This is a genomic window from Candidatus Hinthialibacter antarcticus (assembly GCA_030765645.1).
Lineage (GTDB): Bacteria > Hinthialibacterota > Hinthialibacteria > Hinthialibacterales > Hinthialibacteraceae > Hinthialibacter > Hinthialibacter antarcticus.
On record JAVCCE010000060.1, the window covers coordinates 1 to 50,231 of the forward strand.

Here is a 50,231-nt window from a genome sequence, read left to right on the forward strand (position 1 = left end):
ACATCATTACAGCCCAACACATCCGGGCGGGCGGCGCCGTATGGGCCGACCCGGTCTTGGATGGATATTGGTTCTGGTATCCGCCGACAAACGCCATTCTCTTTTCGACGATTTCCTCACTTTTGCATATTGATTTATTCGCTCTGTATGCGCTCTCTCCATCATTGCTCAATTGGTTATTTGCCGCCGCGTTTTATTGTTTCGTCAAGCAACTATTCGACGGCGACCACGCCTTTGCTTTTTGGACGACGCTGGGGCTGGCTTCGCTGCCTTGGGTAGTAACTTACGTGATTGCGTTTCCAACGGTGATGGCCCACGCCGCCGGATTGGGGATGTTGGTTCTCTATTTGTATCAACGCTGGACGGATTGGCAGCCGTACGGGACTCTATTCGCTTCGGTGTTTGTTGGAATGATGGGCTTATACCACCCGCCGACCGCAATTATTTTGTTGCTTTGCCTGACGCTGCATCGTCTCTGGCAGCGTGACCTGCGCGGCGCGTTGTTTGTTGTCTGCATTGGCTTGTTTCTTTCATCGCCTTATTGGATCGTGCAGATTAGTTCTCCAGTGTTGAATCCCGACCCAATTCGATATATTTCTCCGGCTATGATGCAGAAATCAGTGGTGTTTCCTGGATTCAGTCCGCTGATGTCGTCGGTGTTTTTTCTGCTGGTCGGCGTCGGCGCCTTTGTGGTCAAACAGCGTTGGCGTAGTTTGCGTATGCGTTTGGTGATGGTGCTGTTGGGCGTTAGCCTGCTGGGCCAAGCGCCGGCGTATCTGTTGAAGATTTTAGAAATCTATGCTCCCGCACTCTATCAACAATATGGTCATGCCGTTCCGGTTGTGGTTCCGCATGAATTTCAACTCTATTCGCAAGTCGCGTTGCTTATGATCGCCGGGTTGGGACTCAAAGCGCTCTGGCAATCGTCTGCGTTGTTGAAACCGGTTGTTCGATACGCAGTGCTCCTTTGTCTTGTCGCATGGCTGGGCGCGATGATGGTCCCGCTGGCCAAGCGTTCGCAGGCGTTTTGCGAGCCGTATCGGATGAAAGGCGAGTGGGCGGCGCTGGTTGAATTTATTCAGAGCCATCCTGATGTTGTGAGTGGAGACGCTGTGATCTGTGCACCGGAAGACGAGGTCAGTTTTTTTGTGGTCGGCCTTCGCACGGGGCGAAAATCGCTAGCGACGTATGCGTCGCACATGAACCCGCGCGCTGATTATTTCGCCCGCGTCGTCGCGCGAAACATAATACTCAATACCGGCGTCATTGATGAAGTAAAACGAGAATGCCAAGAATACAACGTAAAATACATTCTCGCGTGGAGAAAAAAAACTTCACCGGAACGAATTGAATTATTTCAAAAATCGTTTGAAACCGTCTACAATGACGGAAATGTATATTTATTCCAAACAGCGCCTTGACGGTTGTGTTTGGGTTGAGGACAACCAATCATGCTGCGTATCATTTGCGCGTTCCTGCTGACGTTTGCTGCGCTCGCTCATTCCGCTGAATCTGACTACGACGGTTTCGGCGGTTGGACGCACCTCAAAGGCGAAGCGACCGGCTTCTTTCACGCGGAACAAATTGACGGCGTCTGGTGGATCATCGACCCCGTGGGTAATGTGTTTCTTTCCAAGGGCGTCAACCACATTGTGTACGGCGGCGACTATTCTCCGGTGACGAATACCTCGCTCTACAAAGAGGCTGTCAATGAACTGTATGAGTCGCCGACTGCTTGGTCAAAAGTGGTTGCCGAGCGGCTGAAAGCATGGGGCTTCAACACCATCGGCGCCTGGTCGGACCAACGCATGAATCATCGCCTCGTTCCCTATACAAAAATATTGGATATCGGCTCGAAGGCGGGCGGCAATTGGCAGCGCGGAATTTTTCCTGATGTGTTCTCTAAAAAGTTCGCCACTCAAGCGAACCATATCGCCGCGATGGAATGCAAAAAATTACGGGATGATATGTTTTTGTTGGGGTATTATCCTGACAACGAATTGCGTTGGGGTCCGGATTGGCGCAACAAAAATGCCTTGTTGATTGACTTTTTGGCGATGGAGCCCTCCCGCGACGGCGGCGAGCAAGCGCTGTTGTTCCTCAAAAAACGCTACCGGACAATTGAAGAACTAAACCAAGCCTGGAAGATTCAAGTAAAAACGTGGGACGAGATTTCCAAAGCCAAATTGCCGGAATCAGAAGCGCGTAAAAAAGACGAAGCCGAATTTTTACGTAAAGTAGCTGACCAATATTTTCGTGTTTGTTATGAAGCCGTCAAAAAAGCCGACCCCAACCACATGCTACTGGGCTGCCGTTTTGCGGGGTATGCGCCCGAACCCGTGCTGGCGGCGGCGGGGACCTACTCTGATGTTATCAGTTACAATTCGTATAATCGCTTGCCCCCCGTTGAAGCGCTCAACCGCGTACACGAAATCACCACAAAGCCGATCATGCTGACCGAGTTCTCGTTCAAAGCGATGGACTCCGGCTTGCCCAACACCAAAGGCGCAGGCAAACCCGTCGCGACCCAAAAAGACCGCGCGGCGTTGTTTACTCAATATGTGAATGCTTTGATGAAACTCCCGTACGCAGTGGGGTATCATTGGTTTAAATACGCCGATCAGCCGCCCGAAGGCCGCTTCGACGGCGAGAACAGCAACTACGGCCTGGTGTCGTTGAAAGACGCCCCCTGGGAAACCTTGGTCAATGAAATGACAAAAACCAACCGAAGCGTTGAGTTAGTCCATCAAAAACCGGAAGCCTCTTTATGAAACAATTGTTCTGTCTCTTTTTTGTTGGGTTGTGTCTTGCGGCGCTGCCCATTCATTCGCAACCAACCAGCCCGCAAACCGTAGGCGCAAGCCTCACCGTGGGCGCGACCGCATCGCAAACGATGTATGTGTTTGATTTGGAAGCGTATTTAAACACGCGCCCGGACGACAAAGTGTGGCAGTATGATGTGGTAAACCTCGTCACGGCGTTACAGGGATTAGTCAATCGTCAGCAACCCCAATTGTATATCCTCTTTGTGCGCGAACGCCTGTCTGCGCATCAACTCAACGTCGATCAATATTGGTTAGACAAAATCCATTCTCAAAACGGGCCGTTCGGGTCGTATGAGTTGGTTTCGATTGATCGCCTTGAAACATTGATCGAGATGTTTCGGCGATCATTCACGGGCGTTGTCTTGTGGGACCCTAAAGTCCCCGCGACGGTGAACATCGCGATGACGGTTGCGGGCGTCGACGGGTTGTTGCCTGTCCGCCATGATGAATCTCCCGGGTCATTGTTTAACCAACTGGTGATGGGTGGGCCGGAACTTCCGCCGATTGAGCGGTTGACCGATCTGTTTACGGGGGTCGGGTACGTTCCGTTGCCGCCGCCGTTTGATGACCGCAACATCAAAGCGCTGACTCCCAAAAACGATAGTTACGCCTGGGCGCGCGTTTTATATTTAGAAACCAAAAAGACGTCGCCGAAATATTTCGCGAATTTTATTGATGCTTACGATTGGGACATCCAAGCGCCGGGCGTTCAATACCCCGATTTATACAATTGCCAGATTGTCAATCGAGATTTTTACGTCGCCGAGGGCGCTTTTTTCTGCGACTTAGACCCGTGGTGGGATGAAATCGCGACAGACACCTATAACCCGTTGATAGAGAAGGGAAATACCTATCAATCGGGTTTTGACAACCATACGTTTCGAAACATTCTGAATTTTGCGTACGAAAACACATTAGGCGATGACCGCATTATGCGAGTCGGCGGCTTTGTCCCCTGGTGGAAAAAATACAGTTCGTATGAAAATGTCGGCGGCAAGTATTCGGAGGAAGAAACAGCGGAAGAGTTTGTTAGCATTATGTCGGCGTTTAATGGAATCGTTGATGCGGACAGTTATCCCTTCGGCGCATTGGCGAACGCCTCCGTCTATCGACATGTCAAACTGCCTGAGCGGTTTTTCCAAAACAAGACGCCGCAACCCAAGCCGTTGCAAAACAAAAATTACCTGCTGTTTGTTTTGGGCGATTTCCGGTCGTCTTCTTTGCTGTATCAAACCATTCCTTATTTGTGGGACGACCCCTATCGCGGCGTCTTACCTATCGCCTGGTCGGTTGCGCCGATGTTGTCTGAGCGGGTCCCGCACGTGTTCCAGTATATGTACGACACCCGCACGCCCAATGATTACTTTATCGGCGCCGGGGCCGCCGCCGGGCTGTGTTACCCCAACCGCTACATCCCGCCGCGCGAGCATTCAGACCTGGACGCAAATGGCATGTGGTTTTTAAGAAACTTCACAAAAGAGTTATACAAAAAATTTGACCTGCGCCAGACCGCCGCCGCTGACCTCGACCGTGATCGCGGCGTCAAGGAAATATTTTTCAACGAAAAAATGCAAACGTTCTTTCGCGAGTTCTCTCCGCATGGCGTGTTGACGTTGAAGCCGTACGAACGCCGCTTGGGGCAATTCATCGTGCCGTTTGATCTGGAGACGGCGAATGTACAAGAGCGTTTGCTTCCGCTTGATTCCGTTGTGGAGCGCATCGTGTCGTCCAGCCGTTCCGGTCAGCCGACGTTTCAAGCCTATCGGTTCAATTTGGCTTCGCCCACGTCTTTATATTATTTGTATCAGCAACTGATTACCAAACATCCCGATTTATCATTTGAAGTGTTAGACCCGATTTCATACTTTTATTTGTTACGCCAACATTACGCCGGCGGCGAACCGGAAATCAATTTTGCGATGCCGACGTTTATTGACGACACCATCCCCCGAACGCTCAGCCCTGGCGTTCCTGTCAAAGTTTCGTTCACGTTGCGCAATGACGGCTGGGACGTATGGGACCCCAAGCGGGTGCCGGAGAACCAGCGATACCGTATTACCTATCAATTTCAACAAGAAAACGGCGTCGTCGCTGAGCGTGGGCGCCAGGCGGCGTTTATCGACCATACCGTGCCCACTGGCGAGATGATTACCATTGACGGGTTGATTGAACCGCCGGAAGACGCCAGCGGCGTATATGATTTAATGTTGCGCTTTGAACAGGAAAACGTGCGTGTTTCGCCCATTTTTGAGCGTATTCGCGTGGTTGTGCAGTAATCGCCAAACCAGATTATGTTCGGCGTCTATTGAATTTAGCCCTCTCTCATGGAACAATACTACAACAGAGACGGAGTATGCCCGTCGAGACAGACACTTTTGTCATTATTTAGTAAATTACGAATGGAAAAAGCATCCATGGATTTTGACTTCATCGAACGGGTCGTTCAATTGGTGGAAGCGTCTGATATCGGCGAACTTGAGGTCGAGTCAGGCGAAGGGTTGCGCGTGGTGGTCAAAAAAACATCCAGCGCCGCGCCGCCGATGGTCGCTCCTCAATATTACGCCGCTGCTCCTGCGCAAGGGGCTGCAGCGCCAGCGCCGTCCGCCCCGGAAGATATCATTGACGACACCATTGAGATTATTAAAGCGCCGATGGTTGGCACATTTTATCGCTCTCCTGCTCCCGATGCCCCTCCCTTTCTCGAAGAAGGGAACGTGGTGCAAAAATCACACGTCGTTTGCATTTTAGAAGCGATGAAAGTGATGAACGAAATCAAGGCGGGCGTGGCAGGCACCGTCGTTTCAATTTTGGTTGAAAACGGTCAGCCGGTCGAATTTGGTCAGCCGCTGTTCAAGATCAAAAAATCTTGATGCGGTCAGCATCGGAACGAAGCCATCCACTATGTTTAAGAAAATACTAATAGCCAATCGCGGCGAAATTGCGTTGCGGATTATTCGGGCTTGCCAGGAACTCGGGGTCGCAACGGTCGCCGTCTTTTCCGAAGCGGACCGCGACTCGCTGCATGTTCGTTTTGCGGATGAAGAAGTCTGCATTGGTCCGCCCTCGCCAAATGAATCCTATTTGAACACGCCGCGCATTATCGCTGCGGCGGAAATCACCGGCGCCGATGCCATCCACCCTGGATACGGCTTTCTGGCGGAAAGCGCGGCCTTCGCGGAAGTCTGCGAAACCTGCAACATCACTTTCATCGGCCCCACTCATCATGCTATTTCTCTGATGGGCGACAAGGCCGTCGCGCGCGACACCATGATGCGCCACAACATCCCGACCATCCCCGGTTCTCCCGGTATCATTGAAAATACCGAAAAGGCCGTCGAGGTCGCCAACGAACTCGGCTACCCCGTCATGTTGAAAGCTGCGTCCGGCGGCGGTGGTCGTGGGATGCGCGTCGCCCGCGATGATGTGGGTTTAGTGCAAGCCTTTGTCACGGCGCAGGCCGAGTCGCAAACAGCCTTCAACGACTCGCGCATTTATGTCGAAAAGTTGATCGAAGAGCCGCGCCATATCGAAATTCAGGTGATGGCGGATAATTTTGGCAATATCGTTCACTTGGGCGAGCGCGACTGCTCGTTGCAGCGCCGCCATCAAAAAGTGCTGGAAGAATCTCCCTCGCCAGTGGTCGATGAAGAACTGCGGGCGCGTATGGGCGAGACCGGAATCAAGTGCGTCGAAGCCGTGAATTACACCAGCGTTGGGACGATTGAGTTTCTGCTTGATAAAGACCGCAATTTTTATTTCATGGAAATGAATACCCGCATCCAGGTCGAGCACTCGGTTACCGAGATGGTCTCTGGAGTGGATGTTGTTAAAGAACAAATCCGCATCGCCGCCGGCGAACCGCTATCGGTTAAGCAGGATGAAATCGTCTTCTCTGGTCACTGCATTGAATGCCGTATTAACGCCGAAGACCCGCGCAACCAGTTCCGCCCCTGTCCCGGAAAGATCACCGGGTTTCATTTGCCCGGCGGCCCTGGCATTCGCGTCGACTCTCATGCTTATGCCGAATACGTCGTCCCGCCGTATTATGATTCGCTGCTGGCGAAACTAATGGCGTATGGCAAAGACCGCACCGAAGCGGTGGCGAAGATGAAACGCGCGTTGTCGGAAATGGTAGTCGAGGGCATCCCAACGACCATTCCGCTGCATCAGCGCATCATGGACGACCCGCGTTTTCTCGCAGGCGACATTCACACGTCCTACTTGGATGAAATCACCAAACGGTTGTAACTTGCCCCAAAGCCCCCTTTTTTAAGGGGGGAAGCCGCTGAAAGCGCAGGGGGATTAAGCCTTCTCTTTTTATGGAAAATTTCAAATTGCTTTGCTGATCTTCTCGTAATAGTTATGAATCGTCTCGGCGCGTTGGGCGTAGGTGTGCTGGTGAATGACGCGCTCGCGGGCGCGTTCGACGCAGGCGAAGCGCTCATCCTGGTTCGCTAAAAAATACTCAACAATCTTCTGCATGTCGTTCGCGTTGTGATAAAAAAACACTTCCTGTTCTGCCTTGCCGTCTAGCGGCAAATCTTCAGCAAACCCCGGTTTAAAAACTTCATCTGCTTTAGGCAGCCAATCCGACAATAAAAATCCGCCCGCCGCCGGTACGTCAAAGTCGCGGACGTTCAAGCAGGTGTACGATTGCAGGCTATGAATGTTAAGCGTGATGCGGGCGTTGCGGTAAATTTCAAACAAGCGCTTAAACGGCGCGATGTCCTTAAAGCAGCGTTCGCTTATCTCCGGCGGCAATAATGCTTGCCAGGCGGTGTTGCCGTAAATGTGCAGGTCGTATTGCGCCAGCGATTTGATGATTTGCAGCCGGTAGCGGGTGTTAGCTTCCCACAATAAGTATTGCCTGAGTTCGTCCATGCGGTCGTGAGGCACTTCGCCTGGCATGGGGAATTGCTGCATGATTTCGAGGACGTCGCGTCGCGGGTTCGCCAGTTTTTCTGCAATGAATTGTTCGGCAAATTCACCCCAGGCGGGCGAGAGTTGTTCGATAAAATTGCGGTGGTCGCGTATTTGCCCAACGAAGACCACGTCGCATTTCCTTGCAGCGCGTTTGGGGCCGCGCTTGGTTTTTGTCACTGCGCCGGGCATAAATCCCACGTTCTGCGCACCGTGACGCCGCAGCGTTTCGCTCCAGCCTTCATCCGCGACCCAGAAATGTTCATCAGCCGAGATACCGTTTCGGTAGAAAAAATGCTCGGCGTAAAATGGATCGTCGGCATACCAAACCAATTTAGGAACCGGCAACGAGCGGCTGAATTCAGCCCCCAGGGCGACATCATACGAAGGCGACTGGTTGCATAAAAAAATCACGTCCGGTTCCGAATAGATCAAGTCTAATATGCGATAGTAGGGCGGGTAGTAGGCGTCGGGTTTCATCACCGTATAGCGCGTCTGCCAGCCCAGGCGACGCAAATAAAACAACAGCGTACGGATAAGGACATGCTGGATGGTTGAATATTTCGCCGCCGCGCGTAGGTCGCTGTAGGTCCAGAGCAAGGGCTGACTGCGTTTGCATTCTCGTAATCGCGCCGAGATGTTTTGGATCGCGGAGAGGTGCGCCTGTTTGTGTTTGGGGATTTCTTGCGATAAAAATGAATGGACGCTTTGCAGCGTTTGAAAACGCTCTTCGTCGCAGGATGGATCGCCGCTTTGCAAAAACGGTTTCGCCGCAGCGTCTGAATAGGTTTCACGCCAGAGCGCTTCAATCTGCCCGGCCAGATTTTCGCCGACCGCCCAGAATACGCGCCCTGAACGGAACAAGGCGCCCAAATCGCCAGCCATGAGCGCCGAAGCAAATGCCTTCCAGGAGGGTTCGATAATCAATACGCCGCGATTTTCCTGAATGATTGCCGGGGTGCACGACGCGGCGAATTCCGGGTTGAATCCAAAGAGGTATAGAAAGTCCATCCCGTTGGTTAATGCGGATTGGATCGAATTCAGGCCTTGTTGCGTTTGCGTTTTATTGAGCGAGGGCGGCGCTTCTATTGCGTTGGCGCGTTGCAAGTCCGACGGCATCTGTGCGAATAGCCCCGGATGTTGTTTACGAAATACGGATAGGTTTTTCTGAAACCGTTTGTTTTTGATCGGGTCCATTCGCCGCCGCTTTGGTTTGATTCATGCACAATCACGGCAGAGATTTGGTATTCAATCGCGCCGCTGCTACACTCGGATACGCTTATCGTTATTATCAGCGAAAAGTGATACATTCTAAAGTGTTTGCCAGAATTGCGGTCGGATTGAATTTCCGTTATCGGTATTGAGCGCAGAGCCCTTTGGGCGCGCTTAACGAACCTGATTTTGACAAATACTCTTTACAGCCAGAGGTGAATTTTGGACCGCTTGCAACAATTAGAAGAAATGCTGGCGCAAGAGCCGGACGATGCCTTCACGCGCTATGCGCTTGCGTTGGAACTAAAAAAACACGGACGCATCAATGATGCGCTCGACCAGTTTGAGCAGGTCATCGGGCGCCATGCCGACTATGTCCCCGCCTACTTTATGATCGGTCAATTGTTGGCGGAAGAAGGCCGCGCCGAAGACGCTAAACAGCGCCTGCGCGAAGGCGTTGCGATGGCGCAGCGCAGCGGTGATTCACACGCCCAAGGCGAAATGCAAGAATATTTAGATTCACTCGACTAAGTCGCAACGTGGAAGGCAACGATGTTTCGAATCATTTCAACAATCTGTTTTGCATTACTGATTGCGCAGGCCAATGCCGCGCCTACCATTCAATCATTCGACGGCGCGGCGGACGATGCGCCCTATACGGCCTCGAACTTTGGTCGCTCGCGTGATTTGGCGCCAGTCGACGGCGTTATGGTATTGGTGAAAGCCGCTGCGGAATCGAATGCTATCGCATTCGATCGCACGGCAGCCGGAACCTATAAACGCATCAGCGCACAATGGCGCTTTTCTATCACCAGCGGGCGTGAAGGCGCGGGTATTATGCTTTTGAATACAGCGCATTACGGCGAAACCGGCGATGCGCCGGATATCGGTTGGGAAGAGCCAAACCTCGACGGCTCGTTCGGATTGGGCATCGACATTGCGAACCCGGACGATTACACCAACCTCGACCGCGCCCACGAAATCTCGCTGCATTGGGACGGCGTTGAGCGCGCAAACAAACGTACGTCATTCGATTTCCGCGATGCAGGGTTCCTACAATTTCTACTCGATATTGAATTTTCGCTGGGCGGCGCATTTGTAAATCTGCGCATCGACGACGAAGTCGTATACGACAATTATTTTGTCGCAGGCATGGCGCCCTATGAATCACGCGCTGCATTCGGCGCCCGATCCACCACAACCTCTCGGCCCCAAATGCAACTGGATGATGTTTATGTTTCGTTTGAAGAACCCGCGCCGCAATTCGAGTCGCCGCTGGTCGCCGGAACCTTCAATCAAGAATACATCTATAGCAGTAACCGCCAGCCCAGCCGCAGTTTTGATTTGCCCGATGAGGGCCTCGTCTACGAGCGCGTTCTGTTGCGCATGACGCTTGAGGCGCCCGAAGGCGGCTACGATTTTTGGGACCGCATTATGAAGATAAGCGTTCGCAGTGATGTTAGAAAGACGGTCGAAATTGCCCGCTTTATGACGCCCTACAGAAAAGGCGGCGTCTGGTGGTGGGACGTGACCGACTACCAATCGATCTTGCGCGGCTCAACCCGGATGACGGCGTTTATTGACACCTGGGTCGGGCCGGGACACGCGCAAGGCGCCGGATGGTTGGTGACGCTGGATTTGTTTTACTACCAAGGCAACCCGAAGTGGGAGCCGTATTTTGTTGAAAATGTATGGAACGGCGAGCCGCGATATGGCGATCCCAATAATCCCATTTCGAAATTCTTCGCCGACAAAACGCTTGACGCTGACGCTGAGATGGAACGCGCCAAACTGCGCATCATCGTCACCGGACACGGCCAGTCGCCCAATACCAACAACGCGGCGGAATTTTTGGTCAGGGGCCGCACCGTGCGCGTCAATGGCGCTGAATACTACAACGAACTCTGGCGCGATGACTGTTACATGAGTCCCTGCCGCCCTCAATCCGGCACCTGGATTTACAGCCGCGCCGGATGGTGCCCTGGCGATGTGGTGGCCCCCTGGGACATTAATATCAGCGATGAGATTGAAGCGGGCGCATCTTATCAGTTAGAATATGAAGCCGATCCGTATACAAACAATAATATCGTTGATGGAAACCCCGCCCGGCATTTAACGGCGTCTCATGTAATCTATTACCGCCCCGCGCAGGACGCGTCTTTGCGCGATTGGATGATGTACGAACCGGGCAAGTAGCACGAACGGAAACGAATGGCGCTTCAATCAACGGCTCCGTATGATATGAATACGCCTCTTCGCGGTTGGACTACAATCGCGGGAGCGGTGATTTTGCTGCTCGCGGTTTTGAGCGTCACGTATCCGCCTTATTCTGCGATTGCAATCATCGCCGGGTCGGTGGGCGTGGTTTTGTTGCTCGCTCGGCCTGATATCGCGTTCGCGCTGTTTTTCGCCGCCGAGACGCTGATCTCCGAAGATGTGTTGCTCATCACCGAGCGTCTCAAGCCCACGCTCTATTACTACACGGTTCCCGGTCTTGGGCTGAACCCGTTTGAAATCGCATTGCTCGCGCTGGTGGCTGCGACGCTGTTACACCGCAAAGGGCGTTTGTATGGCACTCGCCTGGACGGCGTGATGATAGGGTTCGGCTTGGCGTGTTTACTCGGCTATATCACTTGTATCCGGCTCTATGGCGATCCGGGCCGATTATTTGAGCCTCGGCGCTTGTTGCATTTTTATCTGGCGTATTTTCTGACGGTGAACCTCATTCGCAGCAAGCAAGCCCTGAAAATGTTTCTGATGGTCTTTTTTGCGGCGGTCGCCCTGAAGGGGCTGCAGGGCGTATTTCTGTATACCTTGGGTGAAGGCTTGCAGATTAAATGGAAGATTCGCGCCATTTTTACCGGATGGGGCGACTCGCTCAATTTTGTGACCATGTTACTGATTTTGGCGGCGTTCGTTCTCGACCGGGCGCCGCTGCCCGCCAAGCGCTTGTGGTTAGTCGCGACGCCGATTGTGCTATTCAGTTTTTTATTTTCTTATAAGCGGGCGTATTATGTTGCGCTGGTGGTCGGCTTGTTGGTTCTATTTTTAATGCAGAAGGGCAGGGCGCGGGTTCGATTTATGACTTCAGCGTTTGTTGGCTTCCTGCTGTTGCTGATACTCATCACCGCCGCTGGACAATGGCGCCCGATTGGAATGCGTTTTGAGTCGATTTTAAACCCCACTAAAGAGAGCAGCGCCAATTATCGCTTGGTCGAGTGGCAAAACGCGCTCATCAGCATTCGTAAAAACCCCACAAGCGGCATCGGCTTGGGTGGAGTCATGCCGATGGAGATTTATCTCTCCCGCACCAATTTATTGGGCGTACATAATACCTATTTATGGGTAGCGGTTAAAATGGGCGCGGTGGGTTTGTTTGCTTACTTGTTATTACAACTAGCGTTTGTGAAGCGCCTGTTGCGTCAAAACCAGGCGCTGCATGACCCTTTCTTACGGACTCTATCGCGAGGGCTGACTTGCGTATTCGCTGCGTTTTGCGCGGCGCAGATGTTTGCGCCCATGTTTATTCAAATGAGAACCTCAACCTGGTTCGGCGTGATTTTGGGCATTGGTATGTTGCTTTCCACGCTTGACCAGCGCCATGCGCCAGAGCAGCCTGAAACCCTCAGCCAACCTTAGAGTTGTTCGCAGTCTCCTTCTACCAGCTGGCCGGCGTCCCAAACACAGATAAAGTTACGTTCTTGCAGCTCGTCCGGGTCTTCAGTAATCACGCCGGTGGGGGTCATGCCGTCTTTGCGGTTTTTAATGCGTGGCTCGTCTCCGGGCAAAATCTGTCGCCAGACTTCGTAGTCGCTATTATGTTTTGATACAGCAAAGGTCAAGCGTTGTTTGACAAAATCAGAGACAATGCTCTTTACGTCCTGCTTCGATAGGCGCTTGGTCACTTGCACACGAATATTACGAGTATAGTCATTGGTATTGTTCATAATTTTTATCCTTTCATCTCAAGACGATCACCGGGAAAGCCTTAAGTCCTCTACGTAAAATTTTATTGCCATAAGTTCAAAACGACAACAAAAAATCCTATAAAGAAGTAATAGAACGAGTAACACAAGGAAAAAATAACGTCTAATCTATTCGCGAGCGACTTGTTCAAGGACGTCTTTTGAGACGAAAATGGGCGCTTGGGTGCGTATGGCAAGGGCAATGGCGTCGCTGGGTCTTGAATCAACATCAACTTCGCCGTTAGAAGTCTCGAAATAAATACGGGCGTAAAAGGTGGAGTCGCGTAGGTCTGTAATATTGACCCGAATCATGGTTCCGCCCAGGGTAGAAATCAGATTGACTGCCAAATCGTGGGTCAGCGGGCGCTGAATGTGTATGTCATTTAAGGCCAAATGAATGGATTGGGCTTCGTAGTATCCGATGAGAATCGGCATCATCCGAGCGCCGTTTTTCTCTTTTAAAATGATGATTTGGTCAGCGCCGCTTTCATCCAACCGCAGTTCGTAGAAATCCATTTCAATCATGCTAAGTCTCTTTAAACCCCACCCAATTTTTTCATTATATGAATATTGTATCTATCTTCCTTAGAAACTCGCCCCCTAGACGATATTTTCATCAATTTTCAAATCAAATTGAACGCCGAGTTTGTCAAACATGCTTCCAAGGTCGGTGGTCGGTAAGCCGATTACATTGTGATAGGAGCCGTTTACTTCACAAACTAGATTGGCTCCAATCCCTTGGATTGCATAGGAGCCTGCTTTATCCATTGGCTCGCCAGTTTTTATGTAATTATCTATTTCATCTTGGCTTAAGTCTTTGAACCTAACATTGGATCGAATGGCTTTCACCATCTGGATTTCTTGCATCCGTTGAAAGAGGCAGACGCCCGTCCACACTTCATGCCATTGGCCTGATAGCGCTCCCAGCATTTCAGCCGATTCATTTTTGTCTTTGGGTTTTCCCATAATGCGGTCGCCTAAGGCAACCACCGTGTCAGCGCCAAGAACCAGATGTTCAGGGTTTTGCTGTCCAACCGCCGCTGCTTTTTGGACAGCTAAGCGAGCGCAATACGGCCCGGGCAATTCGTCCATTGGTTCCTCTTCGATGATTCCGCTTGGGAGGACGGTAAAATTGACGCCCATCTGACTGAGTAATGTTCGGCGCCGGGGCGATTCACTGGCGAGTATGATGCCTGCAAACACGATATATGAGGTCTCCGTTTTCTATAAAAAGAGCGTCCCGGTTGTTAAGGACGCTCTTGAGGTAATCTATTGTATCTTTATATTTATTATGCAGTTACATCAAGTGATTGTCCCGCTGCCAGGTCTTGGATCGGGCTTACTGGCGCCGCTTGAATAAAGGTCTGGTCTTCAGAAGGGATGAACCCTGTTTGACTTGCTTGGGCCGCTGAAGGAATGATGCCGGGGAACGGCGGCGTTCCTGGAGGGGGGCCTGGATTGAGCGTACTGACTTGGTCAGCACCCGCTGGCGGCGGAGGCGCTGTTTGCGCTTGAATTGCGTTCTCGCTAATCAGCACTGAATCGGTGCCATTGGTTTGGTTCAGACCGTCGGTTTGCCCGCTTTGAGGAAGCGGAGTAAATCCGGTTTGTACAGGCGCTATCGGCGCCGCAGGCGATGGTGGAGACGGCGCAACCGGCGGCGGCGCTGTCGGGTTTAAAGCCTGATTGATTTGTGGAATCGGTCCAGTAACCATAATAAATCCTCGCTGAGCCTAAAACTCTATATATCATTATACACAATTCAATTGTGGATGCAACAATCTGATTGTATTAGAGCGTTTGTCATAAATATGTGCGTAAAGCGCGCCCGCAGGGCTCAGCGATAGATACCGTTATGGAAACTCAATCCGCACAGTATTCTGGCAACCACTATAACAATTCATCGCTCAATTTTGTCCGCTCCATCGGATAATCTCGCCGGAACTACGCAGTCCATTGCTGGGGTCATAAACCTCCGCTACCAGCAGCACGGCTGGAGTCTTGATATTGCAAACAGCGCATAGTTCCGTACCCTCGGTTTCATCTTGGGGGAAGTAGGCGAAGTATTGCAACAAGCCGTCAGGGCCGCTGGATGACGCCATCCATTTATGAAAGCCATAGTCATACTGCCCGCCCGGGCCAGAGCGGTCAGCGCGAAAATACCCATACGCATACGCGCCGTTGACCACGTCTTTGAAATCAATCGACTGGTCGAGTTCGCGGGCGCTGTGGTGTGGGAACGGGTCGCGAGGGATGTTAGTTAAGTAGGCTAATGGCGTGGTCAGGGATTTGAACAGGGCTTCAAAGTTATAAATTTGCTCTCCGGCTTGAATGTGCGACGGAGGCGCGGTGTTGCAATCCAAGCGATACATTTCAATAGAAGTTGAGAGCGATTTGTGGTCAGCCTGGACGCGGGCGACGTTAGCGCGCACTTGCGCTTGCAGGAAATTGGGGACAGCGATTGCCGCGAGAATGCCAATGATGGCGACAACGATCAGCAATTCAATCAGTGTAAAGCCGTTTTGATTTATTCGTTTCATAATAGAACTCCGCCCCCTCTGCTCCGAAAAGCAGAGGGGAGTAGTATTGATTTAGTTAATACAAATACCATGACTTAACGACTGTTTGTTCACCTTCGCTTTGAATTACGGTGATGAACTGGTCGGCGTTCATTTCTCCAAACGACTCGCTCGATCCGTCAAGCCATGTTACTTGCACCTCAGCGCTTATTTCTGCGCCCAAGCCAAAATGAATCACGCTTGACGATTGCGATCCAAAACCTGTATCGCCAAACCCGCATTGGCGAATTTGGGTGACGCCGCCTACTGTCGCTTTGACGCGGGCGCCGAATGCGAAGCCGTTGGCGCCGTTGCCTTGCAGCTGAATATTCAGCCAGTGGTTGTCGCCGACTGCATTATTCTCATACAACAGAGTCGGGCCTTCGCCGTGATTCTCTGTGAAGAGAAATTCCAAGTCGCCGTCGTTATCGAGGTCGCCGCAGGACACGGCGATCAGGTGGTTGATGTCATCGACCCCGGTGTCGAGCAGCGCCTGATCGGCTGTTTCGTTGATGTTAGTAAACGTCCCGTCGCCGTTATTCATAAAAATTGGGTGCGGAAACGGATATAACTGGCCTGCGGGGTAGTCGTCATGGTCGGGGTGGTTGATCGCCAAAAGGTCGAGCCATCCATCATTGTTGAGGTCAACCCAGGAGGCGTTAAAGAGATAGAACTGCTCGGTCATGCCAGATTGAGGAAACACATCGGTGAAGGTTCCATCGCCGTTGTTTTGATACAGATGCTGGGGGATTGCGGTATCTTCATTGATGGAGCCGATATTGCAGACAAATAGGTCAACGTCGCCGTCGTTGTCATAGTCGCCCCAGACCGCCGAGTTGGAACTGGCCGCATTTGGAGCGCCCAAACCAACTTCGTCTGTCATTTCAGTGAACGTCCCGTCGCCGTTGTTGACGAAGAAGCGGTTCTCTGTTTGATCGCCTTCATGCTCATCTTGTTGAGGGAACGAGGCCGCTTCACTTTCATGGTCATGTGCGTGTGCGACGGCGATGCTGAAATAGACATCCAAGTCGCCGTCATTGTCATAGTCACCCCAGGCGGCGTGTTCGATGGAGTAATAATCATGGTCGTGTTCGTCTTCTTGGGCTGTATCTGTTTCAATTTCATGGTCGTGCTCGGCGAGCAGCCCGGCTTCTTCAGAGACGTATTCAAACGACCCATCGCCCAGATTTTTATACAAGACGGGGCCGTAGGTACGCGATGAAACCATGAGATCAAGCCAGCCGTCGAGGTCATAGTCGATCCATGATGCGCTGGTGAATGCGCCCTCTTCGTATTCTTCTTCCACTTGCGTGGGCAACGAAGCGGCTTCGTCCTCATGGTCGTGTTCTTCGGGATAGCCTTCGACGCCTGCTTCGTGGGCAACGTCGGTGAAGGTTCCGTCGCCGTTGTTTTTGTACAAACGGTTGATGGGCAGGTCGCCGGTGATCGGTTCGATGTTGCAGACGTATAGGTCTAGGTCGCCGTCGCCGTCATAGTCGCCCCAGGCGGCGCCGATGGCTTCCATGTCGCCGTCTTGAACCCCGGCGGATGCGGCGATGTTGGTGAACACCCCTCCGTCATTGCGATATAAGTCGTTATTGGGAACCGTCGCGACGAACAGGTCGGCGTCTCCATCGTTGTCGAAATCGCCCCAGGCGGCGCCGAAGTTGCGTCCATTCACGGCCTGTTGGATGCCCGCCGCGTTGGCGATATTTTCAAATAGCGCATCTTGCGCGAATACTTGCGCTTGTAGAAATAAAAGCAGACTGAAGGTATAGCAAAATATTTTCATGGTTTTCTCCACTTGGTTTCCTGAATGAATTGAATGATTGGATTCAACGCCTTCGCAACGCAACAACGGGTACAGGGCGACTGCTCCTGGACGCCGTTACGCAGGTTGAGTGTGAATACAATTCGGGCGCATTACTCGAATGCGCTTAAAACATTGTGATGAAAGGGAAAATCAGGAAACGGCGGGAGGAGCGCGTGGATTGCATAAATGAAGATGAGATTGATCGGGCAAACCGCCCGTTGACGGTAAGGTCGGCGCGTCGCTGTTTCCATCAACGATTGCGACGGGAGCGGCAAGGTCAAAGTGAAACGCCTGGGCGAGATTGCAAATCGAACAGGCGTGGTTTGTAACGTCAACCGCGCACGAACCGCACTCCGGCGCTTCAATCTCGATACCAGCGTGGGAGGGCTCAGCGTAGTGTTGGTGGGTGTGAACGGTTGTGACTGACAGTGCGCATAGATAGAGCGTCAGCAATGTCCACGACATTTTTTGTTTAATAAGAAAGAGTTTTGAATTGAATCGAAACATAAATCCCTGCGCGTCGATAGAATGTTTAGTATCCTAGTTCAGTTTTCGATTCTGTAAAGTGGGTTTTGAAAATCATTGAAGATTAGATTATAGTTGTAGAGAAACTGAACTCAAAAAATTTAGGTAGTCGACCAATGAATGCAACTGATGTTCAAATCAATGAAAACACGTTTACCGTCAAGTTAATCGACGGTCGAGAACTGGCTGTTCCGTTGGATTGGTTTCCGCGTCTTCAGCATGGTACGCCTGAAGAACGGAATCATTGGAACTTCCTAGCCAAAGGAGAAGGTATTCATTGGCCTGAATTGGATGAAGACATTAGCGTAGAAGATTTGGTTTTGGGGAAGCGTTCAATAGAAAGCCAGTCTTCAATTGGAAAATGGCTTACAAAACGAAATAAAAATGCAGTCTAATCACTTTTCTGACAACCTGAATTGATTGACATAGCGATGGGCGGCGCGGATTGGCTCCGGCTGGCGGAGCCCACGACACAGGGAAAGAATAATTTGTGTAGACATCTCAAAATCAATTTGATGTCCGGGGCTAATATATAGAGGCGATACGCCGCTTCTCGTTCTCACCACTTCACCCACTTTTTCATGATTGTGGATCAAATCGACCCAACTTCCTGCTTCTTCGGGCAAGGTTTCATGGGTTCCAATCAGAGGCGATTTTGCGCATCCAATTGATGGGATGCCCGTCTTTACGCCGACATGGCAGGCTAAACCGGCGCGGCGGGGATGCGCATAGCCCTGCCCGTCACAAATGAGCACATCGGGTTTCATTTTTAAACCTTCCAGGCAGGCTTCGATTAATGGCCCTTCGCGGAAAGACAAAAAGCCGGGGACATACGGCGCCTGCATCTCCATGGCAATGCCCGCCTGGTCTACTCGTTCAATCGCCGGATAGGTGAATAGCATGACCGCCGCGTATCCAATGTTGGAATCGCGGTTACATGAGATATCCGCCGCCGCAACGCTGGTGATGTCGCTTAACGATGCAAATACACAATCCAAACTCACACGTTTAGCGATGCGTTGCTGTTCTTGTTTCATGGTTTCGGCGTCGAAGGCCATAGGCTTCTTATCAATTGTCCGTTGTTGATTTTTAATTCTGCCACTACCCTATTATGCTGGATTCATTACGAACCCAAACCCCAATTTTTTGAATTGGGGTTTATTGCGTTTATTTGAAACAGGATAGTAATTCATAAATCTTATGATAAAGAAAAAGCCTCTCGCGTTAAAAACCATCGCTTCGGTCTGCGCTGAATCCGCCGCGACTGATGTATTTCAATCCTTACAACAACGCATAAAGGAGCGCGATGGTCTTACGATGTGCGGGCAGGCGGTGGGTTCCTCCCGCGCCATGCTGATCGCTGCATTGGCTAAAGCGCAGAAGAAGCCGGTTGTCGTTATCACCGCCGAACAAAGCCAGGCGTATATCCTGCTTGATGACGTCCAGTTTTTTCTGGGAGACGATGCGGACGATATCCCGGTTTACGTCTATCCCCATTTAGAAATCCTTCCGTATGAAGCGCAGGCGCCCGAATTGACCATCCGTATGGAGCGCTTGGGGCCGATTCAACATTTGATGGAAAACAAAAATGCGAAGGCGTCGCCGATGGTGGTGATTGCGCCCATCGCCGCCGCCATGAAGCTGGCGCCGCCGATGTCGGTGTATGAAGATCAACGCCTGTTATGTACCGTCGGGAGCGAACTGAATCGCGATGCGGTCGCCAAATGGCTGGTCGACCAAGGGTACGAATTTCGCGACCTGGTGGCGCAGCGCGGCGACTTTTCCATTCGCGGCGACATCATCGACATCTACTCGTTTTCATATCCCGAACCGGTGCGAATTGAATTGTGGGGCGATGAGGTCGATTCGATCCGCTTGTTCAACGTGTCCGATCAACGCTCTATGTCTAAATTAAAAGAGGCGGTGTTTTATCCCGGCGCTGAAGACCCGCTGATTCGCGCGGCGCTCAGCGGCGGCGTCATGTTAGAGCCGCTGCCTTCCTTGTTTGGCGATGACGCGCTGATGGTGTTGAGTGATCCCGAAGAAATTGAAAAAGAGGCCGAGAATTTTTTCGCGCTGGTCAACAAGCGTTATTCGGAAGAAACCGCAGGCGACCGCGAAGACCATGAATTGCATCTCAGCGAAGAAGATTTTCACAAGCATCAAGACGTTTTATTAGAACCCACCGAGACTCTCTATTGTCATTTTGGATTTCTCGAGCAAGAGGCGGAGGCGCGCGGCGGCGTCGGCCTGACGGAATTTACGCTCGAACCGGATGAGGGCCATCTCAACCTGGGCTTTGGTACGCCGGAAATTTATGGCGAAGAACGCAAAGAGCGCATCCAAAGCCTGATGAAAGTCTGTGAAGCGGGCGGGCGCGTCGCCATTGTTTGCGACAACGAAGGCCAACAACACCGCCTGGATGAAATTCTCGAAACCCATTTGAAAGACGCAAATCTTGAAGCGGGCGCTTCCGTCCCGACGACATGCGTAGGAACGATGCACCGGGGCTTCGTGCGTCATCTTACCCAAACGCTAGTCTGCACCGACCGCGAGATTTTCGGGCGCTACCGCCGTTTCCGAACGCCGATGCGCGAAGGCATCGCCTTGCCAGTGACGGAACTGATCGACCTCAAGCCCGGCGATTACGTCGTCCACATCGACCACGGCATCGGAAAGTTTGTGAAACTCTTGCGCATGGAACACGACGGACGCGAGGGCGAATATCTCGAACTTGAATACGCCGACGGCGGCAAGTTGTTTACGCCAATTGAACAGATAGACCGTGTAGGCCGTTACATCGGCGGCGAAAACGTGCAGCCCACCTTGGCGAAATTGGGAACCAAATCATGGGAGCGCACCAAGACGCGCGCCAAAGAAGCCATCGAAGACATGGCGGACGAACTGCTCGAACTTTACGCGGCGCGGCAGATTCATACCGGGCATTCATTCAACAAAGACACCACTTGGCAGCATGAGTTTGAGGCGTCGTTTTTATATGAAGAAACCCCCGACCAATGGCGCGCCATTGAAGAAGTCAAGCGCGATATGGAAGGCAGCGAGCCGATGGACCGGCTCATTTGCGGAGACGTGGGCTTCGGCAAAACCGAGGTCGCCATTCGCGCTGCGTTCAAGGCGCTAATGGACGGCAAGCAGGTTGCGGTGCTGGCGCCGACGACGATTCTTTGTCAGCAACATTATGAGAATTTCCAAGAACGCTATGCCGATTACCCCATCAAGGTCGAGTCGCTGTCCCGCTTCAATACAACGGGCGAACAGAAGCAAGTCGTCGAAGCGATGAAAGCAGGCGAGGTTGATCTAGTCGTCGGAACCCACCGCCTACTTTCAAAAGATGTGGCGTTTAAAGATTTGGGACTGGTGGTTGTTGACGAAGAACAGCGCTTCGGCGTGAAGCATAAAGAACGCCTGCGCCAGATTCGCAAACTGGTCGATACGCTGACGCTGACCGCGACGCCCATCCCGCGCACACTGTATATGTCGATGTCGGGCATCCGCAACATGAGCCTGATGAGTACGCCGCCCAAGAACCGCCTGCCCATCGAGACCTACGTCATGGAATGGTCGATGGATGTGGTTGAAAACGCGATCCTGCGCGAACTGTCGCGCGATGGTCAGGTGTATGTCGTCCACAACCGCATCGAGTCGATCTATCAGGTCGCCAATCGAATTCATGAGTTGGTTCCTGATGCGCGCATCTGCGTCGGACACGGTCAGATGGGTGAGCATGAACTCGAAGACGTCATGCACAAGTTCATTCATCAGGAATATGATATCCTGGTCGCGACCACCATCATCGAAAACGGGCTGGATATCCCCAACGTCAATACCATTATCATTAACGACGCCGACCACTTTGGCTTGTCGCAGCTGTACCAGTTGCGCGGGCGCGTCGGGCGCGACCGTCACCGCGCCTATTGTTACCTGCTGGTTCCCAGCAAGAAGGCGCTGTCGAGCATCTCGCGGCGCAGGCTGTTGGCGCTGCAAGAACACAACCAACTTGGCTCGGGCTTCCACCTCGCTATGCGCGACATGGAACTGCGCGGCATCGGAAATATCCTAGGCCGTCAGCAGCACGGGCATATCGCTGCAATTGGCTTCGATCTATACAGCAAATTATTGTCCGACACCGTCGCCATGATGCGCGGTAAGAAGGGCATGCAGTCCGAATGGGAAACCAGTCTGGAAATTTCGCCCAAGGGTTCGATCCCGCCCGGCTATGTCGAGAGCAGTAAGCAGCGCATGTCGCTTCACCAGCGCATCGCCAAAATCAAAAACCGCGAAGAAATCGAAACCTTGCGCGAGGAACTGACCGACATCTACGGCAAGCCGCCTGCTTCGGTCGAACGACTTTTCCAGAACCTGAGTTTGCGAGTGCGCGCGCAAGAAGCCGGTCTGGACGTGCTGCAAGTGTTTCGCAACCGCGCCTTTCTGCGTTATCACCAGTCGCAGGCGGAGCGCTTTGATCCATTGCGCGTCTTGCATCTCGATGGTTGGGAAGGTTGGAAACTCACCATCGAAACCAAGGACGAGAACGTCGGCATCAACATCGACGACGCCCACAAACGGGGTGCGCTGCCTGACAGGATCGAAGCCTTTTTGGATGCGCTCGACGCCAAAGAAGCGCCCCGGTTCACCAAGCCCGAACCGCCGCCCAACGCCAAACCAAAGACGCCGACCAAACCCAAACGCAAAAAAATTAAAATGAAACTACGGTTTTAATTAAAAGGATGATACGTTTTGACTTTTCATGCCGGGCGTGGTATTGAATTCAGCGATAATATTTTTACGTCTATTGAATTTCACCGTTGAAAGGAACTCTTATGCGCATCTTTGTGATTAGCATTGTGGTATTGTTTTCTTCGTTAACCTCTCTTTCCGAAGAACGCCCAATTATTCAAGCCAGCGATGTAGTCTTTATGTATTCCGCTCAGGACCCGGCGCAATATGACGCCTATCAGGGAACGGTCGTCGGCTGGGGCGGACTCACAAATTCGCGCGATGATGACAGCGTGAACCGATTTCAACAACGAGTGAATGAAACTACAAAGCGCGGGATGCGCTATTGCGGCAGCATTAATTTTCTGGTTGACTTCGCCGGTTATATCGACTTCGCGCCGGACAACTTTATAGAAGCCGTCTGCCGCGATCTAAATGGCGAGCCGCTGCGAGTGCCTTGGTTGTGGGACCACACGCACAAGGGGCATCCATCGTACTGGTTCTGTTTTAATCATCCCAACTTTCAAGCCTTTTTGCTCGATCAGACTGAACGCGCCTGCCTGGCGCCCATCGAAGGGTTGCACATCGACGACTACAGCGGCACCTCGCATTGTTCAGAATTTAATGGCGGCTGTTTTTGCACTTATTGCATGACCGGTTTCCGCGAGTATATGCGTGAGAAATTTACTGTGGATGAATTGAAGTCGATGGAAATTTTAACGATAGATGATTTTCATTATGGTGATTTTTTGGAATCGAAAGGAATTTCAGCGGACGATTTTAAGAACAAACATTGGCAATGTCCGTTGGTTCACGATTTCCAAGATTACCAAAACGAACAGATGAAAATTCGCATCGCGGCTGTGTATGAATACGCTGAAACACTGCGCGGCAAACCGCTAGTGAGAAGCATCAATTCCAGCGCCTCATCACCGCGAACCATTATTCCGCATGAGATCATTGACTATTTTTGCGGTGAAATTCATCAACATGCGAGTGAGCCTTCAATTAGCGTCGATCCTGTTTTTGTTTATCGCATGGTGGAGTCGCTGAAGAACCGGCAGACGGCGACCGCATCGGGACAGGATTGGGCGTGGATTAAAGCCAACGATAAACCCGGGAAAGTGAAAAACTGGATCGCCCAAACCTATGCGTTCGGCAGCGTGTTTATGGTTCCTCATCGGCAATGGTGCTACACGCAGGAATTGGGGACGCATTGGTGGAACGGCAAGCCGGAGGATTTCGCTTACCTGTACAGGTTCGTTCGTGAACACGCTGACTTGCTCGATGAGTATGTGTCATTGTCGAATACGTTATCGCTGATAACAGAGTCTGATTTTTATAGGATGAGGGGCGCCGTTGCCAAGATGACTGAGGCGAGCATACCGAATGATTTGATTTATCAATCAAACGCGGATAAAGGGCTGCTGAACGCTGAAGATATCGCTAATTATGATTATATCATTTTCGATAAATCCAGCCGGGCAAACGCCGTGGTTCCAGAAAACTCAATACTCGCTGCGGTTGAATGGAATGACATCGCGTCATTGCCAAACGAGATACGCAACGCGGTGCGGATTGAAGGCTCCGACAATACGCGAATCTCGTTGCGTTATAAACAGGGAGCGCCTGACGCGGCTGTTGCTTGTCATCTGTTGAACCAGGATTACCGTAGCGATGCTGACGCCAATCAATCCGCAACGGTCCAGGTGACGATTGATAAATCGCTTCTCAAAAAAGTGATCGGCAATTCACGCATAAACAAGGCAATCATTCATCAACCCAATCAAACGAGTAAAGAAGTGGATGTCCGACAGGTCGATGATGCGATTGTTTTTTCCGTTTCTGATGTTGACTTGTGGGCCGTTGTGGAGTTGAGGCCATAACCGAATTCTATGTACTTAATGGATATTATCGGGTGGGCTATTCTCCATGGAGAATTAGCCTACTCGATGCTGACTCTGTTTCATTCGTGCCAATGCGAGCAAAGTGAAGCAATCTCGCTCTCTGTTTTATGATACCAAGATTGCTGCGTCTTCTAAAATCTCACTTTCCCATTTCGGTTTTGATGTCATTCACGAGGTAGTCGATGTCTTCTTCGGTTGTGTCCCAGCTGCACATCAGGCGGCAGCCGCCCGTACCGATGAATGAATAGAAATGCCAGCCGTTTTCATGCAAGCGTTCGGCTACGCTTTCGGGCAAGCGAATGAAAACGGAATTGGACTGCACGGGATTCAACATTTCAATTCCTTCGATCTTTTCTAAGCAGCGGAATAAATATTGTGCGCGTTGGTTGGCCTTTTGCGCGTATTTCATAAAGGTCTTGTCTTTTAACATTCCTACCCAGGGCGCGGAAAGGTAGCGCATTTTTGACGCCAATTGTCCCGCCTGTTTGCATCGATAGTCAAACTCTTTCGCCAATTCCAAATTGAAAAAGACTACCGCTTCGCCCAACGCCATGCCGTTTTTGGTCCCGCCAAAACAGAGCACGTCGACGCCACGCTTCCAGGTGATCTCTTTGGGAGGAAGATTGAGAAACGCCAACGCATTGGCGAAGCGCGCACCGTCCATGTGGAGGGACAATTTATATCTCGCGGCGACCTCATGTATCGCGCTCAACTCATCCGGCGCATAAACCGTCCCCAGTTCCGTCGCTTGGGTTAGGCTAACCACTTTGGGTTTTGGAAAGTGGATGTCCTCGCGTCGGAGAATCATTTGTTCCAATTCTTGCGGAGAAATTTTCCCCTGATCGCCGCCGACCAATAGCACTTTGGTTCCGTTGGAGAAAAATTCCGGCGCCCCGCATTCGTCCGTTTCGACGTGCGCATAGCTGTGGCATAAGATGCTGTGATAGGATGAACACAGGGCCGATAAAGCCAACGAATTGGCTGCGGTTCCGTTAAACACGAAAAACACTTCGCAATCGCATTCAAACAAATCGCGCAGTCCATCAGACGCTTGACGCGTCCAGCGGTCTGTTCCATAGGATGGAACATGATCGTCATTTGCGGCGACTATCGCCTGCAATGCTTCCGGGCACATTCCTGAGTAGTTGTCGCTGGCAAACTGCCGCCGGTCAAATTCAATTGTGTCGTCGCGCATTGATTGTTCCCTCGATTGATTGCACAAATTGGTTCAATTTATCCTACAGGAAAAAACAATCAAATTCAGGTTCAGCCCCGTACGGTTTCATCATGTTTTAGTTGGTGGGTTTCATCAAGGCAGGATGGACTGGCGAACATCTCACCACATCAACAAGAGATATTAGTTCACTAACACGCCGTTGTTTGAGGTATAGATATCGCCGAGCGAGGTGAGTCCATTACTGGCTTTGTATAAGCGGGGGAAGACTTCGTTGTGCGGCTGCGACCAAGCGGCCTGGTCAACTAAATCCGGCCCGACGCTGGTCATGGTATATATGGTGTTGCTGGGTTTCCAGGCAGGACGGGGAATTAGTTCGCCGCCCAATGGCCCGGCGTATTGAAAGAGTGGATACGGCTTATTGGTCGCCTGTTGAAACTGGCTTTTGCCCTGCGGCCCCAAATAAAAGGCGTCGAATGGAACCGAACTCATATACGCGACCGGCGTCGTGAGTTGTGAGTAAGACAGAAATTCATGACCGGGGCTGCTGACGCCTGGAACCTGTCCGCTGTCATAATCGGGCGGGTAGTAATTATTGTCGAGAAAATACATCTCCATTGATGTGTGAAGCGCTTTCATATCGGAGACGGTGCGCGAGACTTTGGCGCGCATCTGTGCGTTGAGAAAGTTAGGTACGGCAATCGCCGCCAGGATGCCAATGATGGCGACGACGATTAATAATTCAATGAGCGTAAATGCGCGTTTCATAGTAAACCTTTTCAGTAAAGATTGCGATTGATTATAACGCATTCGCCATTTTGGTATATATTTATTTAGAATTATCTCGCGATAGAGCCGGGGCCGACCGATGCGTAGTTTTTTTGTATTTATGGGTTGTATTCTGACCGGGATATTGATCGTCTGGTTTTTGATGACGTTTGTCTTGCTCACCGAAGAAGAGCGCATCTTGCGCGTGATTGAAAAAGGCCGCCGCTGCGTCGAGAACGGCTCGGTCATTTCATTGAGTAATATCCTCACTTCAGATTATGCGCACGAAGGCGGCATTGACCGCCGTACTGCGTTGGGCGCCATGCGCCAGCTCTTTCAAGACACCAACAACCGTCGAATCCAACTGGTCGATCGAGAGGTTCGCATTGACGGTGAGCGCGCCAGCGCGTGGGTGGAATTTACCGTGATTGCAGACAAGATTGGCAACCGACCGCGCGACCCGTCCGGCTTGTTTTCGGGCGATGACGTACGGACGATTGAGATAGAACTGCGAAAAGAAAAGGGACGCTGGCGGGTGTCCAGCAGCCGCGTTCCGAGATAGAAAGAAATAAAAAATGAAGCAGCGTATCTATCCAATTGTATTGTCATTTTTTGCGGGGTTGATTTTGGGCGTTGTTTTTATGGTGCAGGTTCCCGCGATGCTAGCTGCGCAGCGGGGCGAAGAATTCTTGCCGAATGATATGACGCCGACGGCTTATGAAAAAAGTCCGCGTTCTCTCGATGTCGCTATTTTAGGGCGGGGATATTTTCAGTTTGATGGGCGGGACGGTTCGACGTTATATAGCCGTGAGTCTAGTTTATATATTGATGCAGAAAATACTATCGTTGGAAAAGATGGTTTGTCTCTAAGTCCTGCGGTCCGCGTTCCAGAAAATGCAGACCGAATCAATATTTCTGAAGAAGGCATCGTATCCGCTTGGTTACCTGATGAAAAGAAAATCCAACAAATCGGACAAATTGAATTAGCCCTTTTCCCAAATTCGGATGATCTCGCTCCGTCATTGCAAGAAGGGTATTTTGAAGAAAGCATAGCCGCAGGGCCTCCAAAATCTTGCATACCAGGGCAGGGCGGTACGGGGGCCTTATTACAGGGTTATACGCTTTTACCTTTTATCCCGGTGAATCACCCAAAGCATCTCATGACCAAACCATGAAAGAATTTGTGCGCCGCAGCGTAAAGTATAACAACAGGCGGTTTTGTGAATCGCCCAAACCTGCGCCTTGTGCTAGGATAATCCAAGACTATGACGACCTGGATCGAAACCAATATGGGCCCTGCTGAATTTGTCGTGGAATTTATCCGCGCGTATGCGACGTTTTTGACCGCCATCGCCTGGCCGTTGGTGATTGTCGTGATCTTTATCACGGTGATGGTCTATGTAGAACGCACCTTCGGCGTGTTGTTTCGCAAACGGCGCATGGCGCTCAACTGGCGCGCCTATGAGTCAGTCATCGACCAGTTAGAGGCTGGGTATGCTGACAGCCTGGGGCGACTAAAAAACAATCATTCCCGTAAACAACTCGTCCAACAACAGATTGTCCGCGCCCGCGAGTCGATTCAACAGCGCGATTCCAAACGGGCGTTGCGGTCGCTGGCCGCGCTCTCGGCGTTGGGCGTCCAGACTGACAAGCAGGTGGCGCAATTACAGGTGGGCGATTGCGCCGATGCGGCGGAATTATTGCCGCCGGGGAATAGTGAATGATCATCGTGACGCTCGCCGTGTCGGTGAGGAATTAAAACGAGTTTTTCTAGAAGCCATCTCATTATTAATTGATCTTCCGCTGAGTGTGGCATGGGTACAACTCTGATCGCTTCAGTGCGGGCTTTCAGGCCCTTATGCACAGGCGCTCCCAGAGTTGCACCCATGCCAGGATTGGTCATTAATTTTTGATATGCCAGAATATCTTTTCGTAATCATTTTTTATGAGATGGCTTCTAATAAACGAATAAACTGCTTTCGTTTCACAAAACTAATTCTTTGGTTTGGTAATCCGCAGGGACATCGTCCATAATCATTAACTGGTAGGCGTCTCTTAAATTTTCTTCCAATTCTTCAAGGGTTTCGCCTTGGGTCATAATGTCAGGCCGCTCAAGAATTTTTCCCAACAGAATTGCTTTTCTTTCCAATAGATCATTGTGATTTTTTGCATATTTCGCCTCGTTTGAGATACAGGTTTTTCTGTTTAATTATATCACAATCTATTTTGAAAATTACTCAAAGAAAATTGTAATTCATCTAACACATATTTATCAGATTCTTTCTGCTGATGGCTTTGTATCGCCTGAATGGCGTTTTTCCCGCCAAGCCGTCCCAGCGCCCAGGCGGCATGGCTTCGAATCAGCGGTTCCGGGTCGCTAAGCGCGTTGGCGAGCGCGGGGATTGCTCGCGCGTCGCCGCTGTTTCCTAAAGCGACCGCGATATTACGCAAGAGCCCTCGTCGCTTTGTCCGCAGAATCGGGCTTCCCTTAAATCGTTGGCGGAACGTAGCGTCATCCAGTTTCATCAATTCAATTAAATCCGCTGGATTCAATCCAAGCCGGGGGTGGAATTCACTGACATCAACTGGTTGTGCGAAGCGGTTCCAGGGACAGGCTTGCAGACAGTCATCGCAGCCGAATATGCGATTGCCCATCAGCGGGCGGAGGTCGCGTGGAATCGGCCCTTTCAATTCGATTGTTAAATACGAAATACATCGCCGCGCATCAAGCGAGTAGGGTGAAACGAACGCGTTCGTCGGGCAACGATCGAGGCAACTGGTACACGTTCCGCAGTGCGCTTTGACGGGTGCGTCAAAATCGAGTTTGAGTGTGGTTAGTACCACGCCAAGGAAAAACCAATTGCCCATCTCCCGGCTGAGGATGTTGGTGTGTTTCCCAAACCAGCCGATGCCTGCCTGCGCGGCATAGTCGCGCTCTAATACCGGTCCGCTGTCGACGAACGCGCGCGCTTGATTGACGCCGTTGGTTTCGTGTTGGAGCCAATCGGACAATTCGTTCAGCTTGGGGCGCAACACATCATGGTAATCATCGCCCCAAGCGTAACGCGCGATAATTCCAGACGGAGTTTTATTCAGCGCGTTGAATTCTACTGTCTTGTATCGCTTCGCAACGACGATGACGCTTTGGATGTTCTCAAGCAGTTGATTGGGGGCGCTGCGCAGCGGTTCGCGGCTGGCCATGTATTCCATCTCGCCGTGGAAGTTATTTGCCAGCCATTCGCGATAATGATGGAGCGTGTTTGGCGAGGGAGGGGCAACGCCAACGCGATCAAAACCCAGTTGTATGGCGCGGGCTTTGATCGCGGCGTTATCCATTGAATTCTCTTACGCGGCTATTGCGCTTTTTTGTAATGCAAGTCCAGCGGCGCCGATGGTCCCGGCTTCTTCACCCAACTGGGCTTGTACGATGAGGGCGTCGAAATGCGAATAGAAAAAGACGCGCTTTTTGATTTCGTTGCGGGCGTGGTCGAACAACAGGTCGCCCATGTTTGACGCGCCGCCGCCGATACAAATGATTTCGGGGTTAAACGAGACGATGAGCGTACTGAGGCCGATGCCGAGTCCACGGCCTGCGTGGGCGCACACGCCCAATGCGACCTCATCGCCTTGCAGCGCGGCGTCGTTGACCATCTTGGCAGTCACTTCGCCGCCATTTTGTTTTGCCATATCTTTCATGATGCTAGGAATGTGGTCAACGCGAATGCGCTCATTGGCATAGCGCGCAATCGCGGTCGCGGAGGCGTAGGTTTCAAGGCAGCCTTCGTTTCCGCAGCCGCATACCGGGCCGGACGGGTCAACCATGATGTGTCCCAGTTCGCCCGCGAAACCGCGTGCGCCGTGAAAGACTTCACCGTTGCTGATGATGCCGCCGCCGACGCCTGTGCCCAGCGTCAATGCCATTACAACGCTCTTGCCTTGCCCAGGACCAAACAACGCTTCGCCTAATGCTGCGACATTGGCGTCATTATCAACCCAGGTCATCAGGCCGAATCGTTCTTGAAACGCGTCGCGAACGCTGATCCAATAATTCCAATCGGGAATATTTACCGGACGGGTGATGGCGCCGTTCTCGTGGTCGATCAATCCGGGGCTGCCCATGCCAACGCCAACCAGATCATCTTTGCGGCCCTTCATGGCGTCGGAGTCTAATATTTCCTGAATCAAATCGCCGATACGTCCAACCACGGCTTTACCGCCGGATTGGGCTTGCGTTGATTTTTTATACTGTGCGATCAATTTTCCCGATTCGTCGACCAAACCGGCTTTGATGTCGGTTCCGCCCAAATCAATACCAATTGCAATGCGGGACATAGCGGCATAACTCCATTGATGTATGTTGAGCCCGTTGGGGCGCGATTTTAAAAATACGGGATATAATGTATACGCGCAGGCGCATATTTTGCAGTGCTGCGCTTCATATCAAGCGCTCGTCTACCGTTCGCCAGCGCTTACATACAAGAGGGATACATGATATCAGTTTTAACGCAGTCCGGCCCGGCGGCCGCTGTCGCCTGGGTGTTCATTATCATCATGGCCATCTCGATTCACGAAATGGCGCACGCCTGGATGGCGCAACGCTGCGGAGACAATACTGCCGCTTCTATGGGACGAGTGACGCCGAACCCTGTCGCCCATTTTGACCCGATTGGTTTCTTGTGCGTCATGTTTGCCCCCATCGGTTGGGGAAAGCCGGTTCCCTACAACCCCTATAATCTTCAAGATGAGCGCCGCGACGGAATGTGGATCGCCTGGGCGGGGCCGGCCAGCAATTTCATTCAGGCAATCCTATTTGCCATTTTGCTTCAAGTGATTTTCTTCGCCCCGGTATATAGTACGCTCTATCAATTGCCTGGCGGGACGAATATCTTGATTGCCTGTAGTATGGTTTTTCAATTCGGCGTCATATTAAATGTTGGATTGGCGTTCTTTAATCTGATTCCAATTTTTCCTTTGGATGGAGAAAAAATCCTGGTCGGTTTGCTGCCCTTCGAGCAAGCCCGGACGGTAGAGAATCTGCGGCAATATGGAACCGGAATGTTAATGGGATTGTTGCTGATTAATTTCGCGGTGTACCCTGTTCTCACGCCGTATTTTATGCTTACAGCTCAACCCATCATCAATTTTTTGCTGCCATTTTAGCTGGAGAGACTCGACGGCTTGACGAAGCGCGGGCGGGCTAGATAATGTCAGTCGGTAGATTAAGCAGTAGAAGTATCCTACATACGAAGTTTCCTCTGCGGGAGTAGCTCAATTGGCTAGAGCATCAGCCTTCCAAGCTGAGGGTTGCGGGTTCGACCCCCGTCTCCCGCTTTGATTTCACTTCACTTCTGATTGTTTATCTGTTAACTAAACCTGCCCTAGGAACCCTCTCTGGAACCCTTTTTTAAAAATTTGAGACTTTTTTCTGTTTGGTGACAGAAATCCTCAATTTTATAATATCCTTAAAAATATACAGTTAAAAAAAAGTTATTTATTAATCTGGGGAAGTCTCCGCTCGATTATCTGGAGCAGTCTAATGCAAATTTGTCTTATCAAAAACGCCCTGCCGGATACAATGGCAGGGCGTTTCAATTCGATAATTTCAAGCGTATCTTTTAGTACAAGGGCCATGAAGAAAGGCTGCTGACAGATGTTGTCGGCTCGCCTGCGTATACGCCGAATATATGACCAACTGGGATTTCATAGACGCTGCCTTCATAATTGCAGTCGATTAGCATTCCAACCAGGCTGACTTCGTCTCCTGATTTTTCATACCAATAAATTTGGCTCCATGCCCCACCGTCTTCATTGGTTTTCAAAAAATCTAAATCGTCATCGCCGTCTATGTCGGCGCAAGTAAGCGCTTCAGAGCCGCCGCCTGGAACCGTTATAATCAATTCTTGCAAGTCTGACCATACGCCGGGGCTGGTTTGTTCAATCAAGTGTATTCCCGATTTATCTGGACTGTCTCCATAAAACATTTGAATCATGACGTAATCAATATCGTTGTCGCCGTCATAATCACATGCAGCGACGCCATTGACGCCGCCGTCACTTGGGTAGGATGCGCTCCAATTGAGTGTGCTGGTATAAATGAGCGTCGGCTCTCCAGTCGTTGTCAGCGTCCCGTCTGTTGAGAGCGTGAGAACCTGGTCATAGATTTCACACTTCATGCTTTTGGGACCAGCCGCATCGTTGTCTTCAACCCACACAATATGAATTTCGTCGCCGACTTTATAGATATCAACTCCAAGCGGACTCACGTCTGCTGGAGTCTTGAAAATCGGTTCCTGTACTGGTTCCCATTCACCGTTGGCGTTCAGTTTTCGGTGTTGAAATTCCGTCCCTTGGCTGGGAAAGTGCCCGGTCCCTTTCGATACGGCGATGATGGCGCTCAATTCGCCGTTTATCTCAATCATGTCAAACGCCATATCATAAACATTTCCGTCGTGAGTTTCAGTCTGAAAATAGGGAACGGTTAAGTATTGTTCGGCGCCGTCCCAATACTCATTGGCGCCATCATAAACCCACTCAACAATTGGATAGCCTTCCTCAGCGCTATAAGAATCAAAATTCGTAGTCCAGACTGAAAAGCCGTCGCTTACTCCTTCAATCGCGTGTGATGGCAAAACCATCAATGCGGTGATGGCAATCATTGTCCATAAAATTTTACTGGTCATTATTATTTCTCCCTTTTTTTATTTCCCCTGATAAACGATATTAGAATGAAGTGAAGTCAGCCGTTGGTCGAATTAAGTCGGATTCGATTATTTGCATGAATTGATCATTTCTTCAGAATAAATTGTTTTAAAGTTATATTTATCAAATAGGTATCGTTTTAATCTTCTTCTTTTTTATCTTTGTAGAATTAATTGGATTATACGGGAAAATTTTGTATGCGTCTATAAAATAATCGTTTTTTTTTAAAATTGTGTGTCTGGCCTCGTTTTTTCGTGCCAGTTGAAGTGATCGTTTTTAAATTCATCCGGTAAGTGAGTACCTACATTGATGGATGGTCATGATTTTGATTCCGAAAACATATCCCGGCGTATCAATAATTGACAAACCAATTCAGGCGTGGGTGTAACTCTGGGAGCGCCTGTGCATAAGAGCCTGAAAGCCCGCACTGACGCGAGCAGAGGTGTACCCATGCCACATGCAGCGAAATCTCAATTCAATGTATTAAAAAGTATCCAATTAACGGAAGAACCAGTTTTTAGTTGTTCCGAAATCGCAGCGAATTCGTTCGGCGTCAAATATCCCAACGATCTGAGCAGACGATCTTCAGAGATATAAGCATTTTCTTTCTTGAAAAATTGGACATCATAAAAATCTGTGATAGATTCGTTGGCTAAACGGGAAAAAATAGCTGGTCCAAATTTTGGAACACTGCGAGTCTGGTTGACCACCGATAAGCGCCGATATGCGAAAGGAATACGCAGAATAGAATTCGATTGAATCTAATTCATAAAATTGCGGCGGTGGATTTCTCCACCGCCTTTTTGTTTCTATTTTTTCTAATCTAGATCGACAGTTTTTCGTAGGCTTCGTCTAGGCCGCGGCGCATGATCCAGGCTTGGTCGCTTGAGCCATGGGCTTTCTCCATATTTGCGAGGGCCGTCATCAATGGCGCTTTGACCGTGCTGCATACAGCGTCGCTGCTGGTAATGGCTTTGGCTGCCATTGTATACATCGCTGCGCAACCCGCCGAGTTGCCGTGATTGTACATCGGCGCGCCGTGATTAATTGCAGTACGGATCATCTCACGCGCTTCGTGCGCGCTTGAGACTTCTTCCTTCGGCAAGATGACTGAATCAATGACATGAATCACGCCGTTACTTGCGTTGATGTCGGTCTTGGCAATCTGAACGCCGTTCACAAACGCCTTGCCGTCTTTCAACGTCGGCTTCAGTGATAAACCTGCAAGTGAATCAAATTTCTCTGTCTTAAGTACTGTCTCTGAAAAAGCGCGACTTTCAACAACATGGAGTTTCAGTATTTTTTGAAGTTGCGTTTTGTTTTCCGGCTTCAACAATGCTTCTACAGTACCTGCAGGCAATTTCGCGAAGGCGTCATCAGTTGGGGCAAAGACAGTAAATGGTCCGTCGCCAGACAATACGCCCGCCAGGCCCGCTGCTTTGGCGGCAGCAATCAGTGTATTGAACGAGCCTGCACCAGCGGCGGTTTCAACAATCGTCTTGTCTGATGGCAAGATCACTGAATCAATGACGTGGATAACGCCGTTGCTTGTTTTGATATCAGTCTTAATGACTTTGGCGTTGTCTACCATGACGGTCTTGTCATCAATTACGATGCTGGCGCGTTGCCCGTTGACTGTTTCAGCGCCGTTCAATTTAACTACGTCTTTGGCCATGACTTTCCCGGCTACGACGTGATAGGTCAGGATCGCAATGAGTTTTTCTTTATTTTCCGGCTTTAAAAGAGAATCAAGCGTGCCTTCAGGTAATTTGGCAAAAGCGTCATCCGTCGGTGCGAAAACGGTAAATGGTCCTTCGCCCTTCAACGTATCAACCAAGCCAGCGGCTTTGACTGCGGCAACCAGCGTGTTGAATGAACCCGCTGACACGGCAGTGTCAACAATATCGGCTTTGGCGTGATGCGCCGCGACGGCGACAAACGGTGATACAGACAACATTACAATCAGGGACAAAACGGGTGCGATAGTACGAATCATAATAGTCTCCTCTTTAGTTTTATATGGTTTTAAGGACATCAAATTACGTTGCGATTTGTCTACCTGCTTAACCTCCTGCCTGAATTTTATGATTTCATTCAATTAGTAAATGAATGTTATAACGTTCATTGTATGGTGGCGATACAGGTTATGCCAAAAAATAAAACCATAAAATATCAAAAAAAATAGTGGTGTGCAATACTTCTATTTAAAAAAGAATGATAAAACGTTCTTTCTAATAGAGTTTGTTCTGGGGTAGAGGGGAATTATCTGTGTGTAAATGTACCGGATTTCATTAAAAAAGGCGGTGGATTTCTCCACCGCCTTTGATGATTCGCGTTTTTGGGATGAATTACACGTCGCAGATTTCTACGGCGCGGCGTAGGGAATCAAACTTATGTTTGGCGCCGAACTCGTGCGCGACGAAGCCATTGAATTTGCCTTCTTCCGTTAATTTGGCGATGGCTTCCATGATGCCGACGTAATTGAGTTCTTGGAAATTATCCATGTCCTTGCGGCCCGGATTGCCCGCTGTATGGAAATGGGCGATGTAGTCAATGTTTTCGCGAATGGTGCGGATGAGGTCGCCTTCCATGATTTGCATGTGATAAATGTCGTACAATAATTTGAAACGCGGCGAGTCGACGCGCTTACATAATTCAACGCCCCAAGCGGTGTGGTCGCACATATAACCGGGGTGGTCGACTTTGCTGTTTAACAATTCCATACACATGGTGACGCCGAGGTCTTCGGCAACTTTCTTGCCTTCCATCAAAAATTTATAGCAGTTATCCATTCCTTCTTCATCGCTGATCCCGGCGCGGTCGCCCGCCATGACGATGACGTTCGGCCAGCCGTTATCGGCGGAAGCTTGCAAGTTTTTTTTCAGCGTTTCCATATATTTCTCGTGCATGTCAGGATTGTTCAATCCGTTTTTAATGGAACCAGCGCCTGGCGACATGCTCGAAATCATTCCGTGTTCTTTTAACTTGGCCCAGTCGCCTTGGCCGACGAGGTCGATGCCGATGATTCCCATTTGTTTGACGGTGGGCAAAAACTCGTCCCACGGATATTTGCCCCAAAAGCCTCGGCAGACGCATTGTTTGATGCGGCCTTTTAATTTCGCCGACGCCGCTTCGCTTTTGTCGCTGCGTCCTGAAATAAACGCAAAGGCAGAACCTGCCAGCAGGCTCTTTAGAATTCCCCGTCGCTGCAATATTGATTCTTTTTTCATGACACTCTCCTCAATTAATTCAGATGAAATCAAACTTGATTTTTGTAATGCGTTTCTGAAAGCGAGCGTAAGCGGTCGGCGGCTTGTTCGGCTGTGATGTCTCGCTGAGGCTCGCTCGACAGTTCGTAACCCACCTGGAATTTTTTCACCGTTGCGGAGCGCAATAGGGGTGGGAAGAAGTGCTGATGCAACACCACCCCGCGATGTGATTCGCCGTCCGTCGGCGCTTGGTGGATCCCCATCGAATAGGGAAACGAAACTTCGAATAAGTTGTCGTAACGAACCAACAGCGCCTGCATGATTGCCGCCCAATCGGCGATTTCTTCATCATGCAATTCTAAGATATTTCGTACGGCGCGTTTGGGCAATATCATCGCTTCAAACGGCCAAACCGCCCAATGGGGAACCAACGCAGCGAACGAATCATTGTGGCAGACGATGCGTTTGTCTTGTTCGAGTTCCCAATTGAGGTAATCAATTAACATGGTGGTTCCATGTTTTTTGTAATAGGACGCCTGAGTCTTGGCCTCTTTCGCCTGCATGGTGGGGACGCTGCGGTTGGCCCAGATTTGTCCGTGGGGATGCGGGTTGCTGCATCCCATGATGGCGCCTTTATTTTCAAAAATCGTGACGCAGGAGATGTCAGACCGCGCACCGATTTCAGCAAACTGCTTGCGCCAGACGTTGATAACAGTCTGGATGGATTCGGCGTCCATTTCGGCAAGAGTCAGATTATGCTGAGGCGAAAAGCAGATGACGCGGCAGACGCCTGTTTCGGGCTGCTCACGCACCAGAGCGTTGCAATGTTTCTGTTCCGGCTCGTGAGGCGTATCGGGAAGCAGGGCGGAGAAGTCGTTATCAAATACAAACGTAGTGTCGTATTTCGAATTCTGATGTCCGCCCGCCCGTTCGTTGCCGGGGCAGAGGTAACAGCCGGAGTCGTACTCAGGCCGCGAGTCGGGCGGCGTCTTCTCGACTTGCCCCACCCAGGGCCGTTTGGCGCGATGAGGCGAGGCCAACACCCATTCTTGCAATAGCGGGTTCCAACGGCGGTGTGGGTGGTCGTTCGGGTCAAAATCAGTCACGTCGTATCCTTTATGAATCGTATCCGTTTGGGTTTTTCTTGTGCCAGTTCCAGGCGCTGGCGACGATGTCGCGCAAGTCGGTAATCTGCGGCGTCCATCCCAGGCGCTCTTTCGCGCGCTGGGCGGAGGCGGTAAGCCGATCAGGGTCGCCGGGGCGGCGGGGCGCTTCAATTGCCGGGATCGGATGCTCAGAAACCACGCGGCAGGCTTCAATCACTTCACGAACTGAGAAGCCCTGTCCATTGCCCAGGTTGCAAGTGATGCTCTCATTGCGAATAAACTCTAACGCTAGTCGGTGCGCTTCGGCGAGATCGCTGACGTGTATGTAATCACGGACGCATGTTCCGTCCGGCGTATCGTAGTCGGCCCCGAAAATTGAAATATGCTCGCGTTGTCCTAAGGCGACCTGTAATGTCAGCGGGATGATATGCGTTTCGGGATCGTGGTCTTCTCCGATGGTTTGGGTGGCGCCAGCGGCGTTAAAGTAGCGCAGCACGGCGTAATGAATGCCGTAGGCTTCTTCATAACTTTTCAGGATATATTCAAACGCCAGTTTGGAGCGCCCGTACGGGTTAATCGGAATCGTCCGGCTGTCTTCTTGAATGGGTTCGTCTTCGGGATTGCCATACACTGCGGCGGTAGATGAAAACACAATGCGCTTGACATCGTGGTCGCGCATCTGGTCAATCAAGACGCGCCCGCCTTCGGTGTTATTGTGAAAGTATTTGTCCGGCTGGGTCATTGATTCGCCCACCAGACTGTAGGCGCCGAAGTGCATGACGGCGTCGATAGCGTTGTCGTCAAACACGGCTTTTACTGCATCCTTGTCGCGCAGATCAGCGACGACCAAACCCGCAGATTCATGCACGGCCTGGCGATGGCCTTTTTCGAGGTTGTCGAACACGATGACTCGATGGCCGTGTTCAGCCAACAAAGCCGAGGCGACGCTGCCAATATAGCCAGCGCCGCCGACGACCAGTATTGTTTCTGTATTGCTCATTCAATTGGCTCCTTGCGTCTGAACATGACGCAATCAATTACCGCGTAGAAAACTGATAAATCGTCGTTGATGTATAGGTCTCGCCCGGTTTCAAAATCGTTGATGGAAACTGCGGCTGGTTGGGCGAGTCGGGAAAATGCTGCGTCTCCAGACAGAAGCCGTAGCGATGGTTATATACCTTGCCATCTTTTCCCGTCAGGGTTCCATCCAGAAAATTGCCGGAATAAAACTGAACGCCGGGTTCGGTGGTGAAGATTTTCATCTCACGGCCTGACTTGGGTTCGTAGACGGTTCCGACAATAGATAACACGCCGTATGGATGATTGAAAACGAAATTGTGGTCGTAGCCGCCGCCGAATTTGATCTGCTCATCATCAGCGCCGATTCGTTCGCCGATGGCGTGCGGCGTGGTGAAATCAAACGGGGTGCCTTTGACGCTGGTGATTTCACCTGTGGGGATCAATGTCTCATCCACCGGCGTGGCCCAGGGCGCTTGCAGCGTTAGTTCATGGCTGAGGATATCGCCGTTGCCTTGGCCCGCGAGATTGAAGTAGGAATGGTTGGTGATATTTTTCGGCGTGGGTGCGTTTGATTCAGCGACGTAATCCAACCGAATGCCGTTTTCTTTCGTCAGCGTATAGGTGACGGAGCATTTCAAAACGCCAGGGTAGCCTTCTTCGCCGTCGGCGCTTTTGTAGGAAAACTTAATGCTGGGTTCGTCTGATTTGCTGAGAACTTTGGCTTTCCAAACTTGCTTGTCAAAGCCTTTCAGCCCGCCGTGCAGATGGTTCAGGTCGTTGTTGATCGCCAGCGTGTAGGTTTCGCCGTCGAGGTGAAACTTGCCGCGCACGATGCGGTTGCCGACGCGGCCTACGACGCAGCCAAAATAGGGGCTGTCAGAAATATAGTCGTCAAGATTATCAAAGCCGAGAACCACATCGCCCAGCTTGCCGTTTTTGTCGGGGACGTTGAGCGAAACCACCGTCGCGCCGTAGGTCATGATGCGTACAGACACGCCGTTTTCATTATTCAGCGTATAGATGTCAACACGTTTGCCGTCGGGCGTTTTACCGAATGGTTCTTTGCTGACGTTGCTTGCGCTTGCTGTCAATGCGGTCACGATGACTGCTCCAAGTAAGAGTGTGGATAAGCGTCGAAACATGTTCCTCTCCTATTCATATCAAATTGATTCCTGGATTAAATTTCAATGGCTACTTTGCGGTAATGATTGCCGCGTCGATAAACTGGCCGCCTTCATCTTGGTGGCAATGGACCGCGATGGTGTTCGCGCCTTTTTTCAACGCGCTCTTAAGCGCTTCGGTGATATCAAAACCGGCGTAATCGTCGTTCCAGTGGCCGCGATGCCAAACTAACTTTCCATTGACGTAGACATGGGTTTCGTTGTCGTAATGAGTGACGAGCAGCGCGGAGCGAAACGCTTTGCCGTCGTATTGAAATTCGCGGCGCAGCCAAATGTCTTTTGTATTCCATTCCGTATTGACATGCGAATCGCCCTCGCCGCCGAAGCCGCCTTTGCCGGTTTTCCAACTGTTGTCATCGAATTGGACGTTCATCCACTCATCGCCGGGTTGTTGGGTCGTATATTGCCACGGTTTGTTGGCGTTGCCGTCAGGCGCGGCGCCCAAAAGCAGGTTGTAAGTTGTCGCTTGTTTTTTGACTTTCAAGGGCGGGTTTTTCTCATACGCTGCCGTACGAGTTTGAATCGCGTGTAACTTGGCGGCGTCGAATTTCGGCGTACGGTCATAGAAGAATATGCCGTTTTTCTCTTGTTCAATGTCAGTCAATTGCGTATAGCAATAACCGAAGAAGTTGGGGTTGTCTAATTGCGCATCGACTAAGCCTTTGAAGCGCGCGTAGAATTCATCCAGCGTCTTGGGTTGATTGCCGTAGCCCCATGACTCTTCGGTGGTATGGGGGAACCAGCCAATGCCGCCGAATTCACTAATGAAAAACGGAATGCCTTTTTTTGAGCCGGAGCCGTAGCGCGAAGGCATGGGCGCACTGTTAAAATAATTGTCCCATTTGCTCGCTAGCTCTTCCGCATTCTGATTGTAATCGTGCGCATCCATCACTTCGGGGTCGGGAAGGCTATGCACCCAGCCGCTGGTGTCGATTAATGGGCGGGTCGGATCAATGATCTTGGTCAGTTCATGGACGGTGTTTTGCAACTCGCCTGCATCCGCTGGCGTTTCATTAAAGGGGCACCAGCCGATGACCGACGGATGGTTGCGGTCGCGGCGGACGATGTTGACCCACTCGTTGATCCACGGACGGTTCACAATGGGGTTGCCGTAGTCGGCGCCGTAACTGGGGAACTCGCCCCAAACCAGATAGCCTAACTTGTCGGCCCAATAGAGAAAGCGCGGTTCAAATACTTTCTGGTGTAAGCGGGCGCCGTTGAAGCCGACGGATTTTGACAAGACGATATCGTTTTTCAGCGCTTCATCGGTCGGGGCGGTCCAGATGCCGTCCGGGAAGAAACTCTGGTCGAGTACCAATCGCTGAAAGACGGGCTTGTCATTAATTAAAATCGCGGCGCCTTCGATATCGACTTTGCGTAAACCAAAATAACTATCGACTTGGTCAATCACTTTGTCGCCGAGTGAAAGGGTGAGTTTCAGGTCATACAAAAATGGATCATCGACAGACCACAGATGTTTGTCGCTCAAGTCGAGGGTCAAGTAGTTGTTGCGCATGACCGCGTCGCATTTGACCGAACCGACTTTCTTGCCGTTCGCTAATGCGACGGCGTGAAGGGTAAGGCCGTCCGCCGGGCCGTCGATTTCCGGTTGTAAGAGAATACGGCTATTGTCAGGGTCGGGCGTCATACGGACGTCTTCGATGAAACTTTCTCCAACGCCTTCTAACCAGACCGTCTGCCAGATGCCCGTCGTGCGCGTATAGAAAATTGCGAAACTTTTTTCGCGAATGGATTGCTTGCCTAAGGGTTGCAACCCGCCCGCGCTGTCGTCGAAGGCATGAACGATGATCGTGTTTTCGCCGTCTTGCAAATGGTCGGTGATGTCAAACGTAAAGCGGGAATATCCGCCTTCATTTTTGCCGACAAAGAGGCCATTGACCCACACGCGAGAAATCCAGTCGCAGGCTTCAAGGTGAATCAAGACGCGCTCTGTCTTCCAGTTTGATGGGACCTCGAACGTCCGGCGATACCAGGCGTTTTTCATGAAGTCCGTACGCTGAATTCCAGACAAGGAACTTTCGCGGCAGAATGGAACTGTGATTTCTTCGGGAAACTCTTTTAACGCAAGAAACGACTCATCCGATGAATCATTGGTTTCTGCATAATCCCACACGCCGTTCAAGTTGAGCCATTCAGAGCGGACCATCTGGGGAAACGGGTGTTCGGGGCGGGGAATTTCGCCGTAAGTTGTCAGGGTGATGCAGAAAACCGTAAGACAAATAAAAAAAGGATTAAATACGCGCGTCAACATGCTGTGTTCCTTTCAGGATGACAAATTCATTAACAAGGTACCGCAAATTCGGGCGGAAAGCAAACTCCGCCTCCGCCCGAATTGTGGTCAATATAGGTTTGATAACGCAACATCAGTTTTGAAGCGTTACAAATATAGCGATGTATGAATTACGGCCCATAGCGAACAATGTTGCCGTCGCTCAGAAGGCCGTTGGTTGCGTCATAACTGATATATTGGCCTGCAAGTGGATGGCCTTGTGGATAGACGAGATTGCCGATCCATTTCTTCGTCGGACCGAAACCGCGAAATTGATATTCATATTTGTTTGCGGGGAACGCGGTTTTTTGCGCCCAATAGCTGCCGCCCCGGTCATTGCCGTTGGCCCAATAGCGCGTCCAGTAATCATAGTTGCCTTGCGTATTGCTGCCGTCTTTGGGGCCGTCACTGGTGTCGGTCGGACGTTCATTAAAGGGATCAAGCGGGATGCTGGACATATAAGAGATAGGCGTCGTCAGCGGGATATAGCGTTCGTGCATGAGTCCGCCGCGCACCGGATAAAAATTCTGGTCCATCATATACATTCGCACGGCAGTGTCGATTGTGCGGATATCGCTTTCAACGCGGGCAACTTTTGCGCGGATTTGCGCGTTCAAGAAATTCGGAACGGCGATCGCGGCGAGAATTCCAATAATGGCAACGACGATGAGTAACTCAATTAAGGTGAATGCCTTGGTCCTCATGGAAAATCCTTTTGATCGGATATGTGTTCAAATATATATTATTAGCATTTGTGTTATACGAAATGGGTGGAGGTTTGTCAATTCAAATATTGCTATCCAATATCACTTCCAGCAAACAATCATTGTGGTGTAGACAAAAAAATGGACGAGAAATAAATTCCCGTCCCAAGTCGCCATCATCTGAATTGGTTGGAGATTTTCGTAGTGATACTTCGTTTTCTGGTTTGTTTTTTGACATGCGGAGGAAACTTACATTTATCCCAAATAATTAATGGGGCAAAATAAAGTGTGAATGACCTACTCCCCTACATTCAATAAACAAAACATCAGTTAACTTGGTACTAGTTTATGCGGATGTGATAAAATGGATCACCAATTTGCGAAAAAAAATCGCCATTTTTCGAACCACTGAATTGAGAGAGTTGGAGAGTGTTTTGTAACCGCTGTCACAGCGATGAAATGGGGAATTATGGGGGTTATTTAACCAATGTCATTGACTTAAGACTTCTAGCCCCCCTTTTTACGCTGAAAGCGCCAGGGGGGGATTTCAAAACAGCACAAACAAAGCGATACATTCAAGCAATATCTCAAGGGCTGCCGTCGCTTCGCGACGCCTTGCCCTTGCCACCCCTTAAGTCAATGACATCGACTATTTAACGCCGTATGTTTTACGGTATTTTAATAGACTCATGTTTTTTTCACGTTGAAAGTAGCGCGAAATGTGTTCGTTTCCATTGAAACTGAGCGACAAAGCAATCTGAGAGACGGACAGATTGGTTTCAATCAACATCTGAGCAATCTTATCAGTACGAACGCGGCGTATCTCTTGTAGGAGGGTGGTTCCCAATTGGTCGCGAAATCGTTTTTCTAAAACCCTTCGTGATAGCGTAACAACCTCTACAACGTCGCTCACGCAAATGTTGTCGGTCGCATGAAGCCGAATAAACCGTACGGCCTTCGAAACGTCTGCATCATCAATTGCGGTAATGTCGGTTGAAAGCCGAGGTACGACATGCGACGCATGAATCATAATGTCACGGTTTTCATCATCTTTACCGTCCATGAGTTGATCGAGGACGGCGGCGCCTTCATAGCCTGCGCGTTCAAAATTCACAGAGACGCTAGACAACGGCGGGTCGGACAATTCACAGATCAATTCATCATTGTCGGCGCCGATGATGGCGAGTTCATCGGGGACTTTCATTCCCGCTAATTTGCTGGCTTGAAGCGCTTGCTGGCTGCGGTCGTCGTTACAACACATCAGTCCAACGGGCGTGGGGAGCTTCTTTATCCATTTCACCAGGAAGTCTTGTTCTTTCTCCCAGGTGAGCGTCAATGGATTTGATGGCGGTTTATAGATCGAGGTTTTATAACCGGCGTTTGAAATTTGCGCACTGAAACTCTCGCTCCGCTCGACGGACCACGGTTTGTCGTCGAAGCCGCAATAGGCGAAATGTTTCAGTCCGCTTTTGAGTATGTGTTCCGCCGCCATGCGCCCGATGGCTTTCGAGTCGGAGATGATGTTGGTCACGCCTTCGACTTTTTTGAAATGGTGTCCGACGACAATCAGCGGAATTCCTAACTCGATGACTTCCTGAACCAATTCCGAGTCGCGCATGATGATGCCGTCAGTATTCAGGTTTTTCAAACGGGGAAGCACTTCGTCAAGTCCGCCGGGTTCCCAATAAAACGTCCACGGCCCATGAAGCCGCGAATATTTCGCGATGCCGCGTAACAAGGCGCGCCCCGATGAGCGTGAACTTTCTATGGGCAGAACGACTGTTCGCATTTTGGCGACGCGCATTCGTGAAATGGTGATTATTTTTTTGTATTACGATTATATCGCATTTTTGTTCGAGATCAATCAATTTGTTCGATTGTCTATTTAATAAAAGTCAGACGAAAAAGGCCGGTGAGAGATTCACCGGCCTGATTGAAATTCAATGGGTACTGGAATGAATGCTTAAGCGACTTCCCAGCCTTTGCGGTATTCTTTGGTCACAAACTGGTTGGCTTCTTTTTTATTGGTAAAGCGCATGTTGGGGCCGTCCCAATTTAGCGTTTCAAACGGGAATCGCAGTGAAATATTGCCCATCACCACCCACTCGGTTAGCGGGCCGGCGTGGTTGAAGTTTGAACTCGCTTTTGAACCGGTTTTGCATGACAAAATCCAGTCTTCTTTGTGCATACGGTCAGTCTCGCCATCGCCGATAACGGGGATGCGCGGAATGATTTTACTCGGCTTTTTGTAATCTTTCACAATTTCGCCGTTCACCGCCAACACGTTGCCCTCGCTGCCTTTCATGACGATGACGCCTTTTTCTCCGACGAACATGGTGCTGGTCGATTCACTCGTAAGGTTCAAGTCTTCTGAGAAGCCTTTTGGGGTTTTCGGTTTCAATTTTCCGTCGTACCAGGTTAAGGACGTCGCATCAAAACTCCCGCGTTTGGGGAATTGATATTCAATAATCGCTTCTGTTGGATAAGTTTGGCTGTTCGCATCTTTTTGATGGATGCACTTGACGCTGGTTGGATATTCCAACTGAAGCGCTTTGACGACCGGGCTGAGGTTATGGCAGGCGATGTCGCCCAAGGCGCCGCAGCCGTAATCCCACCAGCCGCGCCATTTGAAGGGACAGTATCCTGAGTTATAGGGACGGTAGGGCGCGGTTCCTAACCAAAGGTCCCAATCAAGTGTTTCGGGAATGTCTTGTTCGGGCAGTGCGTTGGGGACGCCTTGAGGCCACCAGCCAATAGAGCGGTCGGTCCAGGAATGAACTTCGTGTACTTGTCCGATTAAGCCGCTCCAGATCATTTCGGCAACTTCGCGGTGCTGAGCGGTTGCGGCGCCTTGGTTACCCATTTGCGTCGCAACGCCATATTTTGCGGCGGTTTCGCGCAGCAGCCGCGCTTCAAAAACGGTATGGGTCAGTGGTTTTTGTACATAGACGTGTTTGCCGCGCTGCATACATTCCATCGCGACGCGTGCGTGCATGTGATCGGGGATCGAAATCGTAACGGCGTCGATTTCGGGGCAATCGTCAAGCATCTTACGAAAGTCTTTGAAGCGTTTCGCATCCGAATAGCGGTTGAAGGTCCCGCCTCCACTCCGCCAGTCGACGTCGCATAGCGCAACGATGTTTTGGCTATTGCAGGTATCAACGTCGCTTGAGCCTTTTCCGCCGATGCCAACGCATGCAATGTTCAATTTTTCCATTGGCGAGGAGTAGTGGCTTTTTGCCAGCGTGGTCGTACGGGTTCGATTGGTTGCGCATCCAGCCGATGCCGCAGCGGCGGCGGATGTAAGAAGAAATTGGCGGCGATTAAAATGAGATTTCATGATTTCCCCCGGATGTATGAGTAAGTTATCGTCCGTTATAAAACAAGATGGTGGATGCTGTCAAGCAATCGGGCGATTGTTTTGCGCTTGGTTCGCTTGATTTGAACCAGGCTTTCGATTTAGTATTCATAGAGTATCTACAATAAAAAATAGGGAGATCACTATGCGAATTCACTTTATGGGCGCGGCTGGCGGCGTAACGGGCTCGATGCATCTGATCGAAGTGAACGGCAAACGCATCCTTCTCGACTGCGGGTTTTTCCAAGGCCGCCGCGATGAGAGCAATCAACTCAACCGCAATCTCCCGTTTTCGCAACAAAATATTGATTGCATGGTATTGTCGCACGCGCATATCGACCATAGTGGAAACATCCCCTTGCTCAGCCGGGGCTATGAAGGCGACATTATTTGTACGCTGGCGACGCGCGACCTTTGCGCTGTCATGTTGATGGACAGCGCCCATATTCAAGAAAAAGACGCCGAGTTTTATAACAAAAAAATCGCGCAAACCCCTGATGATTATATTACGCCGATCTACGGGTATGCGGATGTCGATAAATGCCTCAAGCAATTTGTGGGCATCAATTACGAACGCCCGTTTCATTTATGCGACGGCGTGACGTTGACATTCTTTGACGCCGGCCATGTTCTTGGTTCCGCCGTGACCGTGTTGGATATCGTCGAAGACGGCAAGAAGCAACGCTTGGTCTATAGCGGCGACATCGGGCGACGTATGAAACCTATCTTAAAAGACCCGGTCTATGTGAACGACGCCGATATCATGTTGCTGGAAAGCACCTACGGCAATCGCGAGCATGAGGCGATTGAAACGGCGGACGATCAACTCGCGAAAGCAGTCAACGACATACAGGCCCGCAAGGGTAAATTGATTATTCCAAGTTTTGCGTTAGAGCGTACGCAAGAGATCATTTATTGTCTGCGTAAGTTGCTCAAAGAGAAACGAATTGAGCCGATTCCTATATTTATTGATAGTCCGCTCGCGATCAGAGTGACGGAAATTTTCCGCTTGCATCCAGAGTGTTTTGATGAAGAAATTCTCTCGTTATTTAACATGCGGGAAGACCCGTTCGATTTTCCCAATTTAGAAATGTCGCGCAGCAAAGAATCATCACAGGCGCTGAATGACGTTGACGGGCCGATGATTATTTTGTCCGCATCCGGCATGTGCGAAGCCGGGCGCATCCTCCATCACCTGCGCAACAACATCGGCGACCCGAACAATATGATTTTGATCGTCGGGTTTCAGGCGAAAAATACGTTAGGCCGAAAAATTCTCGAGCGCCGTTCCACAGTGCGTATTTTTGGCCTTGAACATAATCTCGAAGCAGAAGTGCGCGTTATCAATGCATATAGCGGCCATGCTGACCGGCATGGACTGGACCGGTTTGCAAACGCCTCCAAAGAGACTGTGAAGAATTTGTACCTCGTTCACGGCGAGCCGGAACAGAGCAAGGCGATGGCGGAGCGGTTGCTACAGAACGGCTTCTCTCATGTTCATGTTCCAGAACGGGGTGAGTATGTGGATGTATGAGCAGAGACTGTAAATGATATAAACAAAAGTATTCTGTATTAAACGCCTGAGATGTGGAGCCCGTTTCATTGATTAAAAGCACGGCAATGATTGAATTTTCTAAACAAGAGACGCGGTTCATTACTGTGTTTGCAGTGATATGCGTCGTTTATTTTTTTGTGAGTTTTGTGTTTGATCAATTTGTTGAATTGGCCTATTACGATGAGTTGCAGGCTTTGTTTGTTCCCGCTCTCTTGTATCCTTCATTTCATTTTTCTCGCAAAGTTTATTTCTTCAGTACGGCGCTGGTTATGCTTACGATTGGATTAACCGATTTTGCGCTTATGACTGATGCGGTTGGCGCTGTTCGTACGGCTGCGATTGTTTTGATCGGAGTATTAATGGCGCAGGAAATGATCTTTCGAAACGCGCGAACGCAGCGCATTTTGAAAGATGAAAAAGAAGAAATTGCAGCCAAACTCGAACAGACATTAGATAAAGTCCGTCGGCTGAGTGAAATTCTACCCATGTGCGGCGTTTGCAATCAACTGAGGACAGACGATGAAACCTGGAGTAAGTTTGAAGGGTTTCTCAAAGATGAACTCCATGTTGAACTTATTCACGGCGTTTGTGAAAATTGTCTCCGTGAAATGATGGACGATATTAGCGTAGAAAAGGGCGATTCGTCGACAGACCTGCTATTCGAATAATCAATCGCCCGCTGGCGCTGGTTGTTCGTTGTTGCGCGAGGCGAGCGCGATCCAACCTCGATCTGTATATACGGGCGCAGGCCAAATTTTTCCTACTTGACGAACACGGTAATAGGGACGGGTGTTCAAGTCTTCAAGTTTTCGTTTAAACCACCAATGCACGGGTAGGATATTTAACTCACGCATCAATATGGGATGAAACGAATATCGCTTTTGCAGTTTCATCAATTTCCCTCAATATAGCAATGCGCCTTAAATGCGCAGGAGTCTCTTACAAACGATGATGTATGATGTGGGTTTCAGTGTGATTAGCAAGTGTAATGCAAGAGACTTCTCCCAAATAAATCAGGAGAAGTCTCGTAATAGGCTCAATTCTATTGAATTAGGATAAGCCTGCCAATGTCCACGGTTCGCGCATGGGGCGCGACAACAGCCAGTTGGCGGGCGTATCTCCGATAAATTCTTCTTTCTCCGGGTCCCATCGCAATTTACGTTTTAATAACATGGCAATATGGCCGATGTGGGCGATTGTGATGGTGCGGTGCCCGGTTTCCGCAGGCGCGTAGCATTCTTTGCGCGACTTGACGCAATCGAGGAAATTGCGCTGCTCGCCTTCGGGGCAGGTATACAACTGCGTTTCCATTTTGCTGATTGGTTCATCCAAAATTGCTTGTGAACTGGCTTCGAGCTCTGCCCGCCAGCCGTCGTTGCCAATCCAGCCGTCGCTCCCAATGAATTTGAGATAGGGGTTTTTCGATTCGACGATGAGTTTGACGCCGTCGGCGAATGTATAGTTTATGATAAAATCATGGGCGACATCATATAGCCCCTCGTTGGGGAACTTGCCTTTGCCTTCAATCTCGACCGGGCCGGTCTGCTCGGTTCCGTGGCCCCACTGCGCCAGGTCAATCATGTGGGCGCCCCAGTCGGTCAACTGCCCGCCGGAATACTCCATGATCCAACGGAAGTTCCAATGACAGCGCGCTTCGCTGTAGGGACGCACCGGCGCTTGTCCCAGCCACATATCGTAATCAAAGCCTTCAGGGGGATCTTTGATCTCCATACTTGCCTTGTTGATGCCGGGTTTGCCGGGCAGGCCGACGCGAATCTCTTTTAGTTTTCCAATTCGTCCGTTGCGTACGAGCGTACATAAGCGGTGGTAATTCACGTCAGAACGGTTTTCGGTTGCGGTCTGAAATACGCGCTGGTATTTCTTCATCGCGTCTGCAAGCAGGCGGCCTTCGATCACCGTGAGCGACAGCGGCTTTTCGCACATGACGTCTTTGCCCGCTCGCGCCGCCATGATGGAAGGGATGACGTGCCAATGGTCAGGGGTGGCGTTCATCACGGCGTCGATGTCGGTTCGCTCTAAGATTTCGCGAAAGTCGTTGTAGTCGTCGCAGCCGTTGTAGGCGCCGCGTTCTTTCATTTCTGCATAACGGGTTTCGATCAAAGCCTTCGCTGCGAGCCGACGCGAGCGGTCAACGTCGCACACCGCCAGAATGCGGCAGTCCGGCTCAGGTAGAAAGCGCTTAATGTTGCGGTTAACGCCGTGGTCGCCGGTTCCAATCACGCCAAGGGTGATCTGGTCGCTGGGCGCGGTGGCGCCGTTGCGTCCTAACACGGTGGACGGCACAACCATCGGCGCGGCGGCGGTCAACGCGGCGATTGAACTCTGGCGAAGAAACGAACGACGGGTGTGATATTTAGATAACATGATAGTTCCCCAAGAAATGATGGATGATTTATCTTACCCAATCATTGCCGGGGAAATATAGGGATGCGAAAAAACTCGCCGACGCGTTGAATTTTGATTACCGATTATTTTTGTGATGCGAATGTAGAGCAATGAAATTACGTCCTGGTTGCCTCTGGGAACAGAGGCGCACCAGTTTTCATTTTATAACTTCAATTCATCCGGTAATTGAGTACCTAGTATTTATGGATAGCCATAATTTTGTTTCGGAAAACGTGTTCCGGCCTGTCAAAAATTGACAAATCAAATCAGGCATGGATGCAACTCTGGAAGCGCCTGTG

Annotated in this window: 43 protein-coding genes and 1 tRNA gene; 18 read left to right on the forward strand and 26 right to left on the reverse strand. The window is 50.6% G+C overall.

What is annotated here, in order from left to right; translation table 11 throughout:
• From P9L94_14750 to accC, 5 genes are all read left to right on the forward strand, one after another.
• Nucleotides 1-1,421, forward strand: a 1,421-nt coding sequence (locus P9L94_14750; GenBank protein ID MDP8245341.1) for a hypothetical protein, incomplete at its 5' end; no start/stop codon positions are given.
• A gap of 30 nt (nucleotides 1,422-1,451) precedes the next feature.
• Nucleotides 1,452-2,771: a beta-galactosidase gene (locus tag P9L94_14755; protein MDP8245342.1), complete on the forward strand. Its 1,320-nt coding sequence runs from the start codon at nucleotides 1,452-1,454 to the stop codon at nucleotides 2,769-2,771.
• Nucleotides 2,768-5,101 (forward strand): GxGYxYP family putative glycoside hydrolase, encoded by a 2,334-nt coding sequence (locus tag P9L94_14760; GenBank protein MDP8245343.1) that lies wholly within the window; start codon nucleotides 2,768-2,770, stop codon nucleotides 5,099-5,101. Before P9L94_14755 ends, P9L94_14760 begins: the two co-directional genes overlap by 4 nt.
• A 138-nt stretch (nucleotides 5,102-5,239) precedes the next feature.
• Nucleotides 5,240-5,695 carry an acetyl-CoA carboxylase biotin carboxyl carrier protein gene (gene accB, locus P9L94_14765; GenBank protein MDP8245344.1) on the forward strand — a complete coding sequence of 152 codons (456 nt, stop codon included), beginning with the start codon at nucleotides 5,240-5,242 and terminating at the stop codon, nucleotides 5,693-5,695.
• A 31-nt stretch (nucleotides 5,696-5,726) separates the two neighbouring features.
• Nucleotides 5,727-7,073, forward strand: a complete 1,347-nt coding sequence (accC, locus tag P9L94_14770) for an acetyl-CoA carboxylase biotin carboxylase subunit (protein MDP8245345.1) — start codon at nucleotides 5,727-5,729, stop codon at nucleotides 7,071-7,073.
• A gap of 81 nt (nucleotides 7,074-7,154) precedes the next feature.
• Here accC and P9L94_14775 read toward each other — a convergent pair whose 3' ends face one another.
• The gene (locus tag P9L94_14775) at nucleotides 7,155-8,942 is read right to left on the reverse strand and encodes a glycosyltransferase (protein ID MDP8245346.1); all 1,788 of its coding nucleotides are present in this window, start codon (nucleotides 8,940-8,942) and stop codon (nucleotides 7,155-7,157) included.
• A 237-nt stretch (nucleotides 8,943-9,179) separates the two neighbouring features.
• Here P9L94_14775 and P9L94_14780 point away from each other — a divergent pair, with 237 nt between their 5' ends.
• Genes P9L94_14780 through P9L94_14790 form a run of 3 tightly spaced genes read left to right on the forward strand, consistent with a single transcriptional unit; the run spans nucleotide 9,180 to nucleotide 12,596 of the window.
• Nucleotides 9,180-9,488 carry a tetratricopeptide repeat protein gene (locus P9L94_14780; protein ID MDP8245347.1) on the forward strand — a complete coding sequence of 103 codons (309 nt, stop codon included), beginning with the start codon at nucleotides 9,180-9,182 and terminating at the stop codon, nucleotides 9,486-9,488.
• 21 nt (nucleotides 9,489-9,509) lie between these two features.
• Entirely contained in the window at nucleotides 9,510-11,153 is a 1,644-nt protein-coding gene (locus tag P9L94_14785; GenBank protein ID MDP8245348.1) for a peptide-N-glycosidase F-related protein, read from the forward strand.
• A 15-nt stretch (nucleotides 11,154-11,168) separates the two neighbouring features.
• Nucleotides 11,169-12,596 (forward strand): O-antigen ligase family protein, encoded by a 1,428-nt coding sequence (locus P9L94_14790; GenBank protein ID MDP8245349.1) that lies wholly within the window; start codon nucleotides 11,169-11,171, stop codon nucleotides 12,594-12,596.
• On the opposite strand, the gene P9L94_14795 is transcribed toward P9L94_14790, so the two are convergent.
• From P9L94_14795 to P9L94_14825, 7 genes are all read right to left on the reverse strand, one after another.
• Nucleotides 12,593-12,904, reverse strand: a complete 312-nt coding sequence (locus P9L94_14795; protein ID MDP8245350.1) for a hypothetical protein — start codon at nucleotides 12,902-12,904, stop codon at nucleotides 12,593-12,595. The genes P9L94_14790 and P9L94_14795 overlap by 4 nt on opposite strands.
• Nucleotides 12,905-13,051: 147 nt before the next feature.
• Nucleotides 13,052-13,447, reverse strand: coding sequence for a bifunctional nuclease family protein (locus P9L94_14800; protein MDP8245351.1), 396 nt, complete (start codon nucleotides 13,445-13,447; stop codon nucleotides 13,052-13,054).
• 75 nt (nucleotides 13,448-13,522) lie between these two features.
• Complete coding sequence (locus P9L94_14805; protein ID MDP8245352.1) at nucleotides 13,523-14,125, reverse strand: Maf family protein; 603 nt, start codon at nucleotides 14,123-14,125, stop codon at nucleotides 13,523-13,525.
• A gap of 86 nt (nucleotides 14,126-14,211) precedes the next feature.
• A complete protein-coding gene (locus P9L94_14810; protein MDP8245353.1) occupies nucleotides 14,212-14,637 on the reverse strand; it encodes a hypothetical protein in 426 nt (141 codons plus the stop codon).
• A 192-nt stretch (nucleotides 14,638-14,829) separates the two neighbouring features.
• Entirely contained in the window at nucleotides 14,830-15,462 is a 633-nt protein-coding gene (locus P9L94_14815) for a prepilin-type N-terminal cleavage/methylation domain-containing protein (GenBank protein MDP8245354.1), read from the reverse strand.
• Nucleotides 15,463-15,517: 55 nt separating this feature from the next.
• Nucleotides 15,518-17,272, reverse strand: coding sequence for a CRTAC1 family protein (locus P9L94_14820; protein ID MDP8245355.1), 1,755 nt, complete (start codon nucleotides 17,270-17,272; stop codon nucleotides 15,518-15,520).
• A gap of 171 nt (nucleotides 17,273-17,443) precedes the next feature.
• Complete coding sequence (locus tag P9L94_14825) at nucleotides 17,444-17,758, reverse strand: hypothetical protein (GenBank protein ID MDP8245356.1); 315 nt, start codon at nucleotides 17,756-17,758, stop codon at nucleotides 17,444-17,446.
• A 176-nt stretch (nucleotides 17,759-17,934) separates the two neighbouring features.
• Between P9L94_14825 and P9L94_14830 the strand changes: the two genes are divergently transcribed.
• Nucleotides 17,935-18,213: a DUF2442 domain-containing protein gene (locus P9L94_14830; GenBank protein MDP8245357.1), complete on the forward strand. Its 279-nt coding sequence runs from the start codon at nucleotides 17,935-17,937 to the stop codon at nucleotides 18,211-18,213.
• Here P9L94_14830 and P9L94_14835 read toward each other — a convergent pair whose 3' ends face one another.
• Nucleotides 18,214-18,876, reverse strand: coding sequence for an endonuclease V (locus P9L94_14835; protein ID MDP8245358.1), 663 nt, complete (start codon nucleotides 18,874-18,876; stop codon nucleotides 18,214-18,216).
• A 142-nt stretch (nucleotides 18,877-19,018) separates the two neighbouring features.
• Between P9L94_14835 and mfd the strand changes: the two genes are divergently transcribed.
• A complete protein-coding gene (gene mfd, locus P9L94_14840) occupies nucleotides 19,019-22,558 on the forward strand; it encodes a transcription-repair coupling factor (protein MDP8245359.1) in 3,540 nt (1,179 codons plus the stop codon).
• Nucleotides 22,559-22,659: 101 nt separating this feature from the next.
• Entirely contained in the window at nucleotides 22,660-24,441 is a 1,782-nt protein-coding gene (locus tag P9L94_14845) for a hypothetical protein (GenBank protein ID MDP8245360.1), read from the forward strand.
• 160 nt (nucleotides 24,442-24,601) lie between these two features.
• On the opposite strand, the gene P9L94_14850 is transcribed toward P9L94_14845, so the two are convergent.
• On the reverse strand, nucleotides 24,602-25,657 hold the full coding sequence (locus P9L94_14850; GenBank protein ID MDP8245361.1) for a low specificity L-threonine aldolase: 1,056 nt from the start codon (nucleotides 25,655-25,657) through the stop codon (nucleotides 24,602-24,604).
• Between the two features lie 162 nt (nucleotides 25,658-25,819).
• On the reverse strand, nucleotides 25,820-26,404 hold the full coding sequence (locus P9L94_14855) for a prepilin-type N-terminal cleavage/methylation domain-containing protein (GenBank protein ID MDP8245362.1): 585 nt from the start codon (nucleotides 26,402-26,404) through the stop codon (nucleotides 25,820-25,822).
• 100 nt (nucleotides 26,405-26,504) lie between these two features.
• Here P9L94_14855 and P9L94_14860 point away from each other — a divergent pair, with 100 nt between their 5' ends.
• The 3 genes from P9L94_14860 (at nucleotide 26,505) to P9L94_14870 (ending at nucleotide 28,128) form a co-directional block, all read left to right on the forward strand.
• Nucleotides 26,505-26,966, forward strand: coding sequence for a hypothetical protein (locus tag P9L94_14860; GenBank protein MDP8245363.1), 462 nt, complete (start codon nucleotides 26,505-26,507; stop codon nucleotides 26,964-26,966).
• 13 nt (nucleotides 26,967-26,979) lie between these two features.
• Nucleotides 26,980-27,579 (forward strand): hypothetical protein, encoded by a 600-nt coding sequence (locus P9L94_14865; GenBank protein MDP8245364.1) that lies wholly within the window; start codon nucleotides 26,980-26,982, stop codon nucleotides 27,577-27,579.
• Nucleotides 27,580-27,669: 90 nt separating this feature from the next.
• Nucleotides 27,670-28,128: a hypothetical protein gene (locus P9L94_14870; protein MDP8245365.1), complete on the forward strand. Its 459-nt coding sequence runs from the start codon at nucleotides 27,670-27,672 to the stop codon at nucleotides 28,126-28,128.
• Between the two features lie 260 nt (nucleotides 28,129-28,388).
• On the opposite strand, the gene P9L94_14875 is transcribed toward P9L94_14870, so the two are convergent.
• The 3 genes from P9L94_14875 to P9L94_14885 form a co-directional block, all read right to left on the reverse strand.
• Nucleotides 28,389-28,553, reverse strand: coding sequence for a hypothetical protein (locus P9L94_14875; GenBank protein ID MDP8245366.1), 165 nt, complete (start codon nucleotides 28,551-28,553; stop codon nucleotides 28,389-28,391).
• 65 nt (nucleotides 28,554-28,618) lie between these two features.
• Nucleotides 28,619-29,740: a tRNA epoxyqueuosine(34) reductase QueG gene (queG, locus tag P9L94_14880; protein MDP8245367.1), complete on the reverse strand. Its 1,122-nt coding sequence runs from the start codon at nucleotides 29,738-29,740 to the stop codon at nucleotides 28,619-28,621.
• Nucleotides 29,741-29,749: 9 nt separating this feature from the next.
• Nucleotides 29,750-30,736 (reverse strand): ROK family protein, encoded by a 987-nt coding sequence (locus P9L94_14885; protein ID MDP8245368.1) that lies wholly within the window; start codon nucleotides 30,734-30,736, stop codon nucleotides 29,750-29,752.
• A 156-nt stretch (nucleotides 30,737-30,892) separates the two neighbouring features.
• On the opposite strand from P9L94_14885, the gene P9L94_14890 reads away from it, so the two are divergent.
• Nucleotides 30,893-31,564 carry a site-2 protease family protein gene (locus tag P9L94_14890; protein MDP8245369.1) on the forward strand — a complete coding sequence of 224 codons (672 nt, stop codon included), beginning with the start codon at nucleotides 30,893-30,895 and terminating at the stop codon, nucleotides 31,562-31,564.
• 97 nt (nucleotides 31,565-31,661) lie between these two features.
• Nucleotides 31,662-31,735: transfer RNA gene (locus tag P9L94_14895), tRNA-Gly, on the forward strand.
• 284 nt (nucleotides 31,736-32,019) lie between these two features.
• Here P9L94_14895 and P9L94_14900 read toward each other — a convergent pair.
• From P9L94_14900 to P9L94_14945, 10 genes are all read right to left on the reverse strand, one after another.
• On the reverse strand, nucleotides 32,020-33,084 hold the full coding sequence (locus P9L94_14900) for a hypothetical protein (GenBank protein ID MDP8245370.1): 1,065 nt from the start codon (nucleotides 33,082-33,084) through the stop codon (nucleotides 32,020-32,022).
• An 842-nt stretch (nucleotides 33,085-33,926) separates the two neighbouring features.
• Nucleotides 33,927-35,099, reverse strand: a complete 1,173-nt coding sequence (locus tag P9L94_14905; GenBank protein MDP8245371.1) for a fasciclin domain-containing protein — start codon at nucleotides 35,097-35,099, stop codon at nucleotides 33,927-33,929.
• Between the two features lie 352 nt (nucleotides 35,100-35,451).
• On the reverse strand, nucleotides 35,452-36,333 hold the full coding sequence (locus P9L94_14910) for a TIM barrel protein (protein ID MDP8245372.1): 882 nt from the start codon (nucleotides 36,331-36,333) through the stop codon (nucleotides 35,452-35,454).
• A gap of 29 nt (nucleotides 36,334-36,362) precedes the next feature.
• Nucleotides 36,363-37,418, reverse strand: a complete 1,056-nt coding sequence (locus tag P9L94_14915) for a UDP-glucose--hexose-1-phosphate uridylyltransferase (GenBank protein MDP8245373.1) — start codon at nucleotides 37,416-37,418, stop codon at nucleotides 36,363-36,365.
• A 10-nt stretch (nucleotides 37,419-37,428) separates the two neighbouring features.
• A complete protein-coding gene (gene galE, locus P9L94_14920; GenBank protein MDP8245374.1) occupies nucleotides 37,429-38,418 on the reverse strand; it encodes a UDP-glucose 4-epimerase GalE in 990 nt (329 codons plus the stop codon).
• 37 nt (nucleotides 38,419-38,455) lie between these two features.
• A complete protein-coding gene (locus tag P9L94_14925; protein ID MDP8245375.1) occupies nucleotides 38,456-39,580 on the reverse strand; it encodes an aldose epimerase family protein in 1,125 nt (374 codons plus the stop codon).
• A gap of 49 nt (nucleotides 39,581-39,629) precedes the next feature.
• Nucleotides 39,630-41,891 carry a glycoside hydrolase family 2 TIM barrel-domain containing protein gene (locus tag P9L94_14930; protein MDP8245376.1) on the reverse strand — a complete coding sequence of 754 codons (2,262 nt, stop codon included), beginning with the start codon at nucleotides 41,889-41,891 and terminating at the stop codon, nucleotides 39,630-39,632.
• Between the two features lie 149 nt (nucleotides 41,892-42,040).
• Nucleotides 42,041-42,613 (reverse strand): prepilin-type N-terminal cleavage/methylation domain-containing protein, encoded by a 573-nt coding sequence (locus tag P9L94_14935; protein ID MDP8245377.1) that lies wholly within the window; start codon nucleotides 42,611-42,613, stop codon nucleotides 42,041-42,043.
• A 649-nt stretch (nucleotides 42,614-43,262) separates the two neighbouring features.
• The gene (locus tag P9L94_14940; GenBank protein ID MDP8245378.1) at nucleotides 43,263-44,402 is read right to left on the reverse strand and encodes a DNA-binding transcriptional regulator; all 1,140 of its coding nucleotides are present in this window, start codon (nucleotides 44,400-44,402) and stop codon (nucleotides 43,263-43,265) included.
• A 174-nt stretch (nucleotides 44,403-44,576) separates the two neighbouring features.
• Complete coding sequence (locus P9L94_14945) at nucleotides 44,577-45,953, reverse strand: Gfo/Idh/MocA family oxidoreductase (protein MDP8245379.1); 1,377 nt, start codon at nucleotides 45,951-45,953, stop codon at nucleotides 44,577-44,579.
• A gap of 163 nt (nucleotides 45,954-46,116) precedes the next feature.
• On the opposite strand from P9L94_14945, the gene P9L94_14950 reads away from it, so the two are divergent.
• Nucleotides 46,117-47,505, forward strand: coding sequence for an MBL fold metallo-hydrolase (locus P9L94_14950; GenBank protein ID MDP8245380.1), 1,389 nt, complete (start codon nucleotides 46,117-46,119; stop codon nucleotides 47,503-47,505).
• Between the two features lie 86 nt (nucleotides 47,506-47,591).
• Nucleotides 47,592-48,194, forward strand: coding sequence for a hypothetical protein (locus P9L94_14955; GenBank protein MDP8245381.1), 603 nt, complete (start codon nucleotides 47,592-47,594; stop codon nucleotides 48,192-48,194).
• Here the strand turns inward: P9L94_14955 and P9L94_14960 are convergent, their stop codons facing one another.
• Both P9L94_14960 and P9L94_14965 read right to left on the reverse strand, forming a co-directional pair.
• On the reverse strand, nucleotides 48,195-48,419 hold the full coding sequence (locus P9L94_14960) for a hypothetical protein (GenBank protein MDP8245382.1): 225 nt from the start codon (nucleotides 48,417-48,419) through the stop codon (nucleotides 48,195-48,197).
• Between the two features lie 157 nt (nucleotides 48,420-48,576).
• On the reverse strand, nucleotides 48,577-49,911 hold the full coding sequence (locus tag P9L94_14965; protein ID MDP8245383.1) for a Gfo/Idh/MocA family oxidoreductase: 1,335 nt from the start codon (nucleotides 49,909-49,911) through the stop codon (nucleotides 48,577-48,579).
• Between the last annotated feature and the right edge of the window lie 320 nt (nucleotides 49,912-50,231).

Bases quoted from the DNA above. Each gene is read 5' to 3' on its own strand.
- P9L94_14790 (MDP8245349.1), top strand. From the start codon at position 11,169: ATGGCGCTTCAATCAACGGCTCCGTATGATATGAATACGCCTCTTCGC.
- P9L94_14785 (MDP8245348.1), top strand. From the start codon at position 9,510: ATGTTTCGAATCATTTCAACAATCTGTTTTGCATTACTGATTGCGCAG.
- P9L94_14930 (MDP8245376.1), bottom strand. From the start codon at position 41,891: ATGTTGACGCGCGTATTTAATCCTTTTTTTATTTGTCTTACGGTTTTC.
- P9L94_14925 (MDP8245375.1), bottom strand. From the start codon at position 39,580: ATGTTTCGACGCTTATCCACACTCTTACTTGGAGCAGTCATCGTGACC.
- P9L94_14865 (MDP8245364.1), top strand. From the start codon at position 26,980: ATGAAGCAGCGTATCTATCCAATTGTATTGTCATTTTTTGCGGGGTTG.
- P9L94_14775 (MDP8245346.1), bottom strand. From the start codon at position 8,942: ATGGACCCGATCAAAAACAAACGGTTTCAGAAAAACCTATCCGTATTT.
- galE (MDP8245374.1), bottom strand. From the start codon at position 38,418: ATGAGCAATACAGAAACAATACTGGTCGTCGGCGGCGCTGGCTATATT.
- P9L94_14850 (MDP8245361.1), bottom strand. From the start codon at position 25,657: ATGCGCGACGACACAATTGAATTTGACCGGCGGCAGTTTGCCAGCGAC.
- P9L94_14820 (MDP8245355.1), bottom strand. From the start codon at position 17,272: ATGAAAATATTTTGCTATACCTTCAGTCTGCTTTTATTTCTACAAGCG.
- P9L94_14950 (MDP8245380.1), top strand. From the start codon at position 46,117: ATGCGAATTCACTTTATGGGCGCGGCTGGCGGCGTAACGGGCTCGATG.
- P9L94_14830 (MDP8245357.1), top strand. From the start codon at position 17,935: ATGAATGCAACTGATGTTCAAATCAATGAAAACACGTTTACCGTCAAG.
- P9L94_14815 (MDP8245354.1), bottom strand. From the start codon at position 15,462: ATGAAACGAATAAATCAAAACGGCTTTACACTGATTGAATTGCTGATC.
- P9L94_14885 (MDP8245368.1), bottom strand. From the start codon at position 30,736: ATGTCCCGCATTGCAATTGGTATTGATTTGGGCGGAACCGACATCAAA.
- P9L94_14940 (MDP8245378.1), bottom strand. From the start codon at position 44,402: ATGCGAACAGTCGTTCTGCCCATAGAAAGTTCACGCTCATCGGGGCGC.
- accB (MDP8245344.1), top strand. From the start codon at position 5,240: ATGGATTTTGACTTCATCGAACGGGTCGTTCAATTGGTGGAAGCGTCT.
- P9L94_14965 (MDP8245383.1), bottom strand. From the start codon at position 49,911: ATGTTATCTAAATATCACACCCGTCGTTCGTTTCTTCGCCAGAGTTCA.
- P9L94_14945 (MDP8245379.1), bottom strand. From the start codon at position 45,953: ATGAAATCTCATTTTAATCGCCGCCAATTTCTTCTTACATCCGCCGCC.
- P9L94_14910 (MDP8245372.1), bottom strand. From the start codon at position 36,333: ATGAAAAAAGAATCAATATTGCAGCGACGGGGAATTCTAAAGAGCCTG.
- P9L94_14905 (MDP8245371.1), bottom strand. From the start codon at position 35,099: ATGATTCGTACTATCGCACCCGTTTTGTCCCTGATTGTAATGTTGTCT.
- P9L94_14755 (MDP8245342.1), top strand. From the start codon at position 1,452: ATGCTGCGTATCATTTGCGCGTTCCTGCTGACGTTTGCTGCGCTCGCT.
- queG (MDP8245367.1), bottom strand. From the start codon at position 29,740: ATGGATAACGCCGCGATCAAAGCCCGCGCCATACAACTGGGTTTTGAT.
- P9L94_14870 (MDP8245365.1), top strand. From the start codon at position 27,670: ATGACGACCTGGATCGAAACCAATATGGGCCCTGCTGAATTTGTCGTG.
- P9L94_14810 (MDP8245353.1), bottom strand. From the start codon at position 14,637: ATGGTTACTGGACCGATTCCACAAATCAATCAGGCTTTAAACCCGACA.
- P9L94_14855 (MDP8245362.1), bottom strand. From the start codon at position 26,404: ATGAAACGCGCATTTACGCTCATTGAATTATTAATCGTCGTCGCCATC.
- mfd (MDP8245359.1), top strand. From the start codon at position 19,019: ATGATAAAGAAAAAGCCTCTCGCGTTAAAAACCATCGCTTCGGTCTGC.
- P9L94_14835 (MDP8245358.1), bottom strand. From the start codon at position 18,876: ATGGCCTTCGACGCCGAAACCATGAAACAAGAACAGCAACGCATCGCT.
- P9L94_14825 (MDP8245356.1), bottom strand. From the start codon at position 17,758: ATGTCGTGGACATTGCTGACGCTCTATCTATGCGCACTGTCAGTCACA.
- P9L94_14935 (MDP8245377.1), bottom strand. From the start codon at position 42,613: ATGAGGACCAAGGCATTCACCTTAATTGAGTTACTCATCGTCGTTGCC.
- P9L94_14795 (MDP8245350.1), bottom strand. From the start codon at position 12,904: ATGAACAATACCAATGACTATACTCGTAATATTCGTGTGCAAGTGACC.
- P9L94_14890 (MDP8245369.1), top strand. From the start codon at position 30,893: ATGATATCAGTTTTAACGCAGTCCGGCCCGGCGGCCGCTGTCGCCTGG.
- P9L94_14960 (MDP8245382.1), bottom strand. From the start codon at position 48,419: ATGAAACTGCAAAAGCGATATTCGTTTCATCCCATATTGATGCGTGAG.
- P9L94_14860 (MDP8245363.1), top strand. From the start codon at position 26,505: ATGCGTAGTTTTTTTGTATTTATGGGTTGTATTCTGACCGGGATATTG.
- P9L94_14900 (MDP8245370.1), bottom strand. From the start codon at position 33,084: ATGACCAGTAAAATTTTATGGACAATGATTGCCATCACCGCATTGATG.
- P9L94_14845 (MDP8245360.1), top strand. From the start codon at position 22,660: ATGCGCATCTTTGTGATTAGCATTGTGGTATTGTTTTCTTCGTTAACC.
- P9L94_14955 (MDP8245381.1), top strand. From the start codon at position 47,592: ATGATTGAATTTTCTAAACAAGAGACGCGGTTCATTACTGTGTTTGCA.
- P9L94_14760 (MDP8245343.1), top strand. From the start codon at position 2,768: ATGAAACAATTGTTCTGTCTCTTTTTTGTTGGGTTGTGTCTTGCGGCG.
- P9L94_14800 (MDP8245351.1), bottom strand. From the start codon at position 13,447: ATGATTGAAATGGATTTCTACGAACTGCGGTTGGATGAAAGCGGCGCT.
- accC (MDP8245345.1), top strand. From the start codon at position 5,727: ATGTTTAAGAAAATACTAATAGCCAATCGCGGCGAAATTGCGTTGCGG.